General features: G+C 59.5%; 53 protein-coding genes and 1 riboswitch. Of the genes, 37 read left to right on the top strand and 16 right to left on the bottom strand.

What is annotated here, in order from left to right; all coding sequences use genetic code 11:
- The 6 genes from ACIPIZ_RS23760 to ACIPIZ_RS23735 form a co-directional block, all read left to right on the top strand.
- The coding region (locus ACIPIZ_RS23760; protein ID WP_401167792.1) for a hypothetical protein at positions 1–76 on the top strand (76 nt) is incomplete at its 5' end.
- Between the two features lie 421 nt (positions 77–497).
- Complete coding sequence (gene brnQ, locus ACIPIZ_RS23755; RefSeq protein ID WP_122593485.1) at positions 498–1,811, top strand: branched-chain amino acid transport system II carrier protein; 1,314 nt, start codon at positions 498–500, stop codon at positions 1,809–1,811.
- Between the two features lie 257 nt (positions 1,812–2,068).
- Entirely contained in the window at positions 2,069–2,806 is a 738-nt protein-coding gene (locus ACIPIZ_RS23750) for a DUF599 domain-containing protein (RefSeq protein WP_064390957.1), read from the top strand.
- Positions 2,806–3,207, top strand: a complete 402-nt coding sequence (locus ACIPIZ_RS23745; RefSeq protein WP_105709276.1) for an MAPEG family protein — start codon at positions 2,806–2,808, stop codon at positions 3,205–3,207. The genes ACIPIZ_RS23750 and ACIPIZ_RS23745 overlap by 1 nt, the downstream gene beginning before the upstream one ends.
- Before the next feature lie 73 nt (positions 3,208–3,280).
- Positions 3,281–4,141, top strand: coding sequence for a hypothetical protein (locus ACIPIZ_RS23740; protein WP_401167787.1), 861 nt, complete (start codon positions 3,281–3,283; stop codon positions 4,139–4,141).
- A 74-nt stretch (positions 4,142–4,215) separates the two neighbouring features.
- Positions 4,216–4,806, top strand: a complete 591-nt coding sequence (locus ACIPIZ_RS23735) for a hypothetical protein (protein ID WP_224790790.1) — start codon at positions 4,216–4,218, stop codon at positions 4,804–4,806.
- Between the two features lie 78 nt (positions 4,807–4,884).
- On the opposite strand, the gene ACIPIZ_RS23730 is transcribed toward ACIPIZ_RS23735, so the two are convergent.
- Positions 4,885–5,121, bottom strand: coding sequence for a hypothetical protein (locus ACIPIZ_RS23730; RefSeq protein WP_008082962.1), 237 nt, complete (start codon positions 5,119–5,121; stop codon positions 4,885–4,887).
- Between the two features lie 158 nt (positions 5,122–5,279).
- Here ACIPIZ_RS23730 and ACIPIZ_RS23725 point away from each other — a divergent pair, with 158 nt between their 5' ends.
- From ACIPIZ_RS23725 to ACIPIZ_RS23710, 4 genes are all read left to right on the top strand, one after another.
- Positions 5,280–5,756 carry a PaaI family thioesterase gene (locus ACIPIZ_RS23725; protein ID WP_150647098.1) on the top strand — a complete coding sequence of 159 codons (477 nt, stop codon included), beginning with the start codon at positions 5,280–5,282 and terminating at the stop codon, positions 5,754–5,756.
- Complete coding sequence (locus tag ACIPIZ_RS23720; protein WP_401167782.1) at positions 5,753–6,205, top strand: PaaI family thioesterase; 453 nt, start codon at positions 5,753–5,755, stop codon at positions 6,203–6,205. The genes ACIPIZ_RS23725 and ACIPIZ_RS23720 overlap by 4 nt, the downstream gene beginning before the upstream one ends.
- Positions 6,206–6,287: 82 nt before the next feature.
- Positions 6,288–8,192 carry a molecular chaperone HtpG gene (gene htpG, locus ACIPIZ_RS23715; RefSeq protein ID WP_034156253.1) on the top strand — a complete coding sequence of 635 codons (1,905 nt, stop codon included), beginning with the start codon at positions 6,288–6,290 and terminating at the stop codon, positions 8,190–8,192.
- Positions 8,193–8,260: 68 nt separating this feature from the next.
- Positions 8,261–8,989 carry a dienelactone hydrolase family protein gene (locus ACIPIZ_RS23710; RefSeq protein WP_401167779.1) on the top strand — a complete coding sequence of 243 codons (729 nt, stop codon included), beginning with the start codon at positions 8,261–8,263 and terminating at the stop codon, positions 8,987–8,989.
- Positions 8,990–9,341: 352 nt separating this feature from the next.
- Here ACIPIZ_RS23710 and ACIPIZ_RS23705 read toward each other — a convergent pair whose 3' ends face one another.
- Together ACIPIZ_RS23705 and ACIPIZ_RS23700 are read right to left on the bottom strand one after the other, a co-directional pair.
- Positions 9,342–10,208, bottom strand: coding sequence for a pirin family protein (locus ACIPIZ_RS23705; RefSeq protein WP_401167776.1), 867 nt, complete (start codon positions 10,206–10,208; stop codon positions 9,342–9,344).
- A 61-nt stretch (positions 10,209–10,269) separates the two neighbouring features.
- Positions 10,270–10,686 (bottom strand): OsmC family protein, encoded by a 417-nt coding sequence (locus tag ACIPIZ_RS23700; RefSeq protein ID WP_016986397.1) that lies wholly within the window; start codon positions 10,684–10,686, stop codon positions 10,270–10,272.
- Positions 10,687–10,815: 129 nt separating this feature from the next.
- Between ACIPIZ_RS23700 and ACIPIZ_RS23695 the strand changes: the two genes are divergently transcribed.
- On the top strand, positions 10,816–11,862 hold the full coding sequence (locus ACIPIZ_RS23695; RefSeq protein WP_150647101.1) for an amidohydrolase family protein: 1,047 nt from the start codon (positions 10,816–10,818) through the stop codon (positions 11,860–11,862).
- Between the two features lie 138 nt (positions 11,863–12,000).
- On the top strand, positions 12,001–13,626 hold the full coding sequence (locus tag ACIPIZ_RS23690; protein WP_150647102.1) for a methyl-accepting chemotaxis protein: 1,626 nt from the start codon (positions 12,001–12,003) through the stop codon (positions 13,624–13,626).
- Between the two features lie 274 nt (positions 13,627–13,900).
- Here ACIPIZ_RS23690 and ACIPIZ_RS23685 read toward each other — a convergent pair whose 3' ends face one another.
- From ACIPIZ_RS23685 to purM, 3 genes are read right to left on the bottom strand one after another with little or no spacing between them, the layout of a single operon-like run.
- Positions 13,901–14,614 (bottom strand): DUF3108 domain-containing protein, encoded by a 714-nt coding sequence (locus tag ACIPIZ_RS23685; RefSeq protein ID WP_064390947.1) that lies wholly within the window; start codon positions 14,612–14,614, stop codon positions 13,901–13,903.
- Positions 14,615–14,622: 8 nt separating this feature from the next.
- Positions 14,623–15,273 (bottom strand): phosphoribosylglycinamide formyltransferase, encoded by a 651-nt coding sequence (purN, locus tag ACIPIZ_RS23680; RefSeq protein WP_401167771.1) that lies wholly within the window; start codon positions 15,271–15,273, stop codon positions 14,623–14,625.
- Positions 15,273–16,331 carry a phosphoribosylformylglycinamidine cyclo-ligase gene (purM, locus tag ACIPIZ_RS23675; protein WP_053118528.1) on the bottom strand — a complete coding sequence of 353 codons (1,059 nt, stop codon included), beginning with the start codon at positions 16,329–16,331 and terminating at the stop codon, positions 15,273–15,275. The genes purN and purM overlap by 1 nt, the downstream gene beginning before the upstream one ends.
- A 373-nt stretch (positions 16,332–16,704) precedes the next feature.
- Between purM and ACIPIZ_RS23670 the strand changes: the two genes are divergently transcribed.
- The 5 genes from ACIPIZ_RS23670 (at position 16,705) to ACIPIZ_RS23650 (ending at position 21,370) form a co-directional block, all read left to right on the top strand.
- Positions 16,705–17,763, top strand: a complete 1,059-nt coding sequence (locus ACIPIZ_RS23670) for a DUF2066 domain-containing protein (protein ID WP_064390945.1) — start codon at positions 16,705–16,707, stop codon at positions 17,761–17,763.
- Positions 17,764–17,797: 34 nt separating this feature from the next.
- Positions 17,798–18,871, top strand: a complete 1,074-nt coding sequence (locus ACIPIZ_RS23665) for an AI-2E family transporter (protein WP_105709287.1) — start codon at positions 17,798–17,800, stop codon at positions 18,869–18,871.
- Positions 18,872–19,076: 205 nt separating this feature from the next.
- Positions 19,077–19,781 carry a DnaA regulatory inactivator Hda gene (gene hda / locus ACIPIZ_RS23660; protein WP_064390943.1) on the top strand — a complete coding sequence of 235 codons (705 nt, stop codon included), beginning with the start codon at positions 19,077–19,079 and terminating at the stop codon, positions 19,779–19,781.
- 214 nt (positions 19,782–19,995) lie between these two features.
- Complete coding sequence (locus tag ACIPIZ_RS23655) at positions 19,996–20,613, top strand: C40 family peptidase (protein WP_064390942.1); 618 nt, start codon at positions 19,996–19,998, stop codon at positions 20,611–20,613.
- Between the two features lie 220 nt (positions 20,614–20,833).
- Positions 20,834–21,370: a C40 family peptidase gene (locus ACIPIZ_RS23650; protein ID WP_064390941.1), complete on the top strand. Its 537-nt coding sequence runs from the start codon at positions 20,834–20,836 to the stop codon at positions 21,368–21,370.
- Between the two features lie 134 nt (positions 21,371–21,504).
- Here the strand turns inward: ACIPIZ_RS23650 and ACIPIZ_RS23645 are convergent, their stop codons facing one another.
- Both ACIPIZ_RS23645 and ACIPIZ_RS23640 read right to left on the bottom strand, forming a co-directional pair.
- Positions 21,505–22,818 (bottom strand): sorbosone dehydrogenase family protein, encoded by a 1,314-nt coding sequence (locus ACIPIZ_RS23645; protein ID WP_064390940.1) that lies wholly within the window; start codon positions 22,816–22,818, stop codon positions 21,505–21,507.
- A gap of 66 nt (positions 22,819–22,884) precedes the next feature.
- Complete coding sequence (locus tag ACIPIZ_RS23640; RefSeq protein WP_401167764.1) at positions 22,885–23,469, bottom strand: hypothetical protein; 585 nt, start codon at positions 23,467–23,469, stop codon at positions 22,885–22,887.
- 162 nt (positions 23,470–23,631) lie between these two features.
- Positions 23,632–23,863: riboswitch (cobalamin riboswitch) on the top strand.
- 80 nt (positions 23,864–23,943) lie between these two features.
- Between ACIPIZ_RS23640 and cobO the strand changes: the two genes are divergently transcribed.
- The 14 genes from cobO (at position 23,944) to ACIPIZ_RS23570 (ending at position 35,541) form a co-directional block, all read left to right on the top strand.
- The gene (gene cobO, locus ACIPIZ_RS23635; RefSeq protein WP_003223053.1) at positions 23,944–24,555 is read left to right on the top strand and encodes a cob(I)yrinic acid a,c-diamide adenosyltransferase; all 612 of its coding nucleotides are present in this window, start codon (positions 23,944–23,946) and stop codon (positions 24,553–24,555) included.
- Entirely contained in the window at positions 24,552–25,952 is a 1,401-nt protein-coding gene (locus ACIPIZ_RS23630; RefSeq protein ID WP_401167761.1) for a cobyrinate a,c-diamide synthase, read from the top strand. Before cobO ends, ACIPIZ_RS23630 begins: the two co-directional genes overlap by 4 nt.
- Complete coding sequence (gene bluB / locus ACIPIZ_RS23625; RefSeq protein WP_105709292.1) at positions 25,949–26,599, top strand: 5,6-dimethylbenzimidazole synthase; 651 nt, start codon at positions 25,949–25,951, stop codon at positions 26,597–26,599. Before ACIPIZ_RS23630 ends, bluB begins: the two co-directional genes overlap by 4 nt.
- Positions 26,596–27,504: an adenosylcobinamide-phosphate synthase CbiB gene (gene cbiB, locus ACIPIZ_RS23620; RefSeq protein WP_105709293.1), complete on the top strand. Its 909-nt coding sequence runs from the start codon at positions 26,596–26,598 to the stop codon at positions 27,502–27,504. Before bluB ends, cbiB begins: the two co-directional genes overlap by 4 nt.
- The gene (gene cobD, locus ACIPIZ_RS23615) at positions 27,497–28,489 is read left to right on the top strand and encodes a threonine-phosphate decarboxylase CobD (RefSeq protein ID WP_064390935.1); all 993 of its coding nucleotides are present in this window, start codon (positions 27,497–27,499) and stop codon (positions 28,487–28,489) included. The genes cbiB and cobD overlap by 8 nt, the downstream gene beginning before the upstream one ends.
- Positions 28,486–29,937, top strand: a complete 1,452-nt coding sequence (locus tag ACIPIZ_RS23610) for a cobyric acid synthase (RefSeq protein WP_401167756.1) — start codon at positions 28,486–28,488, stop codon at positions 29,935–29,937. The genes cobD and ACIPIZ_RS23610 overlap by 4 nt, the downstream gene beginning before the upstream one ends.
- Before the next feature lie 150 nt (positions 29,938–30,087).
- Positions 30,088–30,609 carry a bifunctional adenosylcobinamide kinase/adenosylcobinamide-phosphate guanylyltransferase gene (cobU, locus tag ACIPIZ_RS23605; RefSeq protein WP_253485195.1) on the top strand — a complete coding sequence of 174 codons (522 nt, stop codon included), beginning with the start codon at positions 30,088–30,090 and terminating at the stop codon, positions 30,607–30,609.
- Entirely contained in the window at positions 30,606–31,661 is a 1,056-nt protein-coding gene (gene cobT / locus ACIPIZ_RS23600) for a nicotinate-nucleotide--dimethylbenzimidazole phosphoribosyltransferase (RefSeq protein WP_122662608.1), read from the top strand. Before cobU ends, cobT begins: the two co-directional genes overlap by 4 nt.
- Positions 31,658–32,233, top strand: a complete 576-nt coding sequence (cobC, locus tag ACIPIZ_RS23595; protein ID WP_401167751.1) for an alpha-ribazole phosphatase family protein — start codon at positions 31,658–31,660, stop codon at positions 32,231–32,233. The genes cobT and cobC overlap by 4 nt, the downstream gene beginning before the upstream one ends.
- Before the next feature lies 1 nt (position 32,234).
- Positions 32,235–32,966 (top strand): adenosylcobinamide-GDP ribazoletransferase, encoded by a 732-nt coding sequence (locus ACIPIZ_RS23590; RefSeq protein ID WP_253485192.1) that lies wholly within the window; start codon positions 32,235–32,237, stop codon positions 32,964–32,966.
- Positions 32,967–33,140: 174 nt separating this feature from the next.
- Positions 33,141–33,545: a MarR family winged helix-turn-helix transcriptional regulator gene (locus ACIPIZ_RS23585; RefSeq protein WP_064390929.1), complete on the top strand. Its 405-nt coding sequence runs from the start codon at positions 33,141–33,143 to the stop codon at positions 33,543–33,545.
- Between the two features lie 53 nt (positions 33,546–33,598).
- Positions 33,599–34,807 carry an MFS transporter gene (locus ACIPIZ_RS23580; RefSeq protein WP_064390928.1) on the top strand — a complete coding sequence of 403 codons (1,209 nt, stop codon included), beginning with the start codon at positions 33,599–33,601 and terminating at the stop codon, positions 34,805–34,807.
- The gene (locus ACIPIZ_RS23575) at positions 34,804–34,926 is read left to right on the top strand and encodes a hypothetical protein (protein WP_256585511.1); all 123 of its coding nucleotides are present in this window, start codon (positions 34,804–34,806) and stop codon (positions 34,924–34,926) included. Before ACIPIZ_RS23580 ends, ACIPIZ_RS23575 begins: the two co-directional genes overlap by 4 nt.
- Before the next feature lie 54 nt (positions 34,927–34,980).
- Positions 34,981–35,541, top strand: coding sequence for a glutathione peroxidase (locus tag ACIPIZ_RS23570; RefSeq protein ID WP_007919788.1), 561 nt, complete (start codon positions 34,981–34,983; stop codon positions 35,539–35,541).
- 177 nt (positions 35,542–35,718) lie between these two features.
- Here the strand turns inward: ACIPIZ_RS23570 and ACIPIZ_RS23565 are convergent, their stop codons facing one another.
- The 3 genes from ACIPIZ_RS23565 to ACIPIZ_RS23555 form a co-directional block, all read right to left on the bottom strand.
- Positions 35,719–36,990 carry an OmpP1/FadL family transporter gene (locus ACIPIZ_RS23565; RefSeq protein WP_105709301.1) on the bottom strand — a complete coding sequence of 424 codons (1,272 nt, stop codon included), beginning with the start codon at positions 36,988–36,990 and terminating at the stop codon, positions 35,719–35,721.
- A 146-nt stretch (positions 36,991–37,136) separates the two neighbouring features.
- Positions 37,137–37,619: a hypothetical protein gene (locus tag ACIPIZ_RS23560; RefSeq protein ID WP_105709302.1), complete on the bottom strand. Its 483-nt coding sequence runs from the start codon at positions 37,617–37,619 to the stop codon at positions 37,137–37,139.
- Between the two features lie 273 nt (positions 37,620–37,892).
- Positions 37,893–38,117 carry a hypothetical protein gene (locus tag ACIPIZ_RS23555; RefSeq protein WP_003214941.1) on the bottom strand — a complete coding sequence of 75 codons (225 nt, stop codon included), beginning with the start codon at positions 38,115–38,117 and terminating at the stop codon, positions 37,893–37,895.
- Between the two features lie 963 nt (positions 38,118–39,080).
- Here ACIPIZ_RS23555 and ACIPIZ_RS23550 point away from each other — a divergent pair.
- Both ACIPIZ_RS23550 and rmuC read left to right on the top strand, forming a co-directional pair.
- A complete protein-coding gene (locus ACIPIZ_RS23550; RefSeq protein WP_082355461.1) occupies positions 39,081–39,404 on the top strand; it encodes a hypothetical protein in 324 nt (107 codons plus the stop codon).
- Between the two features lie 175 nt (positions 39,405–39,579).
- A complete protein-coding gene (rmuC, locus tag ACIPIZ_RS23545) occupies positions 39,580–40,944 on the top strand; it encodes a DNA recombination protein RmuC (RefSeq protein WP_163024092.1) in 1,365 nt (454 codons plus the stop codon).
- Positions 40,945–41,053: 109 nt separating this feature from the next.
- Here rmuC and ACIPIZ_RS23540 read toward each other — a convergent pair whose 3' ends face one another.
- Together ACIPIZ_RS23540 and ACIPIZ_RS23535 are read right to left on the bottom strand one after the other, a co-directional pair.
- Positions 41,054–44,524, bottom strand: a complete 3,471-nt coding sequence (locus ACIPIZ_RS23540; RefSeq protein ID WP_064390922.1) for a PAS domain-containing hybrid sensor histidine kinase/response regulator — start codon at positions 44,522–44,524, stop codon at positions 41,054–41,056.
- 258 nt (positions 44,525–44,782) lie between these two features.
- Positions 44,783–45,325, bottom strand: a complete 543-nt coding sequence (locus ACIPIZ_RS23535) for a TetR/AcrR family transcriptional regulator (protein WP_105709304.1) — start codon at positions 45,323–45,325, stop codon at positions 44,783–44,785.
- A 91-nt stretch (positions 45,326–45,416) separates the two neighbouring features.
- Here ACIPIZ_RS23535 and ACIPIZ_RS23530 point away from each other — a divergent pair, with 91 nt between their 5' ends.
- The 4 genes from ACIPIZ_RS23530 to ACIPIZ_RS23515 all read left to right on the top strand — a co-directional run bounded on the left by ACIPIZ_RS23530 (position 45,417) and on the right by ACIPIZ_RS23515 (position 50,198).
- Positions 45,417–46,604: an MFS transporter gene (locus tag ACIPIZ_RS23530; protein WP_401167741.1), complete on the top strand. Its 1,188-nt coding sequence runs from the start codon at positions 45,417–45,419 to the stop codon at positions 46,602–46,604.
- A gap of 51 nt (positions 46,605–46,655) precedes the next feature.
- Complete coding sequence (locus ACIPIZ_RS23525) at positions 46,656–46,967, top strand: cupin (protein WP_401167738.1); 312 nt, start codon at positions 46,656–46,658, stop codon at positions 46,965–46,967.
- 105 nt (positions 46,968–47,072) lie between these two features.
- Positions 47,073–48,224 (top strand): TDT family transporter, encoded by a 1,152-nt coding sequence (locus tag ACIPIZ_RS23520; RefSeq protein ID WP_105709307.1) that lies wholly within the window; start codon positions 47,073–47,075, stop codon positions 48,222–48,224.
- A 99-nt stretch (positions 48,225–48,323) separates the two neighbouring features.
- Positions 48,324–50,198: an MFS transporter gene (locus ACIPIZ_RS23515; RefSeq protein ID WP_105709308.1), complete on the top strand. Its 1,875-nt coding sequence runs from the start codon at positions 48,324–48,326 to the stop codon at positions 50,196–50,198.
- A gap of 97 nt (positions 50,199–50,295) precedes the next feature.
- Here the strand turns inward: ACIPIZ_RS23515 and sugE are convergent, their stop codons facing one another.
- From sugE to rdgC, 3 genes are all read right to left on the bottom strand, one after another.
- Positions 50,296–50,610 (bottom strand): quaternary ammonium compound efflux SMR transporter SugE, encoded by a 315-nt coding sequence (gene sugE, locus ACIPIZ_RS23510; protein WP_008077894.1) that lies wholly within the window; start codon positions 50,608–50,610, stop codon positions 50,296–50,298.
- Positions 50,611–50,728: 118 nt separating this feature from the next.
- The gene (locus tag ACIPIZ_RS23505) at positions 50,729–51,694 is read right to left on the bottom strand and encodes a bile acid:sodium symporter family protein (RefSeq protein WP_236431360.1); all 966 of its coding nucleotides are present in this window, start codon (positions 51,692–51,694) and stop codon (positions 50,729–50,731) included.
- A 177-nt stretch (positions 51,695–51,871) separates the two neighbouring features.
- The coding region (gene rdgC, locus ACIPIZ_RS23500; protein WP_401167732.1) for a recombination-associated protein RdgC at positions 51,872–52,735 on the bottom strand (864 nt) is incomplete at its 5' end.

The following is a 52,735-nucleotide window of genomic DNA, read 5'->3' as shown; positions in this document are numbered from 1 at the left end:
AGGCGTTAAAACCGTGCGTTCGCTGGCAGACATCGGCAAGGCCCTGGCCGAGCTGACCGGTTGGGCTGTCAAGTAAGCCTCGCGCTTAGCTGACGCTTCACCAAACAAAGGCCACCTTCGGGTGGCCTTTGTCGTTTCTGCAATTTGGAAGATCAAAAGATCGTCCGATCGCGGCCCGAGCCTTCGGCAGCTCCTACATGGGAATACTTCCATCCTCATGTAGGAGCTGCCGCAGGCTGCGATCTTTTGATCTTTGCCCTGCCAACGAAAAATAGATACGTAAACGCGACACGAAGACGTCGCGTATCGGATAGTTCGCCCTCTAACAGTGCGTTTACAAGACAAATTCGTTAGGCTAGCAGCCATTTTTGCGTCTGCCGCCCACAAGGCATGCAACGCGCTTTAAGGGTCAGTCCCATACGGATCGACAGCATTTCCCTAATTACACAGGGCAATCCCCCTCTAAATTCCGATTTCAGTAGTGTGGTATTACCTTAATGAAAGTTTTGAAAGGTCAGGACATCCTGGCACTTGGCTTTATGACATTTGCCCTGTTCGTTGGGGCCGGCAACATCATCTTCCCGCCGATCGTTGGCTTGCAGGCCGGGCCTCACGTCTGGATGGCCGCGCTGGGCTTCCTGATCACCGCCGTCGGTCTGCCGGTGATCACCGTCGTCGCACTGGCCAAGGTCGGTGGGGCGATGGACGCGCTGAGCAGCCCGATCGGCAAAGTTGCCGGCGGCATTCTCGCGGCTGCGTGCTACCTGGCCGTCGGCCCGTTGTTCGCCACCCCGCGTACCGCGACCGTATCCTTCGAAGTAGGCTTGGCGCCGCTGACCGGCGAGAGCCCGCTGGCTTTGTTCCTCTACAGCTCTGTGTACTTCCTGCTGGTGTTCTTCATCTCGCTCTACCCTGGGCGTTTGCTGGACACTGTCGGCCGTTTCCTCGCGCCGCTGAAGATCATCGCGCTGGCAGTGCTCGGCATTGCCGCGTTCGCCTTGCCGGCCGGTGACATTGGCCACGGCACGCCGGAATACGTCGCGGCGCCGTTTTCCCAGGGTTTCATCAATGGTTACCTGACCATGGATACCTTGGGCGCACTGGTGTTCGGTATCGTCATCGTCAACGCGATCCGCTCGCGCGGGGTCGAGTCGCCGAAGTTGATCACCCGTTACGCGATCATCGCTGGTTTGATCGCCGGTGTCGGTCTGGCGCTGGTGTATGTCAGCCTGTTCCGCCTCGGTTCCGGCAGCCATGAAGTCGCGGTCGGCGCAACCAACGGCGCAGCGGTACTGCATGCTTACGTTCAGCACACCTTCGGTTCGCTGGGCAGCGGTTTCCTTGCGGTGCTGATCTCGCTGGCGTGTCTGGTAACGGCGGTGGGTCTGACCTGTGCCTGTGCTGAATATTTCAGTCGTGTACTGCCACTGTCCTACAAGACATTGGTGATCATCCTCGCAGCATTCTCGCTGCTGGTGTCGAACCTGGGCCTGACCAAGCTGATCGCTTTCTCGATCCCTGTGCTGACCGCGATCTACCCGCCATGCATCGTTCTGGTCGCGCTGAGCTTCTGCAAAGACTTCTGGCATGAACATGGCCGCATTCTTGGCCCGGTGATGCTGGTGTCGTTCGTCTTCGGCAGCATCGACGCGCTGAAAGGTGCTGGTCTGGCCGACTGGATGCCAACGCAGCTGTCGCACCTTCCTCTTAGCGAGCAGGGCCTGGCGTGGCTGGTGCCGTGTGTGATGACTCTGGTAGTTGCAGTGGTCTGCGATCGCCTGCTGGGCAAGCGCAGCGAAGCGGTTGCCTGACGTTGGCTGACCCGCCACAAGCGGGTCTTCAGCGCTTGAACAGAAATGCCCCGTATCAATCGATACGGGGCATTTTTTATGGGCGTCAGGCAGTGTCTTTTTCCTTACGCTAACGTCGAAGCACTGCATCGCTTTCAAGTAGGCCTTCGCCTGCTCGCGATAGCGGTGTGTCAGGCAACTTCAATGGTGACTGACACACCGTTATCGCGAGCAGGCGAAGGCCTACAGGTACAGCATCTATATTCACAGGGAATTGCATGTCGTTCATCCAAGCCAATCTGATTCACCTGCTCGCCGCGTGCTGGTTTGTCATCTGCTGGGGCGGTTATACCCGTTATGCTTCGTGGAAGGGGCGCGACACCGCGTGCCTGGCCAGCGTGCTGCACCTGTACCGCGAAGACTGGATGCGCCGCATGCTGCTGCGTGACAACCGCATCGCCGACGCCAGCGTAATCGGCAATCTGGAGCGTAACGCCTCGTTCTTCGCCTCCAGCACACTGATCATCCTCGCCGGCATTCTCACCGTGCTTGGCGCGTCGGAGCGCGCGGTGTCATTGCTCGCGGACATCCCGATGGTGCAGCAGGCATCGCAAGGCATGTCGGAGATCAAGCTGCTGTGTCTGGCGATGGTGTTTGTCTACGCCTTCTTCACGTTCAGTTGGTGCATGCGTCAGTACAATTTTGCGGCGGTGTTGGTCGGTTCGGCACCGATGATCGGTGAGCGGCATGTCTCCGAGCAGGAACGCAAAGCGTTCGCGGCGCGGGCGGCGCGCGTGATTTCGATGGCGGCCAACCAGTTCAACTTCGGTTTGCGCTCCTACTACTTCGGCATGACCATGCTGGCGTGGTTCGTCAGTCCGTGGCTGTTCATGTTGATGAGCGCCGGTGTGGTACTGGTCCTGTACCGTCGCGAGTTTCATTCCGACGTTCTCGATGTCATGGTCTATACCCCTACAGAAGCACCCATTCCCGAGACAACCAAGGAGGTCGCTTGATGAGTATTCCGTTCTGGTGTGTGTTTATCACAGCGCTGTTGATCTACATCGCGCGCATGCCGGTGGGCAAGGCCATGAAAGAGCAGGGTGGTTACAACAATCACCTGCCACGTCAGCAACAGGCGCAACTGACCGGTTACGGCGCGCGGGCGCTGGCGGCGCATCAGAATACGATCGAAGCGTTCATGTTGTTTGCGGTCGGTGTGTTGATGGCGCACACCACGCAGACGGCGGGATGGCTGATTGATGCGCTGGCGATCATTTTTGTCATCGCGCGAATCATCTACTTGTGGCTCTATCTGGCCGACCTGCCCAAACTGCGCAGTCTGGTGTGGCTGGTCGGTCTGGTGTGTTCGTTGTTGCTGATGGTCAGTCCGACGTTCAGAACGGTATTGCTCTGAACGAAGATCTGCCGGCCAGGCAGACTATTGGGCATCAGCCGAGCCGGCGTCGGTTTTTCATGGAAGGCAGTTCTTGAACGGATTTCAACCGCGTAAATCACCCTTGCGCCGATTCGGCCGGTGGATAGGGGCGCTAATGCTGGGGACTGCGCTAGCGCAGGCCGCGCCATCCGCCCAGCCAGAGGTGCCCGGGGCAAAGCGCCTGGGCGATTTCCTCATTCGTCCGACGCAAAACAGTCTGTATGGTCCGGGGCCGCACTACACCATCATGTTTCGCTCGCAGGAGTACTGGCCTTTCGGCGTGAACGTCGTCAAGGGTGTGCGGCCGATCAAGGCGCAACACGAAGGCCAGCCGATGCTTCTGGCGATCACTTCACGCGCCGACAGCGTCGGCACACTGCTGATCAGTGTGCAAAACGGCACGCCGCTGTCACGCCTCCTCAGCCCGCTCCAGGATGAAAATTTTCCCGACTGGGGCGTGCCGCAGCCCGGCCGTGAGGACCTGTTGCTGTTCGCCGAATCCGGTCTTGCGCTGGATACTCGAACCGGTGAGGTGCTGTGGTTCGACACCGCCGTCAAAGGCAGCGGTTACCGGGTTGTCGGGACGCTGATGTCGGTGTCTCCCGACAATAAAGTGGCCGCGTATCTGCGCTTCAAGGAAATACTGGTGGCCGGGCGCGAGGACGGCCTGGTAGCCGCTTACAAATTGCCGGCCGACGCCAATGTCGGTGAATTGGCCGACATCTTCAAAAGCGCTTACGCGCAAGCGGCCCAGGCGATCAAGGATGGCGTGCCCCACGTTAATAATCACCGACAGGCTCGGGACATGCAGATTGCCTGGTTTGCACAGCGCTTCCATTGGCAGGCCAAAAACGACACGTGGGAACTGATTGGCCGCGGCCTCGGTCCCGCATTACCCCTTTCCGAGCGCTGAGCCTGATGAACAATTCACGGTCGGGTCACGGACTCTTGCTGTTGATGGCAATGGCGGCATCTCTGGGAGGTTGCGTGAGTAACAATGGCGCAACCGACAGAGAGTTTCTCTCGGAGAATCTGGATGCCAGCAAGGCGCTGCTGACGTTTGACGTCGAGTTCGCGCTGGCCCCGGATTACCAGCCATCGCAGAATAAATTTCACGGCGATGAGCGCATCACTTACGGCGGTATCCCGTACATCGAAGTGCCTTATTTTCAGAAAGGCCTGAACGTCAAACAGGGTCTGACCGGGCTGCCCTACATCCTGCCCATTCCCTACCCGAAAGCCGAGATCGAAAATGGCCGCAGCGATTTCAAGGTATTCGGCCAGCGTCTGAATGAACAACGCTATCGTTTTGTCGTGCCGACGAAATCAATGTGGAACAGTGGCCATACCTTCGCGTTGTTGTTTGAGCGTCGCAAGCGGCATGAAACGATCACGTTTCGCTTTGACGACAAAACGTCCTGTGCAACGTCTTTGAACGTGACAACGCCGCAGTACGGTTATGCACTCTCCGTCAGTGCCAAGTTCAATAACGACATGGGTTGTTTGAAAGTGTGTGATGGACGACCGGGGTATCCTGGGGACTGTGCCTTTCAGCCGCCGCCAACTAGTGGCGGGTAACGCTGACCTGGCAATAAATCACAGGCAAAAGAAAACCCGCACTTGGCGGGTTTTCTTTTTTCGGCAGCAAAAAGCGAATTATTGCTTCTTGGCAGCTTCGTCTTGCGCAGCAGCGTTCGATTCAGCCTGAGCTTTGGCAGCTTCGGCGTTTTCTTTCGCAGCGTCGTTCACTTTATCCTGAGCTTTGTTCATGTCTTGCTGAGCTTGTTCAGCATGTTGGTTGGCATCTTGAGCTTTGTCCTCGGATTTTTTATCGCAGGCAGCGAGACCGAGGGAAGCGGTCAACATCAAGGCAATAGCTAAAGTCTTACGCATGGGGTGTTTCTCCTTATGGAAAATAACTACTGGCTTTAAGAGCTTGGCGCCGAGGGTTAAGTTCCTCATTTCTTTCAGATATATAAGTTTGTTTTTACAGGGAACTTTTGCTGTATTGCTTACTACTGGCAATTGGCTCTAATGAGAGTAATTATCAAATGTCCGAAAACCCCGTTTTTGAGCGTGCGACGCGATTTTTATCGGCACTGCGTCATTGTCAGGTGCTCGGCTTAGAGGTGCACAGCGCCTCTGCCGAAGGGCTAACGGTGATCTTGCCGTACAGCGAAAAAATCGTCGGCAACCCACAGACCGGAGTCATTCATGGCGGGGCGATTACTTCATTGATGGACACCGCCTGCGGGATGTCGACCCTGTGCGTGTTGCCGGAATTCGAGGTCTGCCCGACCCTCGATCTACGCATCGACTATATGCACGCCGCTGAACCGAACAAAGATGTCTATGGCTTCGCTCAGTGCTATCGGGTGACCACTGATGTGATCTTCGCGCGCGGTTTCGCTTATCAGGACGATCCTGAACAGCCGATCGCCCATGTGGTCGGCACTTTCATGCGCATGGGCAAGGGCCTCAAAGGCACCAGGGGGTTTGGCGGCGTGATCAAGGGAGCAGCCGAATGAGCGATAACCTCAAGCAGCAACTGCATCAGGCCCACGCGCTGGGCGACTATGCGCCATTGCTGAGGTTGATCCCGTATGCCGGGCTGATCGGCATCGAATGTTCACGGGTCGGCGACGACTTGCTGTTCAAGCTGCCCGCAAACAAGGACAACATTGGTAACCCTTTATTGCCGGCAATTCACGGAGGGGTAATTGCCGGGTTCATGGAGTTGGCCGCAGCCCTTCACCTGCTGATCTTCACCGAAACGCCGGGTGTGCCGAAGATTATCGACTTTTCCCTCGATTACCTGCGCGCCGGCCAGTTCCGCGATACCTGGGCCAGATGTCAGGTCTGCCGTCAGGGGCGCCGCGTTGCCAACGTCGCCATCACGGCCTGGCAAAGCACCGAAAGCGAACCGATTGCCACCGCCCGTGCGCATTTCAAAATCGATGAGCCCTTGAAATCCTGAACAGCGCCCCAAACTCACAAGACAACCCGCCGCCGACCATTTCGGGTCGCGGCCACTGCCATCTGATTGGAGTTTGATGACCATGAGTGTGGAAACTCAAAAGGAAACCCTGGGCTTCCAGACCGAGGTAAAGCAGCTGCTGCACCTCATGATCCATTCGCTGTATTCCAACAAGGAAATTTTCCTTCGCGAATTGATCTCGAACGCCTCTGACGCTGTCGACAAGCTGCGCTTCGAAGCCCTGGCCAAGCCGGAATTGCTTGAGGGCGGCGCTGATCTGAAAATCCGTGTGAGCTTCGACAAAGACGCCAAGACCGTCACCCTCGAAGACAACGGTATCGGCATGAACCGTGACGATGTGATCACCCACCTGGGTACCATCGCCAAATCGGGCACCGCCGATTTCATGAAAAACCTCTCGGGCGATCAGAAGAAAGATTCGCACTTGATCGGCCAGTTCGGCGTAGGTTTCTACTCGGCGTTCATCGTGGCCGACCAGGTTGACGTGTACAGCCGTCGCGCCGGCACTCCGGCCAGCGAAGGCGTGCACTGGTCGTCGAAAGGCGAGGGCGAGTTCGAAGTCGCCACCATCGACAAGCCAGAGCGCGGCACCCGCATCGTCCTGCACCTGAAAGCCGCTGAAGACGAATTCGCCGATGGCTGGCGCCTGCGCAACATCATCAAGAAGTACTCCGACCACATCGCTTTGCCGATCGAGTTGCCGAAAGAAGCGGCTGCTGCCGAAGGCGAAGAAGCTCCAGCCGTTGAATGGGAAACCGTCAACCGCGCCAGCGCCCTGTGGACCCGTCCGCGCACTGAAGTGAAGGACGAGGAATACCAGGAGTTCTACAAGCATATCGCTCACGACTTTGAGAACCCGCTGGCCTGGAGCCACAACAAAGTCGAAGGCAAGCTCGAATATAGCTCGCTGCTGTACGTGCCGGCCCGCGCACCGTTCGACCTGTACCAGCGTGAAGCGCCGAAAGGCCTGAAGCTGTACGTGCAGCGCGTGTTCGTCATGGATCAGGCCGAGTCGTTCCTGCCCCTGTACCTGCGCTTCATCAAGGGCGTGGTCGATTCCAACGACCTGTCGCTGAACGTGTCGCGGGAAATTCTGCAGAAAGACCCGATCATCGATTCGATGAAAACCGCGCTGACCAAGCGCGTGCTCGACATGCTGGAAAAACTGGCGAAAAACGAGCCTGAGCAATACAAAGGCTTCTGGAAGAATTTCGGTCAGGTCATGAAAGAAGGCCCGGCTGAAGACTTCGCCAACAAAGAAAAAATTGCCGGTCTGCTGCGTTTCGCATCGACCAACGGCGATGACGGCGAGCAGATCGTTGGTCTGGCTGACTACCTGGCCCGCGCCAAGGAAGGTCAGGACAAGATCTACTACCTCACCGGCGAAACCTACGCGCAGGTCAAGAACAGCCCGCACCTGGAAGTCTTCCGCAAAAAAGGCATCGAAGTGCTGCTGCTGACCGACCGCATCGACGAGTGGCTGATGAGTTACCTCAGCGAGTTCGACGGCAAGACTTTCGTTGACGTGGCTCGTGGTGATCTCGATCTGGGCAACCTGGACTCGGAAGAGGACAAGAAAGCCGCAGAAGAAGTCGCCAAGTCCAAAGAAGGTCTGGTTGAGCGTCTGAAAACCGCGCTGGGCGATTCCGTGGCGGAAGTCCGCGTATCGCATCGTCTGACCGATTCGCCGGCCATTCTGGCCATCGGCGAGCAGGATCTGGGTCTGCAAATGCGTCAGATCCTCGAAGCCAGCGGTCAGAAGGTTCCGGATTCGAAACCGATTTTCGAATTCAACCCAAGCCACCCGCTGATCGAGAAACTCGATGGCGAGCAGAGCGAAGAGCGTTTTGGCGACCTGTCGCACATCCTCTTCGATCAGGCAGCCCTGGCTGCTGGCGACAGCCTGAAGGATCCGGCCGCGTATGTGCGCCGTCTGAACAAGCTGCTGGTTGAACTGTCGGTTTAACCAAGTCGTAGAAAAACCCGCTTCGGCGGGTTTTTTCATTCTGGTGTTTAACCAATCAGGAGTCAGAAATGAGCCAAGTCACTGTACGTTCCGTGGTCTATCAGATCGACGGCAAGCCTTATGAAGGTCGTCTGGCGTTCGACGCCGAGCACAAGGGCGCGCGTCCGGGTTTGTTGATGGCGCCGAACTGGATGGGCGTCAGCGCCGGTGCCGAAGAAATCGCCAAGTCGGTGGCGGCCGAGGGCTACGTGGTGTTGATTGCGGATGTTTACGGTCAGGCGGTTCGTCCGCAAAACGCCGATCAGGCTGGCGCGGCGATGATGCCGTTGAAGGATGATCGTGCGTTGCTGCGCACGCGTATGCAGGCGGCGTTCGAGCAATTGCAGAAGCAGGGCGAGGCGGCGGTTGATACGTCGAAGCTGGCGGTGTTCGGTTTCTGCTTTGGCGGTTGCTGTGCGCTGGATCTGGCCCGCACTGGCGCGCCGGTGAAAGCGGCGGTGTCGTTCCATGGCACGCTGGATTCGCCAAACCCGGCGGATGCACAAAACATCAAGGGCTCGGTGCTGGTGCTGCACGGTGCTTCTGATCCATTGGTGCCGAAGGAGCAATTGCCGGCGTTTGAAGACGAGATGAATGCGGCGAACGTGGATTGGCAGCTGTTGAGCTATGGCGGTGCGGTGCACTCTTTTACCGATCCGCATGCGAATGTGCCGGGCAAGATGATGTACGACGCGAAGACCGCCAAGCGCGCGTTCAAGTCGATGCATGATTTGCTGGATGAAGTGTTCAAGGGCTGAAAAGCGAAGAGCCCCTCACCCTAACCCTCTCCCAAAGGGAGAGGGGACTGATTGGGGGAGGCTGATGAGTTACACCGACCTGACAGTGTCTTGGTGAATCTATAATCGCCAAGATTTTTCAGGTCGATGTATGACTCAAGACACCTCGGTCGGCCCCCTCTCCCTCCGGGCGGTCCGACGTTTCGGGAGGGCTGGGGTGAGGGTGCTGATGGTGGACGCTCAATCAATGCGCCGACCTGATAGGGCATTACCGAATCCATAATCGATAAGGTCTTTCAGGTCGGCGTATAACCTGAGACAGCTCGGTCGGCCCCCTCTCCCTCCGGGAGAGGGCTGGGGTGAGGGTAGCTTTTCAGCGCGGCAACTCGATCCGCTCAATTTCCCCCGGCACCGTCGGCCAATCCCTAGCCGCCCACTTGCGCCGCGCTTCATCGATCGCCGCCGGATCGCTCGCGACAAAATTCCAGTTGATCCGCCGAGGCCCGTCCAGCGGCGCGCCGCCGAACACCACCGCGTGCACATCACTTTCGGCAAACAGACTCATCTCTTCCCCGGCCGGCAACACCACCAGCGCGTGCGGCTCAATCGCTTCACCATTCAACTGCGCATCCCCACTCAACACATACACCGCCCGCTCTTCATGCTCGTTCGGAATCAGCAGCGTGGTCGCCGTTTGCATCTTCACTTCTGCATACAGCGTAGGAGAAAGTACTGGCACCGGCGATTCCAGGCAAAAGCCTGACCCGGCAATCATGCGAATCTGTACGCCAAGGTTATCGCTGACCGGTAAGGTTGCCGACGGGTGATGGCTGTAATGTCCCGGACCCTGCTCGTGATCCTTGGGCGAGGCCAGCCAGATCTGTAAGCCATGCATGGTGAAACTCTGATCCCACAGCGGTTCCGGCGTGCGCTCAACGTGCGCAATCGCGCTGCCAGCGGTCATCCAGCTGACATCACCGGCGCCGACCACCTGATCGGAGCCCAAGCTGTCCTTGTGCTGGATTTGTCCTTGGAACAGATATGTCAGCGTCGACAGACCGATGTGTGGATGCTGTCGGATGTTCATGCCTTTGCCCGTCGGATAAACCGTCTCGAGCATGTGATCAAAAAACACGAACGGCCCAACGCTGCGGCATTTGGCTGACGGCAAGGGGCGCAGAATCGGCTGGCCTTCGACGTCTTCGGCGCGTGGGCGGATGATCAGAGGTTGCGTGTCCATGGTGCATTCCAGGCTGAGCGGGTGATGCCAGAAGCATAACCCGCCGCTGGCATGAGGAGGGTTACTGGCTGTCGAAGCCCTGCGGTGCATGGGTTTCGATGGTCACGTCAGTGGTGGTCATCAGCTTGTGAATCGGGCAGCGGTCAGCGACGCGCAGCAACTCCTCGCGCTGAGCGTCAGTGAGCACGCCTTTGAGGGTGAGGGTGACGTGCAGGACGTATTTGCCTTTTTGTTCTTCGCTGTTGTCACGTTTGACGTCGACACCAACGCCGGTCAGCGGGATGTCTTTCTTCTTCGCGTACATCTTCAACGTCAGTGCTTTGCAGGCACCAAGGGCGGCGTCGAAGTAGTCGTGTGGCTCAGGTGCGGAGCCTTCGCCGCCGGCGGATTTCGGCACGTCGGCAAATAATTCGTGGTCATCGATCTGTACGGTGTGACGAAAACCTTCAGCGGAGACGGTATTGACGGTAACGGTCATGGGAACCTCACTGGCAGTAGGAAAAGTCGTTCAGTCAAACAAGACCTTGCAGTTATAGAGCATTCCCACCGGTACGCGTTCCACTTTCCTGCGGGGATGAACCCTTGTTGTCAGGGCGCGGTCTAGGCTATGCCTACTTGCCGGAGATTACTTGTGTCCCTGTATCGTTTGAGTCTTGCCTGTCTCATGCTGTTTGCCGGCAGTGTCAGTGCCCGCGAATACACCTACAGCGATGCGCACCTGCATTACGTGGATTTTTTCCAGGAAACTGCAGGCATGGCGAAATTGCTGACGGCCATGCAGGACAATTCCATCGAGCATGTGATGATTTCCGGAATCCCGGTGGCGAAGAAGTGGCACGAAGACGAGCCCAAGCGTCCGCGCTATTACGCAGGCGATGATGCCGATGCCTATTGGTACAGCGCGACCGACGTGATCGTTGCCGATGCAGTGCAGAAACTGCCAGCCGAAAAACGCCCTTACTTTCATCCCTTCCTGTCGGGCTTCAACCCCAACGACAAGAACTCCGCCGCACACATTCAGCGCATGCTCGATCTGTATCCGGGGTTGTGGCAGGGCATTGGTGAGGTGTTCACCCGCCATGACGACCTGACAGCGCTGACCTCTGGCGACACGCCGCGCGCCAATAACGAAGCGATGACCAAGATCTATCACTTGGCCGCCGAGAACGATCTGCCGGTGATGCTGCATTCCAACATCACCTCCAAGCGTGAGAAAAATCCTTTGTACCTGCAGGAAGTCGAGGAGCCGCTGCGCAATCACCCGCACACGCGGTTTATCTGGGCGCACGCGGGCACCAGCGCAGAAATCCATCGGCATCAGACCCAGCTGCCGTTCCTGCTGCCGACCCTGACGCGCATGCTCGAGGCTTACCCCAATCTGTTTATTGATTTGTCGTGGAGCATGCTCGCGCCGTACCTGCTGGATGAGCAGGGCAAGCCGCGCCCGGAATGGCTGGCACTGGTCGAGAAATACCCGCAGCGCTTCATGCTTGGCTCGGACGTGGTAGGGCGTTTCAACAAGCTCGGTCAGGAAATGCGCAGCTTCAAACCGTTCCTTGATGCGCTACCTGAAGACGTTGCGCGTAAAGTCGCGCGGGATAACTTTCTGGCGATCTTGCCGCGAACAGTAGTCAAGTCCGAGAAACCACGCTGAATCGTTAATGTGGTGGGTTCGAAGGATCAAGGCCTTTTGATATCGCCTTTTCGTCTTACGCAATTTTTCGCCGGGCCGATACCTTCTTAAGCAACCAGCTGCAGGGTTGATGCAGCGCTTTTGGAAGGAACCAGAGCAATGAGCATCCGTAGTCTCAATATTGCCCCGCGCGCCGGCCTCGGTTTTGGCTTGTTGGCGCTGATGGTGTTTGCCTTGGGGGCGTTCGCTTTACTGCAAATGTCGAACATGCGCGCGCAGTCCGACGAGGTCGACAACAACTGGCTGCCGAGCGTGATGGCGGTCGGTGAAATGAGCCAGGACATGCTGCGCCTGCGCGCGTTGACCATGCGTCTGTTGCTCAACCGTGATCCGCAGGCCCTTGAACAGAACGTTGCCAAGCTCAATGAGTTGCGTGGTGTGCTCAGTGAGGCGCAGCAGCGCTATGACGTGCTGATCGTGTTGCCCGAAGAGCGCAAACTGTTCGACCGCTTCAAGGTCGCCGAGCATCAGTATCTGGAGCTTCAGGCGCAGGTCATGCAGCTGTCTGCGCAGAACCAGGTGGAGGCGGCGGCGAGCATTCTCAATGGCCAGATGAGTCCGTTGGCCGATGAAATCGCCGTCATCCTGCGCGAGCTGGTTGAGATGAATAAACACAACGCCAATCTCGCCACCGAAGCGGCGCGCCTGGTGTTTATCAATTCGCGGGTGTGGGTCGGGGTGATGATCGGCATCACGGCGCTGATCACCATTGGCCTGGCGCTGTTGCTCACGCGCAGCATCGTGCTGCCGCTGGCGCAATCGTTGGGTGTGGCTGAGGTGGTGGCCGGTGGCGATCTGACGGGCGATATCAGCATCTCTGGCAAGGACGAGCCGGCGCGACTGCTGCAGGCGCTCAAGAGCATGCAGCACAACCTGCGCGACACCATCCGCCAGATCTCTGAATCGTCCAGCCAGTTGGCGTCGGCCTCCGAGGAGCTCAGTTGTGTCACTGAAGACGCCACTCGCGGGCTGCATCAGCAGAGCCTGGAAATCGAGCAGGCGGCCACAGCGGTGAATCAGATGACCGCTGCCGTTGAAGAGGTGGCGAGCAATGCGGTGGCAACCTCTGAAGCGTCGCGCGAGTCTGACCGCATTGCCCAGCATGGGCGCGAGCAGGTTCAGCAGACTGTGACGTCAATCGAATTCCTGGCCGACGATGTCACGTCCAATGCCACGCAAGTGGAAGATCTGGCGCAGAAGGTTCATGGCATCAGCAAGGTGCTGGATGTGATTCGCTCGATTGCCGAGCAGACCAATCTGCTGGCGCTGAACGCTGCCATTGAGGCGGCGCGGGCCGGTGATGCCGGGCGCGGGTTTGCGGTGGTAGCGGATGAGGTGCGAGCGCTGGCGCATCGCACGCAGCAGTCGACGCAAGAGATCGAGCAGATGATCGGCGGGATTCAGCAGGGCACCGATTCGGCGGTGAGCTCGATGCAGCAGAGCAATGTGCGGGCGCGTTCGACGCTCGAGTTGGCCAAGGCGGCCGGGACTGCACTTGAAGAGATTGCTTCGGCGTTTACTCTGATCAACGAGCGCAATCTGGTGATCGCCAGCGCATCGGAAGAGCAGGCAGCGGTGGCGCGGGAAGTGGATCGCAATCTGATGAACATTCGCGATCTGGCGATGCAGACGTCGGCGGGAGCTAATCAGACCAGTGCAGCGAGTCAGGAGCTGTCGCGGTTGGCGGTAGACCTGAACAACATGGTGGCGAAGTTTTCGGTTTGAGTTTTGCCTTCAAAAGCCCCTCACCCTAGCCCTCTCCCAGGGGGAGAGGGGACTGACCGTGGGAGATTGGCGAATTACACCGACCTGATCTTGCTTTGGTGAATCCATAATCGACTCAATTTTTCAGGTCGATGCATAGCGCCAGACATCTCGGTCAGCTCCCTCTCCCTCGGGAGAGGGCTGGGGTGAGGGGCGAGATTTGCACAAAACATTGGGCTAAAGCGCAGGCGAAAAAAAGCCCCGCTTTCGCGAGGCTCTTTGATGTAGCGGCGGTTCAGCTGCCTTTAACGGTTTTGCCGTTGACCGTGCCGTCCTGGAGCATGATGTTGTACTCCTTGCCGTCGGTTTCAACCTGTTGCAGACGAACCAGCAGGTAATCCCAATCCTTGGCGAACCACAGGACGGTGATGCGCTTGCTTTGTGTCGGGTCGCGTACGCGCTCGACCTTGATTGCATCGATCTTGCCAGCCTTGGTTTCGACTTTCTCCGAACCCAGCACGCGGAAGTCATAAGTATCGACTTCGCCGTCATCGACCACTTGATAGCTCATGGTCTTCTTGCCGGCAGCGACATCATGCTGCAGTGCCAGTTGATAGGTGGACTTGTCGACCATGCCACGGTTCAGCGGGATCTTCACCGCGTCGCCACGGTCGGTGCCGGTGACCATTTTGCTGTTCCAGTCGAAGTCCAGATCAGCCTTTTTCGCTTTGCCCAGACCGCCACGTTCAAAGTGGTAGGACTGCGGCAGCAAGGTGTCCTTGTCCAGGGTCAGGGTGCTTTCTTCACTCAGGCTGGCGATCATCATCGAGGCCTTGAAGCTGAGCTTCCAGACGCCGTTGGCTTCCTTGACCAGGCTGCGCTCGGCAGTGCCGCTCATGGGCAACTGCTTCCAGTCGGCGGTGTAGCTGGCGGAGAACGGTTGAAGGTCCGCTGCCTGCGCGAAGGGCAGGGTGAGCAGAGCACAAGCGAAGAGCAGGGCGCGACGCATAAAATCTCCTAGTGTCGAATCAAGTGGCCGCTGGCCGCGAGTAACTGGCCATCCAGTAAAGCACCGTGTTCACCGAGTGTCAGTCTGCCCTCGGCAAACCAGCGTACCGCCATCGGATAGATCAGGTGTTCCTGAGCGTGGACTCGCTGCGCGAGACTCTGCGGCGTGTCGTGCAACTCTACCGGTAATACTGCCTGTACGACCAGTGGTCCGCCGTCGAGTTCCTCGGTGACGAAGTGCACGGAGCAGCCATGCTCCGTGTCGCCGGCTTCCAGCGCGCGCTGATGAGTGTGTAACCCTTTGTATTTGGGCAACAGCGACGGGTGGATGTTGAGCAGACGCCCTTGGTAATGGCGAACGAAATCAGCGCTGAGAATGCGCATGAAACCAGCCAGCACCACGAGTTTGGGTTGGAATTCTTCGATCAGTTCGATCAGAGCAGCATCGAAGGCCTCGCGGCCTTCAAATGCCTTGTGATCCAGCGAGCGGGTAGCGATACCCGCGTCACTGGCGCGTTGCAGGCCGTAAGCGTCGGCGCGATTGGAAATCACTGCAGCGACGCGGACCGGGCTGTCGCCGGTCCGCGTGCTGTCGATCAGAGCCTGCAAGTTACTGCCGGTGCCGGACAACAGCACCACGACATCACAGGTTGCGGACATTAATGAGCCTTAAGGTTCTGCAGATCAACCTGGGCAGCGCCTTCGGCGGCAGCAGCGATCTGGCCGATGACCCACGGCTGTTCGCCAGCGTCACGCAGGGTGTTCAGCGCCACTTCAACGTGTTCCTGAGCCACGCAGATGACCATGCCGACGCCGCAGTTCAGCACGCGGTGCATCTCGGTTTCGTCAACGTTGCCTTGCTCTTGCAGCCAGTCGAAAACGGCCGGGCGAGTCCAGCTGGCTACGTCAACAACAGCCTGAGCGCCTTTTGGCAGAACGCGTGGGATGTTGTCGAGCAGGCCGCCACCGGTGATGTGGGCCATGGCTTTGACCGCGCCGGTGTCTTTGATCAGCTTGAGCAGCGGCTTCACGTAGATGCGGGTCGGGGCCATCAGCAGGTCGGTCAGCGGTTTGCCGTCGAGCTGGATGTTTTCGATGTCGGCGCCGGACACTTCGATGATCTTGCGGATCAGCGAGTAGCCGTTGGAGTGCGGGCCGGACGATGGCAGAGCGATCAGCGCGTCACCGGTGGCGACTTTCGAGCCGTCGATGATTTCCGCTTTTTCCACGACGCCAACGCAGAAACCGGCCAGGTCGTAGTCTTCGCCTTCGTACATGCCAGGCATTTCAGCGGTTTCGCCGCCAACCAGCGAGCAACCCGACAGTTCGCAGCCAGCGCCGATGCCGGTTACGACCTGAGTCGCGGTCTCGACATTCAGCTTGCCGGTGGCGTAGTAGTCGAGGAAGAACAGTGGCTCAGCGCCGCAAACGACGAGGTCGTTCACGCACATGGCAACCAGGTCGATGCCGATGCTGTCGTGCTTGTTCAGGTTCAGCGCCAAACGCAGCTTGGTGCCGACGCCATCGGTGCCGGAAACCAGTACTGGCTGCTTGTAGCCGGCCGGGATTTCGCAGAGGGCGCCGAAACCGCCCAGGCCGCCCATGACTTCCGGGCGCGCAGTGCGCTTGGCGACGCTCTTGATGCGTTCGACCAATGCTTCACCGGCGTCGATGTCTACACCGGCGTCCTTGTAGCTCAGGGAGGGTTGCTTGCTCATGATCCAGGCCTTTAGGGGAGGGGATTCAGGGGTAACGACCGAGTTCAGCGGGAACATCGAAATCGAGGGGGCGAATGCCTCACGCGAGTTTCGAGGGTCTCGGCTGTTGCCGGTCTGCGAAGGCGCGCGATTTTATCAGGCTTGAGGGGCAGCGGCCATCCTCGCACCGACGGGCAGGGCCATATCTCGGGAAATTTTTTGCAATTAAGGCCTGCGGGTGCCTGTATAAGGTGTGGCAATTAACCGTCTATCGTTATCAGTGTGCAAAAACTTATTGTCGCCGGGTGAATGTTTGGTGCTGGCAGATTGTCACAGCCTTGCTCAACCGGTTCACGCGGCCTGTTCCAGCCGCTCTTGTCGACGGGAATTCTCCATGCGTTTTTGTAAATTGTTGTTTGTGGGTTGTTTGTCTCTGCTCAGCCTGGCGAGTCACGCCGAAAATCTCAAAGGCCTCTATCAAGTGCGTGAGCCGGTCAACGGCCAGGCCCCGGAGGAGCGTGATCGCGCCACGCAGGCGGCGCTCGACACGCTGGTGTTGCGTCTGACCGGCGATCCGAAAGCTGCGCAAAACCCGGGGCTGGCGGCGATTCGCAAGGATCCGCAGCAGATCATCAGCCAGTTCGGTTTTGATGCCGGGCCGCCGGAAGTGTTGAAGGTCGATTTCGATCCGTCGTCGACCGAGCAGGCGTTGCGTCGTGCCGGGTTGTCGATGTGGGGTGCCAGTCGGCCGTCGATTCTGAGTTGGTGGCTGAATGATTCGGCTGAAGGATCGAGTCTGGTCGGCGACGGTCAAGCCGCTGCCGCGCCTTTGCGTCGCGCTGCGCAGCATCGCGGATTGCCATTGCGTTTGCCGCTGGCGGACCTAAGTGAGCAGTTGGTTGCCACTGCGCCGGCGCTTGAGGGTACGGATCCAGCCCCATTGCGCGGCGCGTCCGAGCGTTACAACGCCGATGCCTTGCTCGCGGTGCACGCTCGTGAAGAAGGCGGGCAGTGGCAGGCCAAGTGGCATTTGTGGCTGGGCGACCAGAAAGAAGCGGGCAGCGTGCAGGGGGCGGATCAGGCGGCGGTGGCTGATGCGGTCATGCTCGCGGTTGCCGAGCGGTTGGCCCCGCGTTTTGTTGCCAGGCCCGGTGCTTCAGGTCAGCAGACCCTGGAAGTGCAGGGGATGAATCTTGAACACTACGCCGCACTGTTGCGGTTACTCGAGCCGTTTGGCGTGCGTCTGCAAAGTGTTGATGGCGATCGCATCGTTTATCGGGTCAATGGCAGCGCCGATCAGATGCGCGCGCAGTTGTCGCTGGCCAAGTTGCAGGAGTTGCCGGCGGAAGCTGCGGCGCAGGTTTCAGCGCCACAGCCTGCTGTTGCAGGTGCAGCACCGGTCGCGGCTCCGGCCCCGACACCGGCGGCGCCGTCGTTGCGGTTTCGCTGGTAAGTCTTTCCTTATATAGAAGCAACAGGAGTGGTACATGGCCGATACGCGGCGTTGGTTCTGGCTCGGTGGGGTAGTCCTGCTTTGCGCGTTTGTATGGTTGCTGCACCCGATCCTCACGCCGTTTCTGGTGGCGCTGCTGCTGGCTTATCTGTTCGATCCGCTGGTTGATCGTCTGGAAAAACTCGGGCTGTCGCGAACCTGGGGCGTGATCGCGGTGTTTGCCTTGTTCACCCTGATCGTCACGGCACTGCTGTTGGTGCTGGTGCCGATGCTCGCCAAACAGTTGCTGCGTTTGTACGAACTGGCACCGCAAATGCTCGACTGGCTGCAGCACACCGCGTTGCCGTGGGCACAGGCGAAGCTGGGCCTTTCGGACGGGTTCTGGAAGTTCGACAAGGTCAAAGCGGCAATCAGTGAGCACATGGGCCAGACCACCGACATTGTCAGCGTGGTGCTGAGTCAAGCAACGGCATCCAGTCTGGCGTTGATCGGCTGGCTGGCCAATCTGGTGCTGATCCCGGTGGTGAGTTTCTACTTGCTGCGCGACTGGGACGTGATGATGGCCAAGATCCGCAGCCTGCTGCCGCGTGATCGTGAGGCAACCATCGTATCGCTGGCCGGCGAATGCCATGAGGTGCTGGGTGCATTCGTTCGTGGTCAGTTGCTGGTGATGGTCGCACTTGGGGTGATCTACGCAGCAGGCCTGATGATCGTCGGTCTCGAACTCGGTCTGTTGATCGGTTTGATCGCGGGGCTGGCGGCGATCGTGCCGTACATGGGCTTTGTGATCGGCATTGGCGCGGCGTTGATTGCCGGTCTGTTCCAGTTCGGTGGCGATCTTTATCCGATGTTCGGGATCGTCGCGGTATTCATGGTCGGTCAGGCCTTGGAAGGCATGGTGCTGACGCCATTGCTGGTGGGCGACCGGATCGGTCTGCATCCGGTGGCGGTGATCTTTGCGATTCTGGCGGGTGGTGAGCTGTTCGGGTTTACCGGTGTTTTGCTGGCGTTGCCGGTGGCTGCGGTGATCATGGTACTGGTGCGCCACGTTCACGATTTGTACAAGGATTCCGACATTTATAGTGGTGTGGACGAGCCGGAGTTGTAATCGGGGCGGACAGCCCGGCGGAAGCCGGGTTGGCCCGTGTCCTGCAGGTGCGGGCGCCAAAGAAACTGTCATAAAACCAGTGTGTTAACGCAAACCTTTGATTTTGCTTGGACTCTGTCGCATTGTGCGCTCAGCTTCACGGGTATAAACTTCGCAAACTTTACACAGAGGCCACTAACGGTTCCTTGAGAACTGTTCAGTCAGCATGAAACCGATTCAGCTGCCCCTAGGTGTGCGTCTGCGTGACGACGCCACCTTCATCAACTACTACCCAGGCGCCAATGCCGCTGCACTCGGCTATGTCGAGCGCCTATGCGAAGCCGACGCCGGCTGGACCGAAAGCCTGATCTACCTGTGGGGCAAGCACGGCGTAGGGCGCACGCATCTGTTGCAGGCGGCTTGCTTGCGCTTCGAGCAGATGGGCGAGCCGGCGGTTTACCTGCCATTGGCCGAGTTGATGGATCGCGGTGTTGAAATCCTCGACAACCTTGAACAGTACGAACTGGTTTGCCTGGATGATTTGCAGGTGATTGCTGGCAAGGCTGACTGGGAAGAGGCGATGTTTCATCTGTTCAACCGTCTGCGTGACAGCGGTCGGCGCCTGCTGATTGCCGCTGCCACGTCGCCGCGTGAGCTGCCGGTCAAACTGGCTGACTTGAAATCCCGCCTGACCATGGCGCTGATTTTCCAGATGCGCCCACTCTCCGATGAAGACAAATTACGTGCCTTGCAACTGCGTGCATCGCGCCGCGGTCTGCACCTGACCGATGAAGTCGGGCATTTTATTTTGACCCGCGGCACTCGCAGCATGAGCGCGTTGTTCGACCTGCTTGAACAACTTGATCAGGCGTCTTTGCAGGCGCAGCGCAAGCTGACCATTCCCTTCCTCAAGGAAACGCTAGGCTGGTAACGGCGCGGCTTTCAGCGCATTTCGGCATATTTCAGGCGCCAGAAAATCCGCTTTCCTGCAGGTTGTGCAGGCCGCGTATCGACTCAAATGGGCTTAAGCGCTTAGATGTAAACGAGAAACCGGGAAGTCACAAAAAGATCGATTGAATTTGCAAATGAGGCTGATAGCGGGCATAGTCTCGGCTTCTTTACAACTATCAGCCACGGTCGTGCCCATGCTAAAGCGCTTCGCACCCCTCGTGCCTCTCGCACTCGTCACCCTGTTGTTCGGTTGCGCTGCTCATTCTCCAGTTCAAGAGCAGTCTCAACAGGTTAAAAATTCCGCCACGGCCCAGTCTTCCGTTATTTATCAGGAAGAGCTGGACACCGAAAAAGAACTCAACGAATTCAACGGCAGCAAGCCTTATCAGCTTCCTGTTCTGGCCGACAGCATCCTCGAACGCGGCATGTCCCTGATCGGTACCCGTTACCGTTTCGGCGGTACCTCTGAAGCCGGTTTCGACTGCAGCGGTTTCATCGGTTATCTGTTCCGCGAAGAAGCCGGCATGAACCTGCCACGCTCGACTCGCGAAATGATCAACGTGGATGCGCCGCTGGTCTCGCGTAGCAACCTCGAGCCGGGCGACCTGCTGTTCTTCGCCACCAACGGTCGTCGCGGTCGTGTCAGTCACGCCGGTATCTATCTGGGCGACAATCAGTTCATTCATTCCAGCAGTCGTCGTAGCGGCGGTGTTCGCATCGACAGCCTGGGTGACAGCTACTGGAGCAAGACCTTCATCGAAGCCAAGCGTGCACTCGCCATGGCCCCGACCGTGGTCACCGCTCGCAAGTAATTCCCTCGATGTCGCTGCATTCGCGGCGACAATCAGGCTCCCGGCAACGGAGTAGACCTATACTTTACAAGGTGAAGTTAAAGTCTTACTTGAAGTTTGTCGTATAGCCGCTAGAATCCTGAAACTAGTTTGATGGCAAACCGCCTGCGTGCTCCGCAGGCGGTTTTGTTTTCTGTCCATCCGGCAGAGAAAGCCGCAGCCAGATCAGGATGTTCTGCTTATGACCATGTCGGCCCGCCTCGCATTGATGTTCTTCGCAGCGCTGCTCAGCGCTTGCGCCAGCCGTACTCCGCCGCCTGCGCCGGTGGTTCGCGCGCCGGTCGTGTTCGGCCCTTCCCAGGCTTTCTCGCCGGCTGCTGAGGACGTGCTGTTTCGCGCGCTCGGGTTGGTGGGCACGCCTTATCGCTGGGGCGGCAACACGCCGGATTCAGGGTTTGATTGCAGCGGGCTGATCGGTTTTGTCTACCGTGATGCGGCGGGCATCTCTTTGCCGCGTTCGACGCGTGAGCTGATCGTCATGCAGGCGCCGAATGTCGGCAAGGAAGGCTTGCAGACTGGCGATCTGATCTTCTTCGCTACCAATGGCGGCTCGCAGGTCAGTCATGCGGGGATCTACGTCGGAGAAGGGCGCTTTGTGCATGCGCCGGCCACGGGCGGCACGGTGAAGCTGGACAGCCTGTCGAAGGCGTATTGGCAGAAGGCGTATCTGAGCGCCAAGCGGGTGTTGCAGCCGGAGCATCTGGCGCATAACCCGTAATCCAGCCACACACACAATCCCCTGTAGGAGTGAGCCTGCTCGCGATGACGGTGCCACATTCAACATCAATGTTGAATTGATCGACCGCCATCGCGAGCAGGCTCACTCCTACAGTTGCTTGTGCATGGCGAAAATTATTTGCTGGCCGACACTCGCCACACCTTGTTGCCGACATCATCCGCCACCAGCAGACCACCCTGCTGATCAATCACCACACCCACCGGTCGACCCAAAGCATTCTCGTCCTTGTCGAGGAAACCGGTCAGCACATCCACCGGTTTGCCGCTCGGCTTGCCGCCGGTAAACGGCACGAAGATCACTTTGTAGCCACTGTGCGGTTTGCGATTCCATGAGCCGTGCTGGCCGATAAAGGCGCCTTCCTTGAACTGCGCCGGCAAGGTGTTGCCTTCGGCGAACGTCAGACCGAGAGAAGCGGTATGCGGGCCGACGGCATAATCCGGAGCGATGGCCTTGGCCACCAGGTCGAGATTTTGCGGCTCGACGCGCACATCGACGTGCTGCCCGTAATAACTGAACGGCCAGCCATAAAAACCACCGTCCTTTACCGAAGTGATGTAGTCCGGTACCAGGTCGCTACCGATCTCGTCACGCTCGTTGACCGCCGTCCACAACGCACCGCTGGCAGGCTCCCACGCCAGGCCGTTCGGGTTGCGAATACCGGAAGCAAAGATCCGGTGATTGCCGGTTGCCCGATCCACTTCCCAAATCGCTGCACGACCTTCTTCTTTATCCAGACCGTTTTCGCCGACGTTGCTGTTCGAGCCGACTGTCACGTACAGCTTGCTGCCGTCCTTGCTGGCGATGACGTTTTTGGTCCAGTGGTGATTCAACGTACCACCGGGCAGATCGACGACCTTGATCGGTTGCGTCTTGATCTCGGTCGCACCGGGTTCGTAATGGAAGCGCAACAGACGATCGGTGTCGGCGACGTACAAGTCATTGCCGACCAGCGTCATGCCGAAAGGCGAGTTGAGGTTTTGCAGAAACACCGTGCGGGTTTCGGCCACGCCATCGTGGTCGGCATCTCGCAGCAAGGTGATGCGGTTCGGGCTCGGCACGCCGGCGCCAGCCTTGCCCATCACGGTCTTCATGACCCAGCCCCTGATACCTTTGCTGTCGTCGGGTTTTGGTGGAGCATTGGTTTCCGCCACCAGTACATCACCATTGGGCAGCACATAGAGCCAGCGCGGGTGGTCGAGACCTTCTGCGAAGGCCGCGACTTGCGTACCCGCCGCTGCCGTCGGTTTGGCACCTTCGGGCCAGCCGATCGCCGGGGCGATGTTCACCGTCGGGATCAGGGTCTTGTTCGGTTCGGGCAGCTTCGGTGACGGGCCGGTGCCATCGGAGACTTGCAGGCTGGAGCTCTCACCGCAGGCGGCGAGCCCTCCGGCGAAAGCGATGACGAAAACGAGCTGGGGCTTGCGCATTGCTGATCTTCCCTATGAATGCATTCCTAATCATAGAGGAGGGCGCAAGCCCGATGGTTCAACTGCTCAGCCGCGGGCTTCCTTGAACAGCACGGCGATGCCCGGATGATAGTTGCCAGCCTCGCTGCGCAACTTGCGGTAGGCGTAGGGGAAATACCAGGCGACCGCGCAGGTGTGCTCCTTTTGCAGGTCGTCGACCATGTCTTGCAGCTCTTCGGGGCTGGCGCTGTGTTGGGCTTTTTGCGGCGCGACAAACAGGCAGCCAAGTTTGAGGTCGCTGGCAAAGCTGATGCGTTTCGCATCGCTGGTGATGTCGAGGAGAGCTTGGGTCAGGTTGAGATTATTCACCCGGGGCCAGCGCTGCGTGGCCTGGATGTAAGCGCGGTCATCGGCGCCGGCGAGGAACAGGTCGGCGCGGGCATTGCGCTCGCCTTCTTCATTCTGTTTGCGCGTGGCAGTGTCGTTGAGAGTGACCAATTCGGCCATCCAGGCTGCTGCGGTCAGCAAGCCGAGATTGGCTTTCTCGTCGTGCCAGTAAGGCGTGTCGCTGTCGCCGCGTACGGCGTTGTAACGGTCGATACAGTCAAACCAGCGTTCAAGCACCGGGCGCATGAATTCCAGGCGCGGGTTGCTGATGATCATGCCTTGCATCGTCATCATCCTTATTGTTGTGGTGGCTTTTTCGAGAAAAGCATGGCTCTTTGATATCATTTGTATCAGTGTGGCACAAGATTGGCGCCAGATAATTGATCGACGGCAGTTATTCGCCCGCTGGCCCCCTCTTTAATTGACGCTCCACCCCCAACCCTCTAACCTTCGCGGCTTGTTTCAGGTGCTCTGTGACTGCGGTTGACAGAGTGAAACAGGGAAGCCGGTGAGGGTTGTCTTCAAGCGAAGAACGATCACGATCCCGGCGCTGCCCCCGCAACGGTAAATGAGTAAAAGCTGCGCCTTGAGCCACTGCTTCGAAACAAGCGGGAAGGCGCGCAGCCAGGCCAAGCGCCGCTCATGAGCCCGGAGACCGGCCTGATCCATCCAGCGGCATCACGGTGGGCGATGCCAGGCTTTTTGCCGTCTATTCTTGTGCCTGCCCGCCGTTATCCAGCCCCAACGGAGAGCTCCCCCATGACTGATTCCCCCGAGCGCGACGAACGCCATCTGGCGCGTATGCAGCGCAAAAAAGCCGTGATCGACGAACGCATCGCCAACTCGCCCGACGAGTGCGGCCTGGTGCTGGTGCTGACCGGCAACGGCAAAGGCAAAAGCAGCTCGGCGTTCGGCATGCTCGCCCGCGCCATGGGCCACGGCATGCAGTGCGGCGTGGTGCAGTTCATCAAGGGCCGCAACAGCACCGGTGAAGAATTGTTCTTCCGCCGCTTCCCCGAGCAAGTGCGCTTCCACGTGATGGGCGAAGGTTTCACTTGGGAAACCCAGGACCGCCAACGTGACATCGCTGCCGCCGAAGCCGCCTGGGCCGTCTCCCGCGAGCTGCTGCGCGATCCGTCGATCGGCCTGGTGGTGCTCGACGAGTTGAACATCGCCCTCAAGCACGGCTACCTCGATCTCGATCAGGTGCTCAGCGATCTGCAGGCACGTCCGCCGATGCAGCATGTGATCGTCACCGGTCGCGCGGCCAAGCCGGAAATGATCGAAATGGGCGACACGGTCACCGAAATGGGCATGCTCAAACATGCCTTCCAGGCCGGCATCAAAGCGCAGAAAGGCGTCGAACTTTGAATCAGCCACGTCACTGCCCGGCGGTGCTCATTGCCGCGCCGGCCTCCGGTCAGGGCAAGACCACCGTCACCGCTGCGCTCGCCCGTTTGCATCGCAATCAGGGGCGCAAAGTGCGCGTGTTCAAATGCGGCCCGGACTTTCTTGACCCGATGATTCTCGAGCGCGCCAGCGGTGCGCCGGTGTATCAACTGGACATGTGGATGGTCGGCGAGCAGGAAAGTCGTCGTCTGTTGTGGGAAGCCGCTGCCGAGGCGGATCTGATTCTGATCGAAGGCGTGATGGGCCTGTTCGACGGCACGCCGTCGAGTGCCGATCTGGCGCGGCACTTCGGTGTACCGGTGCTCGGGGTGATCGACGGCACGGCGATGGCGCAGACCTTTGGTGCGTTGGCGCTAGGTTTGGCGAAGTATCAGCCGGATCTGCCGTTTGCCGGTGTGTTGGCCAATCGTGTCGGAACCTTGCGCCATGCGCAATTGCTCGAAGGCAGCCTCACCGAAGGTCTGCGTTGGTACGGTGCGTTGTCGCGCGAGACTGGCATCGAATTGCCGAGTCGTCACCTCGGTCTGGTTCAGGCCAGCGAGTTGAATGACCTTGATGTGCGTCTCGACGCCGCTGCCGACGCACTGGCCAGTAGTTGCGAGGTAGCGCTGCCACCGGCCGTAGAATTTGCCGCACCGGATGTTATCGCTGTCGAGCCGCTGCTGAAGGATGTGCGCATTGCCGTTGCGCGTGATGAGGCGTTTGCCTTCACCTACGGCGCGAGTCTGGATCTGCTGCGCGCGATGGGTGCTCAGTTGAGCTTCTTCTCACCGATTCGCGATACGCAATTGCCTGAGGCAGACAGTCTGTATCTGCCCGGCGGTTACCCGGAATTGCACCATGTTGCGTTGTCGCAGAACACCGCGATGCTTGAGGCGATTCGCGCGCATCATGCAGCGGGTAAGCCGTTGCTCGCTGAGTGTGGCGGCATGTTGTATCTGCTCGACTCTTTGACGGACGTTGAAGGCACTCGCACCGAATTGGTCGGACTGCTCAAGGGCGACGCGGTGATGCAAAAGCGTCTGGCGGCACTGGCGCTGCAAGCGGTGGATCTGCCGGAAGGTTCGTTGCGCGGGCACACTTATCATCATTCGTTGACGACTACCGAACTGACGCCGATTGCGCGTGGCTTGAGTCCGAATGGTGGGCGTGGTGCTGAGGCGGTTTATCGGGAAGGGCGGATGACGGCTTCTTATGTGCACTTCTATTTTCCGTCGAATCCTGTGGCTATCGCAGCATTGTTTGCACCGTCCCTTGAGGACGCTATCGCGAGCAGGCTCGCTCCTGCAGTGGGCGATGTCGTGCCTGACGAAATGCAATCCCCTGTGGGAGCGAGCCTGCTCGCGAAAGGGCCATGACCGACAACGCATTCTCCGAAGCCGAGCGCCAAGCCGTCTATAAAGCCATCGCCGAACGCCGCGACATGCGCCACTTCACCGGTGGCAGCGTCGAACCGGAGTTGTTGCGCCGACTTCTGGAAGCCGCCCACCAGGCCCCAAGCGTTGGCCTGATGCAGCCCTGGCGCTTCATCCGCATCAGCGACAGTAGCCTGCGCGGCGAGATCCAGAATCTTGTGGAAGAGGAACGCATCCGCACCGCCGAAGCCCTCGGCGAGCGCAGTGACGAGTTCATGAAACTCAAGGTCGAAGGCATCAGTGACTGCGCCGAAGTGCTGGTTGCGGCGCTGATGGATGATCGCGAAAAGCACATCTTCGGGCGCCGCACGCTGCCGGAAATGGACATGGCCTCGCTGTCCTGCGCGATCCAGAATCTGTGGCTGGCCTCGCGTGCCGAAGGCTTGGGCATGGGCTGGGTCTCGCTGTTCGAGCCGCAGGCGTTGGCGGATTTGCTGAAGTTGCCCGAAGGTGCCAAGCCTCTGGCCGTTTTATGTCTGGGCCCGGTCAAGGAATTCTATCCGGCGCCGATGCTGGTACTCGAAGGGTGGGCGCAGGCGCGTCCGCTCAATGAGTTGCTGTTTGAGAATTATTGGGGAGTGAGTCAATGAGTGTGGCGTTGTTGAGTGTCGCCGCGGTCGCGCTGGATGCGCTGCTGGGTGAACCGAAACGCTGGCATCCGCTGGTGGCGTTCGGCAATTTTGCCGGGCGCATCGAGCAACGTTTCAACGCCGGTGGGCGGGGCTGGCGCAGCCATGGCGTCACCGCGTGGGTGATCGCGGTGGTGCCGCTGACCTTGCTCGCCACGGCGTTTTCCTGGGCGCCGTATGTGGGTTGGGTCGTCGAGATTCTGGCGTTGTATTGCGCCCTCGGCATGCGCAGCCTCGGCGAGCATGTCGCGCCGGTAGCCGCAGCCTTGCGCGCGGATGATCTGGATGAGGCGCGCAAGCGAGTCGGCTATCTGGTCAGTCGTCAGACCGATGAACTCGACAGCACTGCTGTCGCTCGCGCTGCCACTGAGTCAGTGTTGGAAAACGGCAGTGACGCGGTGTTTGCCGCGCTGTTCTGGTTTGTCGTCGCCGGAGCCCCGGGCGTGGTGCTCTATCGCTTGAGCAACACGCTCGATGCGATGTGGGGCTATCGCAACGAACGCTTCGAGCGTTTCGGTTGGGCAGCGGCAAAAATCGACGACGTGTTGAACTACATTCCTGCGCGTCTGGTGGCGTTGACCTACGCGCTATTGGGCAAAACCCGACTCGCGCTTAAGTGCTGGCGCACACAGGCACCGAAGTGGGATAGCCCTAACGCAGGTCCCGTGATGGCGGCTGGCGCTGGTGCGCTGGGCGTGGAATTGGGTGGGCCGGCGATTTATCACGGTGAACTGCATGAGCGTCCGCAACTCGGCGAAGGGCAACCGGCCGATGCCGACTCCATCGACCGTGGCTGGCAATTGGTCCAGCGCGGCGTATGGTTATGGCTGCTGATTCTTTGCGTTGGGGCTGAATTCTATGCTTGAGCACGGTGGCCGGCTGCGCAAGGCGGCGCACGATTACGGCATCGCCGAGGCGGACTGGCTCGACCTGTCCAGCGGTCTTGCGCCGTGGCCGTTCCCGATCCCGGACATCCCGCTGCGCGCCTGGGCGCGCCTGCCGGAAACCGATGACGGTCTGGAGCAGGCGGCGTGCGATTACTACGGTGCCACGCAAGTGCTGCCGGTGGCCGGTTCGCAGATGGCCATTCAGTTGCTGCCGCGTTTGCGTCGCGCTGGCAAGGTTGGCGTTTTATCGCCGTGCTATGCCGAGCATGCCGAGGCCTGGCGCCGCAGTGGCTACATCGTGCGCGAAGTGCTGGAGCAGGAAGTCGAGTTCTTTCTCGATAACCTCGACGTGCTGGTCGTGGTCAATCCGAACAATCCGACCGGCCTGAGCCTGACACCGGCACGGCTGCTCGACTGGCATGCGCGACTGGCGCAGCGCGGTGGCTGGCTGGTGGTCGATGAAGCGTTCATGGACAACACGCCGCACCTGAGCCTGGCGGCTCACGCGCATCAGGTCGGGCTGATTGTGCTGCGTTCATTCGGCAAGTTTTTTGGCCTCGCCGGTGTGCGTTTGGGGTTTGTCCTGGCCGAGCGCAAGTTGCTCAGGTTGCTCGCCGAACAGGTCGGGCCATGGGTGGTGAGCGGGCCGACACGGGTGCTCGGGCAAGCGTGTCTGCAAGACACTGAAGGCCACACACGCCAGCGGATTCGCAGCGAAGAAGCGAGCGAGCGGCTGGCCGCACTGCTTGAACGCTACGGCTTCAAACCGCAGGGCGGCTGCGCGTTGTTTCAGTGGCTGGTCACTGATAAGGCGCCAGCGCTGCACGAATTCATGGCCCGACGCGGCATTCTCCTGCGCATCTTCACGCACAACAGCAGCCTGCGCTTCGGCTTGCCGGCTGATGCGGCTGAAGAGGCGCGTCTGGAACAGGCTTTAATCGCTTTCACCAAGGACAACCCATGACCACCCTGATGGTGCAAGGCACCACTTCCGATGCCGGCAAAAGCACACTGGTCACGGCGCTGTGCCGCTGGGCAACACGTCAGGGTGTGGCGGTCGTGCCGTTCAAGCCGCAGAACATGGCGCTCAACAGCGCGGTGACAGCCGACGGTGGCGAGATTGGCCGAGCGCAAGCCGTGCAGGCGCAAGCGGCGTTTCTTGAGCCGCACACCGACATGAACCCTGTTCTGCTCAAACCGAACAGCGACACCGGCGCCCAAGTGATCATTCATGGTCGCGCGGTGACGTCGATGAATGCCGTGGCGTATCACGACTACAAAGCCATCGCCATGCAAGCTGTTCTGGCTTCTCATGAGCGACTCAGCGCCGCGTATCCACTGGTGATGGTCGAAGGTGCTGGCTCGCCGGCGGAGATCAATCTGCGTGCCGGCGACATCGCCAACATGGGTTTTGCCGAAGCGGTGGATTGTCCGGTGCTGCTGATTGCCGATATCAATCGCGGCGGGGTTTTTGCCCATCTGGTCGGCACGCTGGAACTGCTTTCGCCGAGCGAACAGGCGCGGGTCAAAGGTTTCATCATCAACCGTTTTCGCGGCGACATCGCCTTGCTGCAACCGGGCCTCGACTGGCTGGAACAGCGCACCGGCAAACCGGTGGTGGGCGTGCTGCCGTACGTGATGGATCTGCATCTGGAGGCCGAGGACGGCATCGACCAGCGCCAGACTGACAAGGCTGAGCAGGTTCTGAAAGTGCTGGTGCCGGTGTTGCCGCGCATCAGTAACCACACCGATTTTGATCCGCTGCGCCTGCATCCGCAGGTCGACCTGCAATTTGTCGGGCCGGGGCAGGCGATCCCTCCCGCTGATCTGATCATTCTGCCGGGCTCGAAAAGCGTGCGCAGCGATCTGGCGTATCTGCGCGCCAACGGCTGGGACACTGCGATCGCCCGGCATTTGCGTTACGGCGGCAAAGTGCTGGGGATTTGCGGTGGTCTGCAGATGCTCGGCGAACAGGTGCACGACCCGCTCGGCCTCGAAGGCGCTCCCGGTTCGAGTGCTGGTTTGGGCTTGCTGGCCTTTGAAACGACGCTTGAAGCCGAGAAGCAATTGCGCAATGTGCGGGGGCGGCTGGCGCTGGAAGATGCCGTAGTCAGCGGTTATGAGATTCATGCGGGAGTGACCAGCGGGCCGGCGCTGGAGAGTGCAGCGGTGTATCTGGATGACGGTCGTTGTGATGGTGCGCAGAGTCTGGACGGGCAGGTGATCGGTACATACCTGCATGGCTTGTTCGAATCGCCGGCGGCGAGTGCGGCGTTGCTGCGCTGGGCCGGGTTGAGCGATGTGCAGGAGGTGGATTATCACGGCTTGCGCGAGCGTGATATCGAACGGTTGGCGGATCTGGTCGAGAAGCATCTGGATACTGATCTGTTGCGTCAGCTCTGTGAGATTTGAGGTGAATTTAATGGCCTCATCGCGAGCAGGCGAAGGCCTACAGGGTTATGTGTTTTACACAAAATTCATGGCTACTCCAGATCCCTTGTAGGAGTGAGCCTGCTCGTGATAGCGCCACTCGCCTCAACCCACAATTTTCAGGATGACCCCATGCTCCAACTGATCCTCGGCGGCGCCCGCTCCGGCAAAAGCCGCCTCGCGGAAAAACTCGCCACCGACAGCAATCTATCGGTCACCTACATCGCCACCAGCCAGCCGCTCGATGGCGAGATGAGCGATCGCGTTGCCCATCATCGCGCGCGTCGCCCGGCCGATTGGGCGCTTATCGAAGAACCTCTCGAACTGTCCCGCGTCCTGCGCGAAAGCGCCAGCGCCGAGCGTTGCCTGCTGGTCGATTGCCTGACCCTGTGGCTGACCAATCTGCTGATGCTCGACGATGCCGAGCGTCTCGCCGCCGAGCGTGAAGCCCTGCTCGAATGTCTGGCCTCGCTGCCAGGAGAAATCATTTTTGTCAGCAACGAGACCGGAATGGGTGTCGTGCCGCTGGGCGAATTGACTCGCCGCTACGTCGATGAAGCCGGTTGGCTGCATCAAGCTCTGGCTGAGCGCTGTCAGCGTGTTGTCCTGACGGTCGCCGGCCTGCCCCTGACTTTGAAAGGACCTGCGTTATGACCCAAACCTGGTGGCTGAATCCGTGCAAACCGGTCGATCTCAACGTCGTTGAACAAGCGACGGCACGGCAGCAGCAATTGACCAAACCGGCCGGTTCGCTCGGTCGACTGGAATCGGTCGCGGTGCAACTGGCCGGTCTGCAAGGCCAGGTCAAACCGACACTGAAAGAGGTCTGGATCGCGATTTTTGCCGGCGATCACGGCGTGGTCGCGGAAGGCGTTTCGGCGTTCCCGCAGGAAGTCACCGGGCAGATGCTGCTCAACTTCGTCAGCGGTGGGGCGGCGATCAGCGTGCTGGCGCGTCAGCTCGGCGCGCAGTTGGAAGTGGTCGATCTGGGCACGGTGAATCCCGCGCTGAACCTGCCGGGTGTGCGCCACTTGAACATCGGCGCGGGCACGGCGAACTTCGCTCAGGGTGCGGCAATGACCCAGGCTCAGGGCGAACTGGCGTTGCAGGCCGGTCGCGACAGTCTGCTGCGAGCGAAAGCGGCGGGCGCGCAGTTGTTCATCGGCGGCGAAATGGGCATTGGCAACACCACGGCAGCGAGTGCCTTGGCCTGCGCCTTGCTCGACTGCCCGGTGGTACACCTGACCGGTCCCGGCACCGGGTTGAATGCCGAAGGCGTCAGCCATAAAGCGCAAGTGATCGAGCGCGCGCTGGCGTTGCATGCCGCACAGCGTGGCGATGTCTTGCAGACTCTGTTCAATCTGGGTGGTTTTGAAATCGCCGCGCTGGTCGGTGCCTATCTGGCGGCGGCTCAAGAAGGTATTGCGGTGTTGGTCGACGGCTTTATCTGCACCGTCGCCGCGCTGGTCGCGGTGCGTTTGAATCCGGCCTGTCGCGAGTGGCTGTTGTTCGGTCACCGTGGTGCCGAGCCGGGGCATCGCCATGTGCTGGAAACCCTGCAGGCCGAGCCATTGCTGGAACTCGGTCTGCGTCTGGGCGAGGGCAGCGGCGCGGCGTTGGCGGTGCCGCTGTTGCGTCTGGCCTGCGACCTGCACGGGCAGATGGCGACGTTCGCCGAAGCAGCGGTAGCGGATCGCCCGGCATGACCTTGCGCCTGGATCTGCTGCGTCACGGTGAGACTGAGCTCGGCGGTGGTTTGCGCGGCAGCCTCGACGATGCGCTGACCGAACAGGGCTGGACGCAAATGCGTGCAGCCGTGGTCGAGGGCGGGCCGTGGGATCGGATCGTCAGTTCGCCGTTGCAACGTTGCGCGCGGTTTGCCGCAGAACTGGGTGAGCAACTGAACCTGTCAGTGCATCTGGACAAGGATCTGCAAGAGCTGCACTTCGGCGCGTGGGAAGGGCAGAGCGCGGCGGCGTTGATGGAGACGGATGCCGAGGCCTTGGGGTTGTTCTGGGCTGACCCGTATTCGTTTACTCCGCCGCAGGGTGAGCCAGTCAGTGACTTTTCCTCGCGCGTCCTGAGCGCTGTTGCGCGGCTACACAGCACCTATGCTGGCGAACGGGTTTTACTGGTCAGTCATGGCGGTGTGATGCGTTTGTTGCTGGCGCAGGCGCGGGGGTTGCCGCGTGAACAACTGCTCAATGTCGAGGTCGCTCACGGTGCGTTGTTTGCGCTGACGGTCGCGGCCGACGGTTCGCTCAAGGAAGGTCACTGACATGTTGCCGCTGTGGATCGCTCTGCAATTTCTCAGCAGTTTGCCGGTTCGTTTGCCGGGCATGCCTGAGCCGGAACAGTTAGGGCGTTCGCTGCTGTTTTATCCGCTGGTTGGCTTGCTGTTCGGCGTGATTCTCTGGGCGCTGAATCTGGCGCTGGCCGGCGCGCCGTTGTTGTTGCATAGCGCATTACTGTTGACGGTGTGGGTGTTGCTCAGCGGCGCGTTGCACCTCGATGGCCTGGCCGACAGCGCCGATGCCTGGCTCGGCGGTTTTGGTGATCGCGAGCGCACGCTGACGATCATGAAAGATCCGCGCAGCGGGCCGATTGCGGTGGTGGCGCTGGTGTTGGTGTTGCTGCTCAAGTTCGCGGCGCTGCTGGCGTTGATCGAGCAGGGGCATGGTTTGGTATTGATTGTCGTGCCAGTGCTTGGAAGGGCAGCGTTGCTGGGATTGTTTCTGACCACGCCGTATGTGCGCGCGGGCGGGTTGGGGCAGGCGTTGGCGGATCATTTGCCGCGCAGGGCTGGCTGGCAGGTGCTTGGGGCGAGTGCGCTGGGTTGCTTGGTGATTGCCGGGTTTCACGCGTTTGTGGCGCTGGTGATTTCGCTCGCAGTGTTTGTCTGGCTGCGGCGGGTGATGATGCGGCGGCTGGGCGGGACGACCGGTGATACGGCGGGGGCGTTGCTGGAATTGCTGGAGATGGGGGTGTTGGTGGGGTTGGCGCTGGTCTGACAGATTTTTATCGTTCAAGCCGGCCCCATCGCGAGCAGGCTCACTCCTACAGGGGAGCGCGGTCAACTGTAGGAGTGAGCCTGCTCGCGATAGCAATCTTTCAGGCACCACAAATGTTCAGGGTAAACTCATCTGTAACTTGATTTAACACAGTCGCGGGTATATACACGCATCATGCTTCCTTCTCAGTGTTTGTGCACCAACCTGCGTCGCGCCGCTCGTGGCGTCAGCAGGCATTACGACGGCGCTCTCGACGGCTTCGGGATCAACGTTGCCCAGTATTCTTTGCTGTGCAACCTGCAGCGTCTGGATCAACCGAGCATCTCGGAACTGGCCGAAGCCATGGGCCTGGATCGCAGCACTCTCGGACGCAATCTGCGCGTTCTTGAAGGTGAAGGACTGGTGACGCTGGCCGAGGGCGAAGACATGCGTAACCGCATCGTCAAGCTCACCGAGACCGGCGTGCAGCGCCTGGCAGCAGCACTGCCAGCCTGGGAAGCGGCGCAGCAGCGGTTGATCGACCGTTTGGGCGCCGAGAAGCGTGAAACCTTGCTCAGATTGCTGGATGAACTGGCCTGAGGCCGGTTTTTTCCAAACTCAAGCGGGTATATACCCGCAAGCGGAGAACAACAATGACATCGATGTGGCGTACGTGCGGTTGGGTGTTGGTCGGCAGTGCGCTGATTCTTGCGTTGTCTTTGGGTGTGCGGCATGGCTTCGGTCTGTTTCTGTCGCCGATGAGTGCGCAGTTCGGCTGGGGACGTGAGGTCTTCGCGTTCGCCATTGCACTGCAGAACCTGATCTGGGGCCTGGCGCAACCGTTTACCGGCGCGCTGGCCGACCGTTTCGGCGCGGCAAAAGTCGTGCTGATCGGCGGCGTGCTGTATGCCTTGGGTCTGGTGTGCATGGGTTTATCGGACTCGGCGGTGACGCTGTCGCTGAGCGCCGGTCTGCTGATCGGTATCGGCCTGTCCGGCACGTCGTTCTCGGTAATTCTCGGCGTGGTCGGCCGTGCCGTGCCGCCGGAGAAACGCAGCATGGGCATGGGCATTGCCAGCGCTGCCGGCTCATTCGGTCAGTTCGCGATGTTGCCGGGCACGCTCGGGCTGATCGGCTGGCTCGGCTGGTCGGCGGCGTTGCTGGTGTTGGGCCTGCTGGTGGCGCTGATCGTGCCGCTGGTGAGCATGCTCAAGGACAAACCGCTGCCGGTGCTCGGTCATGAACAAACCCTGTCCGAGGCGCTGCGCGAAGCCTGCTCGCATTCGGGGTTCTGGTTGCTGGCGTTCGGCTTTTTTGTCTGTGGTTTTCAAGTGGTGTTCATCGGTGTGCATCTGCCGGCCTATCTGGTCGATCAGCACTTGCCGGCCAGCGTCGGCACTACAGTGCTGGCGCTGATCGGCCTGTTCAACATCTTCGGCACTTACACCGCTGGCTGGCTCGGCGGGCGCATGTCGAAACCGCGCCTGCTAACCGGTTTGTATCTGCTGCGTGCAGTGGTGATCGTGCTGTTCCTGTGGCTGCCGGTGACCACCACGTCGGCTTATCTGTTCGGCATGGCCATGGGCTTTTTGTGGCTGTCGACGGTGCCGTTGACCAACGGTACGGTGGCGACCTTGTTTGGTGTGCGCAATCTGTCCATGCTCGGCGGTATCGTGTTCCTGTTCCATCAGCTCGGTTCGTTCCTCGGCGGCTGGCTGGGCGGGGTGGTGTATGACCGTACCGGGAGTTATGACTTGATCTGGCAGGTGGCGATCCTTCTGAGTGTGTTGGCGGCTGCGTTGAACTGGCCGGTGCGCGAGCGTCCGGTCGCCCGCCTGCAAACCGCTGCGAGCGCCGCATGAGTCGATTCTGGCCGCGCATGGTCATCAGCGCACTCGGCGCCGCACTGCTGGCGCTGGTGTGGTGGGGCTGGCAGCAGGGCGGCCTGGCCTTGATGCAATTGGGCATGAGCATTTGCTAGAAGCGGGCATGGCGAGTAACGTCGAAGGCTGATGACTGCTCAAGGATGCTCGACATGCTGATGCGCTGGTGTGCTGTTCCCGCGTTGCTGATGGCGTTGACTGGCCTGGCCCAGGCCGCTGACTGTCCAGAATTGCTGCAAGGCTCGCTGCCGAAGTTGCGAGCCAAGGAATCCATCGATTTGTGCAAGCAGTACGCCGACAAGCCGTTGGTGGTGGTCAATACCGCGAGCTTCTGCGGTTTCGCGCCGCAGTTCGAAGGCCTTGAGGCGCTGCATAAGCGCTACGAAGGTCAAGGGCTGGAAATGCTCGGCGTGCCTTCCAATGACTTCAAGCAGGAGTCCAAGGACAGCGCCGAGACCGCCAAGGTCTGTTACGCCAATTACGGCGTGACGTTCGCCATGACCGAGCCGCAGAAGGTTCGTGGTGATGACGCGACACATCTGTTTCAAGTGCTGGCGGCACAGAGCAGCGCGCCGAAGTGGAATTTCTACAAGTATGTGGTCGATCGTCAGGGCAAGGTGATCGCCAACTTCTCCAGCCTGACCAAGCCTGATGATCCGGAATTCATTGCTGCGATCGAGAAGGCCATCGCCTCGAAACCCTTGAAGCCCTGATCTGTAGGAGCTGCGGCACGCTGCGATCTTTTGACTTTAAAAAACAGATCAAAAGATCGCAGCCTCGTTGCACTCGACAGCTCCTACAGGTCGCACAAACTTCAGGCATAAAAAAGCCCCGCCTCTGCAAAGAGAGCGGGGCTTTTGTCGGCGAGGGGGCAGCCTCGCCATGCAGCATCAGAAGCGGTAGGTCGCGCCGACACCGAAACCGTTTGCCGAGTTTTCATACTTGGCGTCGTAGGTCTGGCCACGATTGTTTTCGTTGCGGATCTTCACCGACTCTTCCTTCAGGTACGAGTAAGCGACGTCGATGGTCAGGTCGTCGGTCGGGCTCCAGCCGGCACCGATACTGAAGATGGTGCGGTCACCAGTCGGAATGCGTGGCGAACGGTCTTCGTTGTTGGTCGGCGACTGGTCGAACGTCAGACCGGTACGCAGTACCCATTCCTTGTTCAACTGGTACGAGGTGCCCACGGCGTAAGCCCAGGAGTCGTGCCAGTTCTGGTCTTCGTTGATCGAACCGAACTGGCCGGCCAGCAGCGGCTGAACGCCAGAGTTTTTCACGGTGATTTTTTCCAGCTGGCTCCAACGGGTCCAGGTGGTACCGGCATACACGTTCCAGCGATCGTTGATCGCCTGGGTAACCGAGAGGTCGACCGATTCAGGTGTGGTGATCTTCAGCGAAGCGTCGTACTTCTGGTTGGCGCCCAGACCGACTGCGGCCAGTGCGCCGTAATTGACCTTGGTGTTGCCTTCGAGCTTGTAGTCGACTTTCGAGTGGTAAGTCAGACCGACGCGCGTGCTGTCGGTGGCTTGTACCAGCAGGCCGACGTTGTAGCCCAGCGCGGTGTCGTCACCCTTGATCTTGACCTTGCCGTCCGGCAGGGCTTGAGTGATCGACAGGTTGGATTCCAGCGCACCGTCAATGCGGTTGATGGTTGGACCGAAACCGATCGACACTTTGTCGTTGAAGGCGTAGCTGACGGTCGGTTGGAAAGTGATGACTTGCACTTCGGACTTGCTGCCGAAGTAACGGCCGGCAAAGCCGTTTTCGTAATCAGTGATCAGACCGAACGGCACATAAACACCGAGGCCGAATGCCCAATGCTCATCGATTGGTTTGACATAGAAGCCCATAGGTACAGCGGTGAAGGGCACCATGTCGCCTTTGTTGCTGCCGCCGTTGGGGCTGGAACTGGCATTGCTGATATCGGTGTGAGCATCGACAACGGCTACGCCACCGGTAACCTGTTCGCGCTTGATGCGCGACATGCCAGCAGGGTTGCCATAAACAGTGCTTGCGTCGTCGGCAGAAGAAGATCGCCCGGCAAAACCAGTCCCCATCCCACTGATGCTTTGTTCGTTGAGGGCAAAGCCGGCCGCGAAAATTTGAGTGGAGGCGAGGGTAACGGCGAGGCTAAGGGTGGTTTTGAGCATGACTTTTTTCATTATTAGAACTCCTGGTGATCACCGGGGCGAAAATTACCAACATTTTCGTCCCAGCGCCATAGTCCGTATGCCTTGATTTAGAGCGGTTTTGTAGGACAATCCGACCAGATTCGCGACCTGTTGCAAGATCTTCCGAAACTGGGCAGTCAGCAGGCGACCTGATTCAGCGGTGAAACACAGGTTTGCCAGGCGCAAGTGAAATCGCGCAGGCGACCTTGGGGTTGAAAGGTCTGGCGCCAGATGCGCGCCATGCCGAGCAAATCGGCCGGGTCGGGGAGGGTGGGGTTTTGTTCTTCGACCAGCAGCCAGGCGATGGCAGTGGCATAGCGCAGATTGACGGTCAGTTCGAGGTGCGGGCCACTGAGAAAAGCATGCTGGCTGGCCAGGCCGCGAACGAGGCTGGCGCGTTCCGGATCGAGTGCCAGATAGTCATCCCAGAGTGCCTGGTGGCGGTGCTCGGCAATGCGGTAAAGCCCGTAGCCGCGGCGGTCATGCAGGGCGGAGCCGAGGGCGGACTGACTGGCGGCGATGCCCAGCAACAGGGATTCGGCGGTTGCACAGTGACGTCCCAGGTAGATCAGTGTGGGGCGAATCACGTAGCGGCACAGTTCGCTGGCAGCGATACCCATAAAGCCCTCGATTCTTGTAATGAGGGGCGAGTCCTGAAGGGGCCTTGGCAGCGGTGGATCGGTTCAGGCTCGCCACAAGCGGATCACGCCGCTTGAGTTGAAGTGTAGTGTCATATTCGCAGCGTAAAGGTCTGTTTTTAAAATATTTCCGCCTTCGAGTTATAACCGTTATATCTGAAGGTGCTTAGGCGGTTTGCGCTAAAAGTGAAACATCGGGCAATAAAAAGCCCCGCATTTTGTGCGGGGCTTTTGCTTTTGCAGCCTTTTCGGCTTTCAGGCAACCAGTGCCTGACGGGTACGGTCGATCACGGCCTGCAGCGGTTCAGCGCTGGAGTATTGATCAGGGTACAGACGCTCGCTGTGGCGGGCGATACCGTGCTCGTTGACCAGAGTGAAGCTGAAGCAGCCTTTGCGAGCGGCCATGATCAGGCAGTTCATTGGAGCAAAAGCATTGGTTAGGGTGCGAATGGCATCCTGAGTATGGATTTGAGTAGACATAGTTATTAGGTGTTCCTACAAATGACACGGATAAGAACCGTGCAACGTTAAAACGTTCCAGTAACGTCGACCACCATTGGTCGAACGAAGAACCCGACTGGAACAAAGCAGCCAGTTTGAAGCGCTGATAAGTTGGCGCGCTTGGGCTGGCAGGTAGGTACTTAGGAGGGCAGGCAACACATCGAGGGCAAAGGTTCTGGGCCCGGGGTGAAGATCCTGATCAATTTGCAGGTTGGTTCGGTCAGAGTAAATGGCCTTGGCAACACCCTTTGCATCATTCAAAGGCAGTGTCGTCGCAAGATTTACCTGGAAACCATCGAGGGGTCGTTCCCGCTTTTTTCGGTAAAGGCTTCTTGGAAGAAGGTTGACCGTGGGGATGTGTTCGACCGGAATTGACTTTCAGCTTGGTACTAACGCTGCGGATACTAACGGATAGGCTTGAGCAATGCAAACCCGAAGTGAAAAAACATTGCATGCGCGGAGCCTTTCTGCTTTTGGATACGCAGCACTGCCCCTGATTGGCTCACTTCTCGACCGTTGGTCGCTGTGAAGCAACCTGTCAGAGGCCTCGCCTGAGCGCTTTATCACCAGCTTGAGTGCCTGAATGACCCGAAAAGGCGCATCGATATAACCGGGTAACAGCTACTTGTGCACATTAGTTGCGCGCACTGTAACGACGCTGTCATTTTAATCCTGACCCTGATGGCTGCCTGCATCAAAAGTTTAAGTCAATGAAAAAAAAGGCTTTTCTGAGTTGGTGAAAAAATCGTCAGTTTAACTGCGAGCCCCATTCCACAAGGCTTTGCGAGGGTTGCAACGCGGTTGTCCACTGAGTTATCCACAGCTTCTGTGGATTGTCCCGAGCGCTTGCTCTAGGACGGGCGTGCCGGGTTGTCTTTCGACTTTACCTGTAGGAAAAAGAGAGTAGAGTGGCGCGCCTTCCGATCTGTCCCACAGTGCTTTATGAAGTTTCGCTCAGTATCAGACTCTGTTACCTCACAACCCCTTCCTGTTACCTCGCCCAAGCGCTTTTCCGTGCGTGTTGCCGAATGGCTGCTCGACAGTCCGCGCCTGAGTGACAGCCACAACGCCAAGCATTTGGCCGGCCGCCTGCTCAAGCAGCCGGCGCGCGAAGGCGTAGTGGCGGCACAAAGCCGTCTCGGACAACTGATGTGCCGTGAATGCGGCAATGCCCGCGACCGTCGTATCGGCCAGGACTTGCTGCGTTCGGCAGCTCGCGCGGGTGACCGGCGTGCGCAACAGGAACTCGGTCTCATCGACGACTGAGCTGTCCAAGCTCTGGCGCCTTGGTTAACCTTCAGGCTTTATCGGATCGGCAGGAGTCGCTATGGCTATGGACTTGACCAGCATATTGCTCGGTCTCGCAGGGGCAGGCTTGCCGCTGCTGGCGTTGGCCTGGCAACTGCAACGCCGGGCGAGTAACGCTCAGGCAGACGTGGCGTTGCTCGAAGAGCGGCTGGCCATGGCGCAACTGGCGCAGGACGGGCTCAACGCGCAACTGGATGCCAGTCGCGATGAAGTCGCCGACCTCGGTCAGGCCAACGCCGCGAAACAGGCGGATCTGGCGGCCCTGCGTCGGGAAGTAGAACTGCTGCAGATCGAACGCGACGATGCTCGTGACGCCTCCCATGCCTGGAACCTTGAGCGCGCCAACAAAGAAGCCGAGTTGCGCCGCCTCGACGCTCAGGCCGCTTCGTTGAACGCCGAATTGCGCGAACAGCAGGAAAGCCATCAACAACGCCTCAACGACCTGCAAGGCTCACGCGATGAATTGCGCGCGCAGTTCGCCGAGCTGGCCGGAAAGATTTTCGATGAGCGCGAACAGCGTTTTGCCGAGACCAGTCAGCAGCGTCTCGGGCAATTGCTCGATCCTTTGAAAGAACGCATCCAGTCCTTCGAAAAACGTGTGGAAGAAAGCTATCAGGCCGAAGCCCGTGAGCGTTTCTCGCTGGCCAAGGAATTGGAGCGCCTGCAAGCGCTCAACCTGCGTCTGAGCGACGAAGCAACCAATCTTACACGCGCACTCAAAGGCCAGAAAACCCAAGGCAACTGGGGCGAGTTGATTCTTGAGCGCGTGCTCGAACACGCCGGTCTGGAAAAGGGCCGCGAGTACCAGACGCAGGTCAATCTCAAGGGCCCGGATGGCGAGCGCTTCCAGCCGGATGTGATCATTTATCTGCCGGGCGACAAGCAGGTCGTGGTCGACTCCAAGGTCAGCCTCACCGCGTATCAACAGTACGTCGCCGCTGATGACGACACCCTCGGACAGATCGCGATCAAGCAGCACGTGCTGTCCTTGCGCACTCATGTCAAAGGTTTGGCCGGCAAGGACTACAAGCGTCTGGAAGGCCTGCACAGCCTCGATTTCGTCTTGCTGTTCGTGCCGATCGAAGCGGCATTCTCCGCCGCTTTGCAGGCTGAGCCGACGCTGTTTCAGGAAGCCTTCGACCGCAACATTGTCATCGTCAGTCCCACCACGTTGCTGGCGACATTGCGGGTCATCGACAGCCTGTGGAAACAGGAGCGCCAGAGCCAGAACGCCAGGGAAATCGCCGAACGTGCCGGGTGGCTGTACGACAAGTTCGTGCTGTTCATCCAGGATCTGGATGAGGTCGGCAATCGTCTGCAGCAACTGGACAAGGCCTACAGCTCAGCGCGCAACAAGCTGACCGAGGGACGCGGCAATCTGGTCAGTCGCAGCGAGCAGCTCAAACTGCTCGGCGCGCGGGCGAGCAAGAGCTTGCCGGCGGATTTGCTGGAACGGGCGATGACCGATGTCGATGGTCTCGTCGAGCTTCCCGAGTGACTCTAAAAGCTTCGTCAGATCGCCGCCCGGAGCAGGCTCGCTCCCACATTGGAATGCATTCAAACTGTGGGAGCGAGCCTGCTCGCGAAGGCGTCAGTAAAGTCACCACCTATAGCGGCAAATACCGACTCAATAACGCCCGCAACGCCGCCGGTTTCACCGGTTTCGGCAGATAATCCAGCCCCGCCGCATGCACCTGCGCGACCGTCTCCGGCCGGCCGTCCGCACTGATCACCACACCCGGTACCGGCTCGCCCAACGTGGTGCGCAACCAGGCCATCAAGTCAGTGCCGGTGTCGCCGTGATCCAGGTGATAGTCGACCAGTGCCAGTTGCGGGCGCACGCCTTCGCTCAGCAATGCCGCGCACTCCTCGCGATTGCGCGCCGTCCACACCTGGCATCCCCAACGACTCAACAAGCTGTGCATACCGATCAGAATGCTGTCTTCATTGTCGATGCACAGCACCCGTGCGCCGCTGTGCAATGTGCCATTCAACTCGACAGAAATGCTCGACGGTACGGATTGCGTCGGTGCCAATGGCACGCTGACGCTGAATACACTGCCGCGTCCTGGCCACGAACGCACACGTAGCGTATGGCCGAGCACGCGACACAAACCGTCGGCAATCGCCAATCCAAGCCCCAGACCTTTTTCGGCACGGGTCTGATGACTGTCGAGACGTTTGAACTCTTCGAAAATTACCTGCAGCTTGTCTTCCGGAATACCCGGTCCGCGATCCCACACTTCCAGCGACAATTCTTCCCCGCAGCGACGCACGCCCAGCAGCACCGGACCTTTGGCGTAGCGGAAGGCGTTCGTCAGGAAGTTCTGCAAAATCCGTCGCAACAATTTGCTGTCGCTGTCGATGCGCAAATGGCTGCTGCGCACGCGAAAGCTCAAGCCTTGTTCTTGCGCCAGCGCCTTGAATTCGGCGCCGAGAATGTCGAACAACTCATTGAGTGCAAAAGGCTTGCGGTCCGGGTTGATCTTGCCGTTTTCCAGCCGCGAGATGTCGAGCAGATCGCTGATCAAGTCCTCGGCCGAACGCAGCGAACTGTCGAGGTGTTGCACCAGTTTCTGCGCTTCGCTACTCAAGCCATCGTCCTGATGGGAGAGGGCGGCGGAGAACAGCCGTGCAGCGTTCAGCGGCTGCATCAAGTCATGACTGACCGCCGCGAGGAAGCGGGTTTTCGATTGGTTTGCCGCCTCGGCGGTACCTTTGGCTTCGGTCAGCGCGACGTTGAGTTGCGACAACTCTTGCGTGCGTTCGCTGACGCGTTGCTCGAGGCCCTCGTTGGCCTCGGTCAGCGCCTGCTCAGCCTCGCGGAACGCGGTGATATCGGTGAAACTCATGACAAAACCACCGCCCGGCATCGGGTTGCCGATCAACTCGATCACCCGGCCGTTGGGAAACAGCCGTTCCGAGGTGTGCGCGCGGCCCTGGCGCATCCAGTGCAGGCGGCGGGCAACGTGTACCTCCGCTTCGCCTGGGCCACACAAACCGCGCTCGGCGTTGTAGCGAATGATGTCGGCAATCGGCCGCCCGACGCTGATCAGACCGTCGGGATAATTGAACAGCTCCAGATAACGCCGGTTCCACGCCACCAGTTTCAGCGACTGGTCGACCACGCTGATGCCTTGGGTGATGTTCTCGATCGCGCCTTGCAACAAGGCGCGGTTGAATTGCAGCACCTCCGATGCTTCGTCAGCGATCCGGACGACGTCCTCCAGTTGCATTTCCCGACCTTCGATGGCGGCTTTTACTACAGCGCGCGTAGAAGAGGCGCCAAGTACACCGGCCAGCAAGCGCTCGGTGTGAGCGATCCATTCGCCGTCGGCATTCTGGTTCGGATTGAAGCCCTTGCCTTGACGATAGGCAAAGCGGATGAAGCTCTGGCGCGCACGCTCTTCACCGACAAAGCGCGCGGCCAGTTGCAGCAAATCGTCGATCTGCACCGCCAGCATCGAGCGTGCACTGGGCCGCGCGCTGATCTCCTGACCAATGAAACGCCCGGCCTGCCAATGCTCTGACACCCGCGTACGGGACAGCACCGAGACCCACGCAAACAGCGTGAAATTACCCGCCAGCGACAGCACCACGCCTTGGGTCAGCGGGGTGATCGGCAGATTCAGCGGATTGCTGTGCAACCACGCCAGCCCCGGGAAACTGCTCAGCGACCAGCCAAGGCTGTGCGCGGCGATCGGCAGAATCAGTGTGTAAAACCACAGGAATGTGCCCGCGGCCAAACCTGCGAAAACGCCACGGCGGTTGGCCTGCTTCCAGTACAGGGCGCCGAGCATGGCCGGTGCCAGTTGAGTCACGGCAGCAAAAGCGATCTGGCCGATGGTGGCGAGGCTGGCGGTGGAGCCGAGCAAACGGTAGCTGACATATGCCAGCAGCAGGATCACCACGATGCTCACCCGGCGCACCGACAACATCCACTGGCGGAACACTTCGAACGGGCGCTCGGCGTTGTTGCGCCGCAGCAGCCACGGCAACAGCATGTCGTTGGAAACCATGGTCGACAACGCCACGCTGGCGACAATCACCATGCCGGTCGCCGCCGAAGCGCCGCCGATAAACGCCAGCAACGCCAGCGCTGGATGGGCCTGCGCCAAGGGCAGGCTGATGACGAAAGAGTCGGGCAAGACGTCGCTCGGCAGCATCATCTGACCGGCCAGAGCGATCGGCACTACAAACAGCGCGGCCAAGGCCAGGTAAGCCGGGAACACCCATTTGGCCAGACGCAGATCCTGTGGATCGATGTTTTCCACCACGGTGACGTGGAATTGCCGTGGCAGGCAGATGATCGCCATCATCGCCACGCCAGTCTGCACCACCATTGATGGCCAATTGATGGTTTCTTTCCAGTATTCCTCAAGGCGCGGCGCGAGCATCGCTTGATTGAACAGGTCGTCGAAACCGTCATACAGGCCATAGGTGACGAAGGCGCCGACGGCAAGAAAGGCAAACAGCTTGACCAGCGATTCGAAGGCAATCGCGAGCACCATGCCGCGGTGGTGTTCGGTGGCATCGAGGTTGCGTGTACCGAAGACGATGGTGAACAGCGCCAGCACCAGCGATACGATCAGCGCGGTGTCCTGGGCGCGGGTACCCATGGCGTCGGCGCCGGCGCCAATCAACAGGTTCACACCGAGGACGATGCCTTTGAGTTGCAGGGCGATGTAGGGCAGAACGCCGACCAGACAGATCAGCGCGACCACCACCGCCAGCGATTGCGATTTACCGTAGCGCGCGGCGATGAAGTCGGCGATGGAGGTGATGTTCTCCTGTTTGCTGATCATCACCATTTTTTGCAGGACCCACGGCGCCCCCACCAGCAGCAGGATCGGCCCGAGGTAAATCGGCAGGAATGACCACAGTTGTTCTGCTGCCTGGCCGACCGCACCGAAGAACGTCCAACTGGTGCAGTAAACCGCCAGTGACAGGCTGTACACCCAAGCACGCATGCGCGGCGGCAACGGCGTGCTGCGACGGTCGCCGTAGAAGGCGATGGCGAACATGATGGCCATATAGGCCAGGGCGACGGCGGCGATCAGCCCGGTGGACAACGACATGCAACACTCCCGACAGAAGACTCCCCGGCACTCCTGCCCGGGCGGACAGTCTCGCACGCGCGAGGCGGTTAGTCAGTGTCGACCAAGGTCGTGGCGTGGCGGGGTGTCGCAGGTTTGAATGGAGGCGTTGTGCGATGACATTGCCAGGCATCGAACCCTGTAGGAGCTGTCGAGTGAAACGAGGCTGCGGTCTTTTGATCTTTCAAAATCAAAATCAAAAGATCGCAGCGTGCCGCAGCTCCTACATGAATATCGATGTCAGTCCTGACGCAGCGCAATATCGATCAGACGATGCAACTCTTCAACCTCAAGCGCCGCCGCCGAAAACAGGATCCGGAACACCACCGGCGCCACCACCAGATTGATCAACCGATCAACACTCGGCGCCGTCTCATCGGGGTGCCGCGCAATGATCGTCTGCAACTGCGCGCCAATGATCGTCACGCAATACCCCGGCGTCGCGCTCGCCTGCACGTCACGCATCATGTTGCGGCCGGGTTCGGAACTCATCTCGTCGAGATACTGCTCGGCCCAGGCGCGGATATCGCTGCGCAGACTGCCGGTTTCAGCCGGTTCGCTGTCCGGACGCATGCGGGCGAGGGCGACATCTGCCAGCAACGCTGCGAGATCGCCCCAGCGCCGATAAATCGTCGACGGCGTCACTCCGGCGCGCGCGGCAATTTGCGGCACGGTCACCGTCGAGCGCTCCTGTTCCTGCAGCAGTGCGCGGACTGCCGAGTGAATCGACTCTTGCACCCGGGCACTGCGACCGCCGGGGCGTAAACCTTCTTTAATAGCCATGCGGCAGACCTTAACACAAAGAATTTGCTTTAAGCGTGAGGCAGTAGCACACTCCGCAAAAGCAAAAAATTAGCTTTTGCGGAGTGTGCCCATGACCAGCCTTGCTTCCCATCGATCCAGCCTGTGGTTTCTGGCGATCACCTTACTCAGTTTTCTCGCCGCGTCCACGGCGCCGACGCCGCTGTATCACCTGTATCAGGATCAGCTGCATTTCTCGGCAGCGGTGCTGACGCTGATCTTCGGCGTCTACGCGCTCAGTCTGTTGGCGGCTCTATTGACCGTGGGCTCACTGTCCGATCACCTCGGACGCAAACCGGTGATCTTCACCGCCGTGCTGTTGAATGCGCTGGCGATGTTGCTGTTCATCTACGCCGATAGCGTAACGTGGCTGATCAGTGCTCGCGTCCTGCAAGGTTTTGCCACCGGTATGGCGACGGCGGTATTGAGTGCTACGTTGCTCGACACCGATCACCAGCAAGGCCCGTTGATCAATAGCGTCGCGCCGCTGCTGGGGATGGCGCTGGGTGGCATGGGTTGCGGGTTGCTCGCCGAATTTGCCCCGGCACCACTGCAATTGACCTATTGGCTGTTGCTCGGTTTGTTTGTGTTGCAGGGCATTTATGTCTGGCGCTTGCCCGAAAGCGCTTCGCCTCAGGCCGGCGCCTGGGCGTCTTTACGGCCAACGTTGCATGTGCCGGTTCAAGCGCGCTCAACGTTGTGGAAAGTTCTGCCATTGAATACCGCAACGTGGGCGCTCGGTGGTTTCTATGCCTCGCTAGCGCCGTCACTGGTGCGCACTGCCACTGGGTCGACGTCCAACCTGATCGGCGGCGCGACGGTAGCGGCACTGACAGTGACCGGCGCGCTGATGATCTTCACCTTGCGCAATCGCAGCGCCAAACGCGCATTGCAGCTGGGCGCAAGCTTGTTGCCGATGGGGCTGGTGCTGATTCTGCTCGGCGTGCACAGCGCCAGTCTGTCGCTGTTTTTCCTCGGCACGTTGGTGGCCGGGTGCGGCTTCGGTTCCGGGTTTCTCGGTGCTGTGCGCAGCCTGGTGCCGCTGGCGCTGTCCCATGAACGGGCGGGTTTGATGTCGGCGTATTACGTGCTCAGTTATCTGGCGTTCTGCTTGCCGGCGTTGCTCGCCGGGCACTTGTCGCGCAGCTACGGTCTGCTGGCGACCACCGATGGTTACGGAGCGATTTTGATCGTGCTGGCCGTCGGCGCGTTGTTGCTCAGCCTGCGTCCTGCGCCGGCCAAAGTGTGCCGCGCTCCATAATCGCTGCGGTTTCGGTTAGCCTTGCCCAGCCTTCTTTTCACGGATCGACTCATGAAGATTATTCGCAGCAAAACCTTTACCGCCGAGCGCGCCTGGGGCGCGCTGGACATCGCCAACATGAACGGCATCACCACGCGCCTGCACTGGACCGATCAGCCGTACCAATGGCACGTCAACGACGGCGAGGAAGTGTTCGTGGTGCTCGATGGCCAGGTACTGATGCATTACCGTGAAAAAGGCGAGGAAAAACAGGTGCAGCTCGACGTCGGTGACATTTTCCATGCCTCGGTTGGCACCGAGCATGTCGCCCACCCGCAAGGCGTGGCGCGGATTTTGGTCATCGAATCCGCGGGCAGTGTCTGATTGCTTATTGGTAAAACAGATAACAGTTAGAGATATTACCCGTTATATAGATATTCGATTCGGTTCTACCATGGACTCAACCTCACCAGAGGACAGGAGCTCATGATGATTTGCCCCAACAGCGCCAAACCCGGCATCAAGCCGTTCAGCCAGCTTCAGCATCCGCGTGAAGTGATCCGCCAATTCACCCCGAACTGGTTCGCCGCGACCATGGGTACTGGTGTGCTGGCGTTGGCGCTGGCGCAACTGCCCTTGGCCATTCCTGGCCTGCACGCTATCGCTGAAGGTTTGTGGTTGTTCAACATTCTGTTGTTCAGCCTGTTTACCGCTGCCTACGCTGCGCGCTGGATCTTGTTCTTCGATGAAGCACGGCGGATTTTCGGCCACTCCACGGTATCAATGTTCTTCGGCACCATTCCCATGGGCCTGGCGACGATCATCAACGGCTTTCTGTTGTTTGGTCTGCCGCGTTGGGGCGACGGTGTGATTCATCTCGCCGAAGTGCTGTGGTGGATCGATGTGGCCATGTCGCTGGCTTGCGGCGTGCTGATTCCGTACATGATGTTTACCCGTCAGGAACACAGCATCGACCAGATGACTGCGGTTTGGCTGCTGCCGGTCGTGGCAGCAGAAGTGGCGGCGGCCAGTGGTGGTTTACTCGCGCCGCATCTCACCGATGCCCACTCGCAACTGGTGGTGCTGACGACGAGCTACGTGCTCTGGGCCTTTTCCCTACCGGTAGCGTTCAGCATTCTGACGATCCTGCTGCTGCGCATGGCCCTGCATAAACTGCCCCACGAAAACATGGCCGCTTCGAGCTGGCTGGCCCTCGGCCCGATCGGCACCGGCGCGCTGGGCATGTTGCTGCTCGGCGGAGATGCGCCTGCGATCTTCGCGGCGAATGGCCTGCCGGGCATCGGTGAAATCGCCTCGGGTCTTGGGCTTATTGCAGGGATCACCCTGTGGGGATTTGGTCTGTGGTGGATGCTGATGGCGCTGCTGATCACCGTGCGTTACTTGCGTGACGGCATTCCGTTCAACCTCGGCTGGTGGGGATTCACCTTCCCGTTGGGCGTGTATTCGCTGGCAACCCTGAAACTGGCGAGCACTCTGAACCTGACGTTTTTCAGCGTCGTCGGCACGCTGTTGGTGATGTTGCTGGCGGTGATGTGGCTGATTGTCGGCAAACGCACCGTGCAAGGTGCGTGGCGTGGTGAGCTGTTTGTCTCGCCATGTATTGCAGGTTTGAAGAAATAACCTGAAAAGTTTAGGTAAGGTGTGGCCTGGATCGCGGTTCGAGAATCCAATAAGCAGTACCCAGGCCTCTCTACCTTAAACATCAGGGAAACACGGAAGATGAGTCACCCCTCACAGTTCAACCTGCTGCGCACCCGGCGCTTCCTGCCGTTCTTTATTACCCAGTCGCTGGGCGCGTTTAACGACAACGTGTTTAAACAGTCACTGATCCTGGCCATTCTCTATCGATTGACCATCGAAGGTGATCGCTCGATCTGGGTCAATCTGTGCGCGCTGTTGTTTATCCTGCCGTTTTTCCTGTTCTCGGCACTGGCCGGACAGTTCGGGGAAAAATTCGCCAAGGACGCGCTGATCCGTCTGATCAAACTCGCGGAAATCGCGATCATGGCCGTAGGATCCGTCGGTTTCCTGTTCGATCATCTGTCACTGATGCTGGTGGCGCTGTTCGCCATGGGCACGCACTCGGCGCTGTTCGGGCCGGTGAAGTATTCGATCCTGCCGCAGGCGCTGCGTGAGGATGAGTTGGTCGGCGGCAACGGTCTGGTGGAGATGGGCACGTTTCTGGCGATTCTCGCCGGGACGATTGGTGCCGGGGTGATCATGTCCTCGACTCATTACGCGCCGTTGGTGTCGAGCGCCATCGTCGGCATCGCCGTATTGGGTTATCTGGCCAGCCGTAGCATTCCCCGCGCGGCGGCCTCTTCGCCAGAGATGCGTCTGAACTGGAACATCTTCAGTCAATCCTGGGCGACGTTGAAACTCGGTCTGGGCCAGACCCCAGCGGTGTCGCGCTCGATTGTCGGCAACTCGTGGTTCTGGTTTGTCGGGGCGATTTACCTGACGCAGATCCCTGCCTATGCCAAGGAATGGATGCACGGCGATGAGACCGTGGTCACCTTGATTCTCACGGTGTTCTCGGTCGGTATCGCGCTGGGCTCGATGCTTTGCGAGAAGCTCTCCGGGCGCAAGGTCGAGATCGGTCTGGTGCCGTTCGGCTCGTTCGGCCTGACCGTGTTCGGGCTGTTGCTGTGGTGGCACTCCGGTGGAATCCCCGACAGTGTCACCGGCCATAGCTGGATCGAGGTGCTGGGCTTTGTGCACACTTGGGCGGTGCTGATCGACATCCTCGGCCTCGGCATTTTTGGCGGTTTCTATATTGTGCCGCTGTACGCGCTGATCCAGTCACGCACCGCCGAGAACGAGCGGGCTCGGGTGATCGCCGCCAACAACATTCTCAACGCACTGTTCATGGTGGTCTCGGCGATTGTTTCGATCGTGTTGTTGAGCGTGGTGCAATTGTCGATTCCGCAGTTGTTCCTGGTGGTGTCGCTGCTCAACATCGGCGTTAACGCCTACATCTTCAAGATCGTCCCCGAGTTCAGCATGCGTTTCTTGATCTGGCTGCTCAGCCATTCCATGTACCGCGTCGAACATCGCAACCTTGACGCGATTCCTGACGAAGGCGCGGCACTGCTGGTGTGCAACCATGTGTCGTTCGTCGATGCCTTGCTGATTGGTGGCGCAGTGCGTAGGCCGATTCGCTTTGTCATGTATTACAAGATCTACAACCTGCCAGTGCTGAACTTTATCTTTCGCACGGCGGGGACCATTCCTATCGCCGGTCGCCAGGAAGACATTCAGATCTACGAAAAGGCCTTCACGCGGATTGCCCAATATCTGAAGGACGGTGAGTTGGTATGCATCTTTCCGGAAGGCAAGCTGACCGCCGACGGCGAGATGAATGAATTCCGGGGCGGGTTGACGCGGATTCTCGAAGAAACGCCGGTGCCGGTGATTCCACTGGCGTTGCAAGGGCTGTGGGGAAGTTTCTTCAGTCGCGATCCGAATAAAGGTGTGTTTCGGCGGTTGTGGTCGCGGGTGACGTTGGTGGCGGGTTCGCCGGTGGACGTAGATGCGGCGGAGCCGGCGAAGTTGCAGGTGTTGGTGGGGGAGTTGCGCGGGGCCGTTAGATAGTCGCTGATTGTGTTGGCCTTATCGCGAGCAGGCTCACTCCTGCATTTGAAATGCGTTTCCCTGTAGGAGTGAGCCTGCTCGCGATTGCGGTAGATGCCTAGGCGCTGACCTTAAGGCCAATCAACCCGGTAATGATCAACGCCACACTGGCCAGCCGAATCAACGCCATCGACTCGCCAAACAGAATGATCCCGGCAATCACCGTGCCCACGGCGCCGACACCGGTCCAGATCGCGTAAGCCGTGCCCAGCGGCAATTCCTTCATCGCAAGGCCGAGCAAACCAAGGCTGATGGCCATGGCCGCAACAGTCAGAGCGGTAGGTAGCGGGCGGGAGAAACCGTCGGTGTATTTCAGGCCAACGGCCCAGCCGACTTCGAACAGGCCGGCGAAAAACAGAATGATCCAGGACATGAAAGACCTCCATCGATTGACGGGGTCGTCCCCAGATTAGTGACTCGATCGAGCCGCAGGGTCGTCCCCGCGTTGCGCGATAGTTTGACCAGCATTAATCCGGGGATCAAGTTTCGCCTCAGTCGGCGGCTTGTTGCACCGAGGCCTCGCGATCTTCCTTCTCGCTCATGCGTCGGAAGTAGGTCGAAAGCAGCGCCCCGGAAATGTTGTGCCACACACTGAACAAAGCACTCGGCACCGCCGCCAATGGCGAAAAGTGCGCACTGGCCAGCGCGGCACCCAGGCCGGAGTTCTGCATGCCGACTTCCAGGGCCAGCGACTTGCGCTGGGCCAGTGGCAACTTGAACAGACGCCCGGTGAAGTAACCCAGCAGATAACCGAAGCTGTTGTGCAGCATCACCACGGCCATGATCAACAGACCGGATTCGGCAATCTTCGCCTGACTCGCGGCTACCACGGCAGTGACGATGATTACGATGCTGACCACCGACACCAGCGGCAACACGTCTACGGCGTGACGAACCTTGTCGCCGAGCAGGCGCTGGGCCACCACACCAAGGATGATCGGCAGCAACACCACTTGCAGGATCGACCAGAACAACTCCATGAACGATACCGGCAACCATGCCGAGGCCAGCAGCCAGATCAACGCCGGGGTCAGCAGTGGGGCGAGGAGGGTGGTGACGGCAGCGATCGCGACCGACAACGCCAGATCGCCGCGAGCCAGCCAGGTCATCACGTTGGACGACGTGCCGCTTGGGCAGCAGCCGACAAGAATCACGCCGACGGCGATTTCTGGCGGCAAATGAAATGCCTGGCAGAGCAACCACGCCACGCCGGGCATGATCACGAAGTGTGCAACCACGCCCAGTGCCACGCGCCATGGGTGGCGGGCAACAGCAGCGAAGTCGTCGAGTTTGAGGGTCAGGCCCATGCCGAACATCACCAGGCCGAGCAGCGGCACGATCGCGCTTTTGAGACCGAGGAACCATGCCGGTTGCAGGAACGCCACGACGGCGAAAATCAGAACCCAGTAAGCGAAGGTATTGCCGACAAAGCGGCTGAGTGCAGCCAGTGCGCGCATGGCTTGATCCTTATTATTAAATGAACACCATAAAACCAAATGTAGGAGTGAGCCTGCTCCGGGCGGCGATCCGACGATGGCGGTTGTTCAGTCAACAGTGGTGTTGAATGTCAGTCCCTCATCGTCGGATCGCCGCCCGGAGCAGGCTCACTCCTACAGTTTGGATATCACAAGGCGTTAGATCCCCTGCGGAGTCTCTTCACCACCCAACGCTTCCACCAGCGCCGGCAAGAAATCACCAAACGTCAGCATCATCAGGGTGAAGCTGGCATCCAGTTGCCCCAGCGCTTCATCGCCGCCGTCCTGTTCCGCCTGATCCTGCAGCAGATCTTCGAACTTCAGGCGTTTGACGGTCATCTTGTCGTCGAGCATGAACGACAGCTTGTCCTGCCAGGCCAACGACAGCTGGGTCACGACTTTGCCAGTGCTCAGGTGCAGCTGGATTTCTTCGCTGGTCAGATCCTGACGTTTGCAACGCACGATACCGCCGTCTTCGTGGGTATCGCGCAGTTCGCACTCGTCCAGTACATAGAAGTCGTCGGCGGCTTTCTGCGTGGTGACCCAATCGGTCATGACCGCTGTCGGTGCCATTTTTACCGTCAACGGACGGACGGGCAGGGTGCCGATCACTTCACGCAGGGTCGACAGCAGGTCTTCGGCGCGTTTCGGGCTGGCCGAGTTGACCAGGATCAGGCCCTGTTTCGGCGCAATCGCGGCGAAGGTCGACGAGCGACGGATAAAGGCGCGCGGCAGGAACGCCTGGATGATTTCATCCTTGATCTGATCGCGTTCCTTCTTGTAGACCTTGCGCATCTGTTCGGCTTCGATCTCTTCGACCTTTTCCTTGACCGCGTCACGCACGACGCTGCCCGGCAGAATGCGTTCTTCTTTACGCGCGGAAATCAGCAGGAAGTCACCGCTGACGTGCACCAATGGAGCATCTTCGCCTTTGCCGAACGGCGCGACGAAACCGTAGGTGGTCAACTCCTGGCTTGCACATGGACGCGCCAGTTTGGTGGCCAGTGCAGTTTCCAGCGCCTC

Source organism: Pseudomonas sp. NPDC087690, from assembly GCF_044743175.1.
Taxonomy (GTDB): Bacteria; Pseudomonadota; Gammaproteobacteria; order Pseudomonadales; family Pseudomonadaceae; genus Aquipseudomonas.
This window is presented reverse-complemented; position numbering and strand designations above follow the sequence as displayed.

Bases quoted from the DNA above. Each gene is read 5' to 3' on its own strand.
- brnQ (WP_122593485.1), top strand. From the start codon at position 498: ATGAAAGTTTTGAAAGGTCAGGACATCCTGGCACTTGGCTTTATGACA.
- ACIPIZ_RS23750 (WP_064390957.1), top strand. From the start codon at position 2,069: ATGTCGTTCATCCAAGCCAATCTGATTCACCTGCTCGCCGCGTGCTGG.
- ACIPIZ_RS23745 (WP_105709276.1), top strand. From the start codon at position 2,806: ATGAGTATTCCGTTCTGGTGTGTGTTTATCACAGCGCTGTTGATCTAC.
- ACIPIZ_RS23730 (WP_008082962.1), bottom strand. From the start codon at position 5,121: ATGCGTAAGACTTTAGCTATTGCCTTGATGTTGACCGCTTCCCTCGGT.
- ACIPIZ_RS23725 (WP_150647098.1), top strand. From the start codon at position 5,280: ATGTCCGAAAACCCCGTTTTTGAGCGTGCGACGCGATTTTTATCGGCA.
- ACIPIZ_RS23720 (WP_401167782.1), top strand. From the start codon at position 5,753: ATGAGCGATAACCTCAAGCAGCAACTGCATCAGGCCCACGCGCTGGGC.
- htpG (WP_034156253.1), top strand. From the start codon at position 6,288: ATGAGTGTGGAAACTCAAAAGGAAACCCTGGGCTTCCAGACCGAGGTA.
- ACIPIZ_RS23710 (WP_401167779.1), top strand. From the start codon at position 8,261: ATGAGCCAAGTCACTGTACGTTCCGTGGTCTATCAGATCGACGGCAAG.
- ACIPIZ_RS23705 (WP_401167776.1), bottom strand. From the start codon at position 10,208: ATGGACACGCAACCTCTGATCATCCGCCCACGCGCCGAAGACGTCGAA.
- ACIPIZ_RS23700 (WP_016986397.1), bottom strand. From the start codon at position 10,686: ATGACCGTTACCGTCAATACCGTCTCCGCTGAAGGTTTTCGTCACACC.
- ACIPIZ_RS23695 (WP_150647101.1), top strand. From the start codon at position 10,816: ATGCCTACTTGCCGGAGATTACTTGTGTCCCTGTATCGTTTGAGTCTT.
- ACIPIZ_RS23690 (WP_150647102.1), top strand. From the start codon at position 12,001: ATGAGCATCCGTAGTCTCAATATTGCCCCGCGCGCCGGCCTCGGTTTT.
- ACIPIZ_RS23685 (WP_064390947.1), bottom strand. From the start codon at position 14,614: ATGCGTCGCGCCCTGCTCTTCGCTTGTGCTCTGCTCACCCTGCCCTTC.
- purN (WP_401167771.1), bottom strand. From the start codon at position 15,273: ATGTCCGCAACCTGTGATGTCGTGGTGCTGTTGTCCGGCACCGGCAGT.
- purM (WP_053118528.1), bottom strand. From the start codon at position 16,331: ATGAGCAAGCAACCCTCCCTGAGCTACAAGGACGCCGGTGTAGACATC.
- ACIPIZ_RS23670 (WP_064390945.1), top strand. From the start codon at position 16,705: ATGCGTTTTTGTAAATTGTTGTTTGTGGGTTGTTTGTCTCTGCTCAGC.
- ACIPIZ_RS23665 (WP_105709287.1), top strand. From the start codon at position 17,798: ATGGCCGATACGCGGCGTTGGTTCTGGCTCGGTGGGGTAGTCCTGCTT.
- hda (WP_064390943.1), top strand. From the start codon at position 19,077: ATGAAACCGATTCAGCTGCCCCTAGGTGTGCGTCTGCGTGACGACGCC.
- ACIPIZ_RS23655 (WP_064390942.1), top strand. From the start codon at position 19,996: ATGCTAAAGCGCTTCGCACCCCTCGTGCCTCTCGCACTCGTCACCCTG.
- ACIPIZ_RS23650 (WP_064390941.1), top strand. From the start codon at position 20,834: ATGACCATGTCGGCCCGCCTCGCATTGATGTTCTTCGCAGCGCTGCTC.
- ACIPIZ_RS23645 (WP_064390940.1), bottom strand. From the start codon at position 22,818: ATGCGCAAGCCCCAGCTCGTTTTCGTCATCGCTTTCGCCGGAGGGCTC.
- ACIPIZ_RS23640 (WP_401167764.1), bottom strand. From the start codon at position 23,469: ATGCAAGGCATGATCATCAGCAACCCGCGCCTGGAATTCATGCGCCCG.
- cobO (WP_003223053.1), top strand. From the start codon at position 23,944: ATGACTGATTCCCCCGAGCGCGACGAACGCCATCTGGCGCGTATGCAG.
- bluB (WP_105709292.1), top strand. From the start codon at position 25,949: ATGACCGACAACGCATTCTCCGAAGCCGAGCGCCAAGCCGTCTATAAA.
- cbiB (WP_105709293.1), top strand. From the start codon at position 26,596: ATGAGTGTGGCGTTGTTGAGTGTCGCCGCGGTCGCGCTGGATGCGCTG.
- cobD (WP_064390935.1), top strand. From the start codon at position 27,497: ATGCTTGAGCACGGTGGCCGGCTGCGCAAGGCGGCGCACGATTACGGC.
- ACIPIZ_RS23610 (WP_401167756.1), top strand. From the start codon at position 28,486: ATGACCACCCTGATGGTGCAAGGCACCACTTCCGATGCCGGCAAAAGC.
- cobU (WP_253485195.1), top strand. From the start codon at position 30,088: ATGCTCCAACTGATCCTCGGCGGCGCCCGCTCCGGCAAAAGCCGCCTC.
- cobT (WP_122662608.1), top strand. From the start codon at position 30,606: ATGACCCAAACCTGGTGGCTGAATCCGTGCAAACCGGTCGATCTCAAC.
- cobC (WP_401167751.1), top strand. From the start codon at position 31,658: ATGACCTTGCGCCTGGATCTGCTGCGTCACGGTGAGACTGAGCTCGGC.
- ACIPIZ_RS23590 (WP_253485192.1), top strand. From the start codon at position 32,235: ATGTTGCCGCTGTGGATCGCTCTGCAATTTCTCAGCAGTTTGCCGGTT.
- ACIPIZ_RS23585 (WP_064390929.1), top strand. From the start codon at position 33,141: ATGCTTCCTTCTCAGTGTTTGTGCACCAACCTGCGTCGCGCCGCTCGT.
- ACIPIZ_RS23580 (WP_064390928.1), top strand. From the start codon at position 33,599: ATGACATCGATGTGGCGTACGTGCGGTTGGGTGTTGGTCGGCAGTGCG.
- ACIPIZ_RS23575 (WP_256585511.1), top strand. From the start codon at position 34,804: ATGAGTCGATTCTGGCCGCGCATGGTCATCAGCGCACTCGGCGCCGCA.
- ACIPIZ_RS23570 (WP_007919788.1), top strand. From the start codon at position 34,981: ATGCTGATGCGCTGGTGTGCTGTTCCCGCGTTGCTGATGGCGTTGACT.
- ACIPIZ_RS23565 (WP_105709301.1), bottom strand. From the start codon at position 36,990: ATGAAAAAAGTCATGCTCAAAACCACCCTTAGCCTCGCCGTTACCCTC.
- ACIPIZ_RS23560 (WP_105709302.1), bottom strand. From the start codon at position 37,619: ATGGGTATCGCTGCCAGCGAACTGTGCCGCTACGTGATTCGCCCCACA.
- ACIPIZ_RS23555 (WP_003214941.1), bottom strand. From the start codon at position 38,117: ATGTCTACTCAAATCCATACTCAGGATGCCATTCGCACCCTAACCAAT.
- ACIPIZ_RS23550 (WP_082355461.1), top strand. From the start codon at position 39,081: ATGAAGTTTCGCTCAGTATCAGACTCTGTTACCTCACAACCCCTTCCT.
- ACIPIZ_RS23540 (WP_064390922.1), bottom strand. From the start codon at position 44,524: ATGTCGTTGTCCACCGGGCTGATCGCCGCCGTCGCCCTGGCCTATATG.
- ACIPIZ_RS23535 (WP_105709304.1), bottom strand. From the start codon at position 45,325: ATGGCTATTAAAGAAGGTTTACGCCCCGGCGGTCGCAGTGCCCGGGTG.
- ACIPIZ_RS23530 (WP_401167741.1), top strand. From the start codon at position 45,417: ATGACCAGCCTTGCTTCCCATCGATCCAGCCTGTGGTTTCTGGCGATC.
- ACIPIZ_RS23525 (WP_401167738.1), top strand. From the start codon at position 46,656: ATGAAGATTATTCGCAGCAAAACCTTTACCGCCGAGCGCGCCTGGGGC.
- ACIPIZ_RS23520 (WP_105709307.1), top strand. From the start codon at position 47,073: ATGATTTGCCCCAACAGCGCCAAACCCGGCATCAAGCCGTTCAGCCAG.
- ACIPIZ_RS23515 (WP_105709308.1), top strand. From the start codon at position 48,324: ATGAGTCACCCCTCACAGTTCAACCTGCTGCGCACCCGGCGCTTCCTG.
- sugE (WP_008077894.1), bottom strand. From the start codon at position 50,610: ATGTCCTGGATCATTCTGTTTTTCGCCGGCCTGTTCGAAGTCGGCTGG.
- ACIPIZ_RS23505 (WP_236431360.1), bottom strand. From the start codon at position 51,694: ATGCGCGCACTGGCTGCACTCAGCCGCTTTGTCGGCAATACCTTCGCT.